Raw genomic sequence first — 41,848 nt, forward strand, 5'->3', positions numbered from 1 at the left:
AGACATTTAAAACTCCTCCCCTGTGTTTTGTAACGCAAAATATAGGGGAGGTGGCACGTAGTGACGGAGGGGTTGAAAACAGCCTCTCATCAGCCGATTTATATTGGACATTTACCCCCTTCTCTTACCCGTTAAAAGAACATTTCCGGCTAAAATATTCCGGCCTATGGGAGAAAACGAAAAAGGAAAGCATCGGAGAGAAAACAAAAAGCACCTGCGACCAAACGGCCACAGATGCTTATACATAATAAGATACAAATGATTACTTACTCAAAGCCTGAGCTACATCAACAGCACAAGCCACGGTGCAACCCACCATAGGGTTATTACCGATACCGAGGAATCCCATCATCTCTACGTGAGCAGGAACTGACGAAGACCCGGCAAACTGAGCATCGCTGTGCATACGACCCATTGTATCGGTCATACCGTAAGAAGCAGGACCAGCAGCCATGTTGTCGGGGTGGAGCGTACGACCCGTACCGCCACCGGAAGCTACCGAGAAATATTTCTTACCCTTCTCTACGCACTCTTTCTTGTAAGTACCTGCAACGGGGTGTTGGAAACGGGTAGGGTTCGTAGAATTACCCGTGATAGATACGTCTACACCTTCGTGCCACATGATAGCCACGCCTTCGCGCACGTCATCGGCTCCATAACATTTTACTTTGGCACGTTCACCTTTGGAATAAGCTATTTCACGAACTACCTTCAACTCGCCCGTATAATAGTCGAATTGTGTTTGAACGTAGGTAAATCCGTTGATACGCGAAATGATTTGAGCGGCATCTTTACCCAGACCGTTCAAAATACAACGCAAAGGTTCCTTGCGCACTTTATCGGCCTTAGCGGCAATTTTGATAGCGCCCTCGGCTGCGGCGAACGACTCGTGGCCGGCAAGGAATGCAAAACATTTCGTCTCTTCGCGAAGCAGACGAGCGGCCAAATTTCCATGTCCGAGACCCACTTTGCGGTCATCGGCTACCGAACCGGGAATACAGAACGACTGCAAACCGATACCGATAGCTTCGGCTGCATCGGCAGCATTCTTACAGCCTTTCTTCAAAGCGATGGCAGCACCTACCACGTAAGCCCATTTTGCATTCTCGAAACAAATAGGTTGTGTCTCTTCACAAGTTTTATAAGGATCGAGTCCATAAGATTCGCAGATAGCGTTAGCCTCTTCAATATCTTTAATACCGTTAGCGTTCAAAGCGGCAAGAATTTGCTTGATACGACGGTCTTGACTTTCAAATTTCACTTCTCTAATCATAGTAACTTCCTCCTTATTTTATTCGTGACGGGGATCTATATATTTCACTGCACCGGCCTCTTTGGTGAAACGTCCGTAAGTTCCGGTTACCTTCTTCAATGCCTCGTTGGCATCGGTTCCTTTCTTGATTTCGTCCATGAATTTACCCATGTGAACAAATTCATATCCGCAGATTTCATCATTTTCATCAAGAGCAAGAGTTTTTATATAACCCTCTGCCATTTCAAGATAACGAGGACCTTTGGCCAATGTACCGTACAACGTACCTACTTGGCTGCGCAATCCTTTACCGAGGTCTTCGAGACCTGCACCGATCATCAAACCGCCTTCCGAGAAAGCCGATTGAGTACGCCCGTAAACGATTTGCAGGAATAACTCGCGCATAGCCGTATTGATGGCATCACAAACGAGGTCGGTATTCAGAGCTTCCAAAATCGTTTTACCCGGAAGGATTTCCGATGCCATAGCGGCCGAGTGGGTCATACCCGAACAACCGATGGTCTCTACCAATGCCTCTTGAATAACACCGTTCTTTACATTCAACGTCAGTTTACATGCACCCTGTTGAGGAGCACACCAACCGATACCATGAGTCAAGCCCGAAATATCAATCACTTCTTTTGCCTTCACCCATTTTCCCTCTTCGGGGATAGGAGCCGGTCCGTGATTAGGACCTTTCTTTACAACACACATGTGTTCTACTTCGTGTGAATAAACCATAATTCGCTCTTTTTATTTGATGAGTATTTTTACGCTCTTTTCAGCGTTGCAAAGATAATTTTTTTTCTTTATGTAAGCAATAGCAAATTTATTTGTAACGGCTCAAAATAATTATATCGCGGTTCAATTGTTTTCAGAATAGTCAGAGGGAATAATGCCCATTTTTTTCATGAGAAAACAGGCGTTCATATTTTCGGCTATACCCGGCTGTAATCGATAAGAAAAAGTAAGTTCGTCTCCTTGTATAGCTGCCTCGAAACGATAATTGCTGACTTTTCCGGGCAGACTATCGGCAAGTTTGCCCAAAGCCAAATCATGAGTAGCGATAATTCCCGTTGCTCCGGCCCCGACCAACTGACGGATAAGAGCAAGCGAACCGGTCTGCTTATCGACCGAGTTGGTTCCCCGCAGTATCTCGTCGAGAATAATAAATAATTTCTCCCCACGACGTAAACGCAAAACGATTTGCTGCAAACGTTTCAATTCGGCAAAAAAGTAAGACTCGTTATCGGCAAGAGAATCAGAGGCCCGCAATCCGGTAAACAAAGGCAACGGAGTAAAAGTCATGCTATCGGCACAAACGGGAGCGCCCATGCAGCCGAGTAAATAATTGATTCCGATAGTCCTCAAAAACGTACTCTTCCCGGCCATATTGGCTCCGGTGATAATCTGGAAAGAAGCCTCGTTCATGGGCGCAACATCGTTACAGACGCGCTTCTCTCTCGGGATAAGCGGGTGTCCCAGAGCTTCGGCCTGCATAACCGGGGTGCGATCTTCCCGTATATCGGGAAATACATAGTCGGGGTAATTGTATCGAAAAGTTCCTAACGAGACATATACGTCGAACCGCGACAATACATCTATCCATTGCGTTATTTTTTCACAATTGTCACACAGCCATCGGTCGAGCGCGTTGATTTGCCGCAAATCCCAAAGCAGAAATCCGTTCAACAAGGCGAATCCCACGAAATTGTAGCGTTGGTCGAGATTGCTGAGCAAATGCCGTAAACGGGACACCCTCTGCGAGACAGAGCCGTCGCTGTCGACACACCGGCTTTGTAACTCACTCAATGGCTTGCACCGGAATCGCATCCGCTCCATCATCTCGAACAGACGTGAATAACGAGAAAGCGATTGAAGCGTCCGGTTGAGCTGTTCTTGTATGCGGGTTACCCGCTTGGCAAATAGACCGGACAAAACCAGCAACAAAATGAAAACCGCCACGATCACATTCCCTGCGACCATTCCCGTTAACCATAAAGCGAATAAGGCAAGATAAACCGCAGGAACCGCATAAACCAGCCAACACACAATCCGCCCCGTTCCGAACCGAGGCATTCCGGCAAGCCGTTCGATAGCCTCGGTATCTACCCGGCTCTCTCCCGAACAGCCCCCGTATGATTGAAAATCTATCCTGAAATCCGTATGGCAGGACATTTCCTCGACAGCCTCCTGCCTCTCCCGAATAGACGCAGTTTTCAAATCGGGGTGAAGCAACTCCCGGGACAACGCAACACGCCCTACTGCCGTCGCCGTGCGATTGATATAGGAGAAGAACGACCTCTCGCCGAAAAGGTCGAGGTCGAAGCTATAATCGTGGGAAGGGTCGATAAATTCACTGCCCCCGTCGATTCCGTCGAAACGATATTCCAACAAGGACAATTCCCTATGAATAATCCGGTCCCGACAATCGACAAATTCTTTTTTCCGAAACCAACGATCGTGCACCCGTGCCAACGATAGGAACAGAACGATTCCTATCAGTACAGTTGTACCCCACACCTCTACGCCCTCATTTCTAAATAAATACACAATCAATGCCGCAACAACGACTACCGAAAGACGAAGAAAAGCAATGATACGAATATACATTTTTATCCGCTCCGTTTCCCGGCTATTAGCTTGAAGTCGGGAACGGTAATCTCGCAGGACTTTTTCCATAATCACCAATGACAAAAAATGATTATACCCTCCACAAATATTTCATAATCAATCGATCGTAATCCTTAACCGATTCGCTCAATGCTTCATACGGTTTGATATAAGTATGGGCAAACGATTCACGCTCTATTTTTCTTTTCCGTTCCTTGCCCAATCGTTGTATCTCCTCGTCTTCTCCGGGAGTTGTAGGGCGATACCCCATAATCAGTTTCTCCATATTCCAACGATTGTGTTCCACTTCTGCCATCATCTCGATCAAAGCAGTATCTTCATCGAGATTTTCAGGCTCCGATTTTCCGAAACTTCTTCGCTTGGAAGGGACAGAATGAGCATTGTAAACATTCGACCAACGATGCACGGTAGACAATTCTTCCCACAATGCCCTTGCCTCGATATCGTCCAATGTTTGCGGGAAAGGCTGTTCGGGAGTTATTTTATGGTAAATAAAGTTTATCCGCCGTACCCGTTTCATGCAATCGTCGTCTATGTCATAGCACTCGTCCAACATGCCGAACGCCCTCAATTTACCGTATTGATGAGCTTTTCGTATCAATTCGATGGTCGAACAGGAAACATTCTGACGCACGAGTATCGAATGAGCCTTTTCATACACGAGCCGAGGCATATAAAGTGCCGTAGCGATACTCTTTTGAGGAATTTCGAAACAGATGGCGATAGTCAACAACCGTCCGTCTTCCTCCTCTGCCCAATGTTGTAGCAACTCTTGTATCGGACGACTCTCGACAGAACCTTTGATAAATTCAAACTCTATGTCGGTAAATTTATCATCGGTATTCGGGTTGGCATAACTCTTAGCCGGCTCTACCGTATCGATAACTCGATAGTCGCACATGTCGAACAAAGAGTCGTATCTGCCCCGCAACCGATCGAACTCGGTGTCGGCATTCATGTCGATAAAAGAGATTCGAGTCCGTTTACTCCGGTCTCGAAGGAAATTGGGATAATGGGCGATATGAGCGGCTTTCACCCCCATGGCGATTCCCATGCTGGTCATTCCCACAATGACGAGATGGACGTATCGGTTGCTGTCATAACCGATTCCGTCACCGTCGATAGGTACATAGCGTATGACTTCCGAGCCCTTGTCATGCGGAGTATACAGGCCTCGCACCAACACCTTCTCCGCCCAAGTTTCATAAAAATTAAACGGCAGAAAATCGATAAGCCTTTCGCTCAATCGATCGAAAGTCTGCGTTAATTTCAATAATTTCTCATTCTCCGCACCGTCTTTATATTTTTTTTGGAAATGCACCAGCCATTGCTTCTCAGTCTTCTTCGGAAGTTGAAATATAGATTCTATATCATACCGTTGAAATACGGCAAAGGTCGATTGAGCTTCGAAAAGCACATTACATTTTTTACAACGGCTCTGTATTTGCGCTACCAACATGCGCAACTCCTCTATATCCCGAGGCTCTTTTCCTATTGCGTTCTTTTCCCGCAAAATCCTATTAATGAGAGCTGCACATTCGATATTGATCGAGTCATGATCGGTTTCATTCTCCTCGCCCAACAAAAATATCTCTTTACAATCCGGCAAATGCAGTTTCTCCAAATCCTCCCGCGAATCGCGGCCCCCGTGCAAAATTATCGTACGACGGTCGATAGAAGCATCAAGTTTGGACAACAACTCGTGACGGGCAGAATCGACACTACCCGAAGTCTGAATGACAAACAAATAAGGCGTATGATCCGACTGTTCGGCCACACTCTTTTGATACAACTGTTTGATAAGCCCGATAGCCATCTTATCGAACCCTATAATCACATAATGATTCCTAAATTTATAGCCTATCTGGCCCTCCCTCGCACGCTCTACCCGGCGGTCGATAATATTCGAGAAAATAGAGATGAGCAAACCGCCCATCAGTGCAGACCCGGTGATCGAAATAAGGAATGCAAGGAAACGATTCCACGTCCCTTCGACGACATACTGATTGCCGGGATCGGCAAAATGATAATAGACATCGACAAAAATATTACGTGGGTCGTTCTCCTTAATAGTAAGAATACTGCCAGTAAGCCATTCGATTACGATGAACAAAAGAATAGCAGCAACGATAACACCCAGTAAAAAAAGCAATTGCCATTTGATACCCGATGACAAAATTCGGTCTATACCGATAACCGGGTGTCTGAAAAAATCCTTCATCGCCCCGAAAAATTCTTTTAGTCTTTTCATCTCTTCTTTACAATATCGAATCCCAACGCTTGTATCAGTTTAAGCGTCCCTATCGCTGTGTTGCGATCGTAATCTTTTTCTATTTCAGGTAATTCCTCATAAGGCACGAGACAGGGATGAGTCTTCTTCTCGTCGTCCCGTCGCGCTCCGTAAGTCCACCCTTCGGACAAACGAGATTGCGACCACACCTCATGAACATTTTTCGCCATTACCTCGACCAACTCCATAAGTTCCTCCGGTAGTTTTTCCCGGCTGGTATCCGTCGGAGCCGGAATATACTTTTCGCGTTTCATCGTTATACGGTATTATCCAAGTTATTTTCCCCAAAGATAGCATAAGGCGAGTACAGGACAAAATGAACATGCAAAATACTTTCGATCCCCTCCTGCAAAACCTCATGATAACATCACAAAACTCCTCCCCTGCCGTGCCCCGTAGCATTACGGGGTGTTTTGTAACGCAAAAGATAGGGGAGGTGGCACGCAGTGACGGAGGGATTAGTTCTAAAAAATCCTATATGCCTCTTTCTAACCCCTCTCTTCGTCTCCACCGCTCCTCTGTCTCTCCTCTATACCGCTTCGCAACACAAGGGTGAAGGGGAAAGCTTTCTCGTCTTACCGGCAAAATTACACGATAAAAGAGTGTCGCAAAACTCCTCCCCTGTGTTTTGCAACGCAAAATATAGGGGAGGTGGCACGTAGTGACGGAGGGGTTAGTTCTACAAAAATTCTGGTAAAGATTATCTATCTTATGAAAAAAATCGGGAGCTTCCTTTTACCCACCTTTTCTTTTGTAGAAAAGAAGCAACGACAATCTACCTCACATCTAATGTGCGCCGCATCACAAAATGCTCGTCGAGTTCTTCGGTTTTGAGGTACAGTTCTACTTCGTAACGCCCGGCTGGGAATGGGCTTGTTATACCGTTCGGGCCTTCCAGCCTCATGGAACTGGACACTTCGAAATCTTGTTGAAAAACATCTTTCGAGTCCGATTCATTAGTGACTGCATCTTGAACACTGGTATAAACTAAGTTACCCTCCATATAGAACTTGAATATCAATTTCAATGAATGTCCTTTTTCAAGCGAGCGCCACTGGAATCCGGCTAATAGCCTTTTGTATGTATTGGCTTTGAAAGATTTCTGTTCAATGATTTTTCCCTCGTAGATGTGCAATGCGCAATCATAAGTAACCCATTGTTGCACTTCTTCATCGGTATTGTAAAAATGAAGCACCAATGCCAAAGGTTCTATCCAACCTCGCTGCTTAGGCGATTTCACGACCTCGAATCGCCCACGACCCATTTCTCGATTCTTATAGTAAAGAGTGTAAGTATGAGTGCCGGGGGCATAAGAAGTACCGGAATCGGAGCCCCAGCCACATATTTGCAACCATTGGGATCCATCTCGGGGATTGAGTGTGACTGTGTGGTCGAACGCTTTGATTTTGCCTGTCCTTTCATTCTTGATCTCCACATGGTAAGTAACCTTGCGTACAACGTCCGAATAGCAGGTACATCGGCAACGCATTTGCATATACTTGGGCTCCACGAAGTTGCCTGTATTCCAATCATCGATCACCTCACCTTTGCCGTTGATATTACGAAATTCAAGGTTCGAGACAATATGAATCCAACCCATGCTTTCCCAAATGTCTTCCAACGGAACTATTTCGAGCGGAGCGCTGATAACCACATGATCTTCTTCATCAAGAATATCGAACCGCCATGTACCGACCGCAGTGAAATGGTCTCGCTTTTCCGACCCCCACCACGGAAATTGCGCCGACATGTTCTCAACGGGTTTTAACGGGGCATCGAAGTCGTAGGTATGAGTTTTGCCGCTTGGTTCGGTAATGCGGACTTTTATCTTGACGGTGCGGTCGATGCGCGATGTCATCTTCACCACAGGCATAATATAGCGCGAGTCGGTATAGTGTTTGCTACTTGGCCGGGTATCGCGTTTGCCGTCTTTACCCACTTCGCAAAATTCGAGCGAATGGATTTCGTACCCGCGATCTTTCTTGAACAAATCGAATAATCCCATAGATATCGAGACAAGGTTAATGTGACAATATGCGAATTTATAAAATGTTATAAAATTTGCCAAACTATCTGAGGAAAATTTATAGCGACCCATTTTTCGCATGATACCCAAATACGCAAAAATCAAAGACTGGAAGGGATTCAAAAATTATTTCTCGAAGATACATTTCTAATATTATATAGCACAAACCGAATTCTATGCAATAGGAATAATCTATTATCTTTGCATTCGTCGAACGAAAACCTTAAACAATAACGCACATGAGAATCAAATGGCTCATAACAATAGTTATCTCATTATGTATTTTCCAAACGAATGCACAACGTTCGTATTTGTCTCTAAACGACAACTGGCAGTTTCGCTTTTCTCACCAAGTCGGTAAAAATTCGACTCAACGAATCTCATTGCCGCACACATGGAATGCCCCGGATGCCCTATCTGGGAAATTAGACTACAAACGTGGTATCGGCAATTATGAAAAAGACCTGTACATTTCCCCCGAATGGAAAGGCAAAAGATTATTTTTATATTTCGAAGGCGTCAACAGCGTAGCCGACCTTTTTATCAACGGTAAATACCGGGGCGAACACCGGGGAGGATACAGCGCTTTTACATTTGAAATAACCGACGATGTCGAATACGGGACAGACAACAAAATTCTCGTGCGAGTAAACAACGCCGAGCAATTCGATATAATGCCTCTGGTCGGAGACTTCAACTTCTACGGAGGAATCTACCGCGATGTCAGTTTGATTATAACAGAACCGACATGTATATCGCTGTTGGATTACGCTTCTCCCGGAGTATATCTTACTCAAAAGTCCGTGACCGAAAAACAAGCCCACATCGCTGTGACTGTAAAATTATCCAATGCAGCCACAACAAAACAAGTAAATGTAAAAGTCTCCGTCAAAGACCACGATAAAACTATACAAGAAATAAAACGACACGTCACATTGAACGCCCATTCCGAAGGAGAAACCATCATTCCTTTCACCATACAAAATCCCCGTTTATGGAATGGCCGTGAAGACCCGTTCATGTATCGGGCCGAAATATCCTTATGGGAAAATGATAAATTATTGGATAAGGTGATACAACCTTTGGGAATACGATACTATCGTGTAGATCCCGACAATGGCTTTTTCTTGAACGGTAAACATTTGCCTTTATACGGAGTTTGCCGGCATCAGGACCGGGCGGAAATCGGCAACGCCTTACGCTCGATGCATCACGAAGAAGACACCGAGCTGATGCTCGAAATGGGAGTCAACGCCGTTCGGTTAGCCCATTACCAACAAGCAGAATACATGTACGACCTAATGGATCAATCGGGTATAATCACATGGGCCGAAATCCCATTCATCGGCCCCGGAGGATATGCCGACAAAGGATTTATCGACTCCGAGGCTTTCAAGAAAAACGGAGAAGAACAATTGAAAGAACTAATCCGCCAAAATTACAATCACCCCTCGATTTGTTTTTGGGGATTATTCAACGAATTGACCGAACGAGGAGATAATCCCGTTACTTACATTACCGAACTGAACGAACTGGCACACTCGGAAGATCCCACTCGCCTGACAACCTCTGCCAGTAACCAGAACGGAGGACTCAATTTCATTACCGACTGTATCGCTTGGAACCGCTACGACGGTTGGTACGGAGGTATGCCCGACGCTTTGGCGAAATTTTTAGACCAGACTCACAACCAATACCCCCAGTTGCGCATTGCAATCAGCGAATATGGAGCAGGAGCCAGTATCTATCATCAATCGGATTCTTTAAAACGTCCGAACCCGGCCGGTTGGTGGCATCCCGAAAACTGGCAGACATTCTATCATATCGAGAACTGGAAAATTATTCATGAACGGCCCTTTGTCTGGGGTAGTTTCATATGGAATATGTTCGACTTCGGAGCCGCGCACCGAAGAGAAGGAGATCGTCCGGGAATTAACGATAAAGGACTCGTAACATTCGACCGTAAATATAAAAAAGACGCATTCTACTTTTATAAGGCAAACTGGAACAAAACCGACCCGATGGTACATCTGGCCGAAAAACGTTGCGACATGCGCCCGACCGCTCAACAAAATTTCATGGCATTTACCAACCTGCCAGAAGTAGAACTGTTCGTGAACGGGAAAAGCATGGGAAAACAAAAGCCCGACCGATATGCCATCGTCAAATGGGAACAAATAGAGCTTCCTCCCGGAAAGAACACCATTCTTGTGCAGTCGACCACGAAAGATAAAGTCTCAGATACAATGGCTCTATGGATAACCGACTCCGCCAAAAATAGAAAAGAATAACACAAAATTTCTACCAATCTAAAATAACTTAACAGCCATTTACAATCGCCATATAATATTATAGTTGCGAAAAATTATGTAATATTGCATTCGTTTACATATGCTCCATTCAAAATAAAGAAAGAGACAACTAAACAAAATCGGCCAATATGAGTAATAATATTGAAAATCTATTTACACAATATTATCAGATATTGCGCGCCTATGCATTACGTTACGTTCAAAACCAAGATGCGGCAGAAGATATTGTACAAGACGTATTCTTCGAATTATGGCTACGGCGTAACGAGATAGATTTCGACCTCCCGATGAAAGCCTATCTATTCAAATCGGTTTTGAATAAATCGAGAAACTATATTTACGACAAACGCGTAAAAGACAAAATAAGTTTCGATTCGGATAACGATATCCAGTTCATAGACGACTACTTACAATCGTTCGTCGTTTATCAGGAAGATTCCCTACTATTGAAAGATTTGGATCGGGAAATAAAAACCTATGTCGAATCTCTGCCCGAGCAATGCCACCGTATATTCATCATGAGTCGTTCCCTCAATTTGAAAAACAAAGACATTGCCTTGCGACTGGGGATAAGCATTAAAACCGTCGAAAAACAAATAACAAAAGCCTTGTCGGGACTAAGAAGTCATTTGAAAAAAAATGGATTGCTATCCTTTTTCTTCTTACTGTTTTCAGGATTCGAATAAAAAAATAAATTGCTTCGTATGGACGGACAGAACGAAATAAAAGAAATAGATAGACTCATCTTGAAATATCTCGAAGGAGAGGCTTCGAAAGATGAAAAGATCGCGTTATACCGTTGGATCGAACTTTCGGAGGAAAATAAGACACATTTCAAAGAAGCACAAGAACTGTGGCTATCGACCCAAGCCATACTCGCACCGAAAGAAGATACGGAAAAAGCATTACAGCGTTTCCGTTCTAAAATCAAGAACTACAATCGCCGCGGCAAAACATTCCGCAAACCACTCTACTACATTACCCAGTGTGCAGCCATAATAGTGATACTATTAGGCTTGTATTACTTTTTCACAAGAGAATCTAATTCCGAACAATACGCTTGCGTAGAGATGGCAATCGGTAACAAAGGTTGTATTACCCTCCCCGACAGCACGGTAGTTTGGCTCAATTCAGGCAGTAAATTGACATACCCCAGCCGGTTTTCCGATAAAAAAAGAAAAGTCCGGCTCAACGGGCAGGCCTATTTCAAAGTCTTCCACAAAGAAGATCAACCATTCGTTGTCGAAACCAACGATATGGACATAAAAGTTCTCGGGACCAGCTTTGTCGTCAAGAATTACATACGAGACGAAATCATCGAAACGGCATTGGTCGACGGGCATGTAGAAGTCTATTTTCCCAATAGCTCGGTTCCTCCCATAACTTTGCAACCTGCCGAGCAAGTCACATACTCCCGCAAGACGAAAGAAACGAAAATATATACGCGAAAAGATAGTAGTCTCTACCACATTTGGGCACAAGAAAAACTACTATTGAGCAATTGTGAATTGACAGAAGTCATAGAAAAATTAGGCGCATGGTATAACGTAACAATGACCTGTACGAACACTTCCCCTGCCCCTGTTTATATGACGCTGACGGTCAGGACAGAACCGCTGAAAGAAATATTGCAAACGCTCAAATCGATAGCCCCCATAGATTATCGTTTCAATAACGACACGGTCTACATTGAGCACAAGCCAAATAGTTAAAATATATTAATACGCACTCGTTAAGGTAGGGTATGCCCACTCTTGTTTGTGATAATTATAGAGTGGAGCACATGGAAAAACACAACCGACATATAGACGAACTCATAACGAAGTATCTGGATAAATCCCTTACTCGGGAAGAATGCGCCGAACTGCGCCGTTATTTGGCAGAAGACAAAAAGCATCTCGCATATTTTGCCGAAATAAGAGACCTATGGTTATACAATACGGCTCTGTGGCAACCGGTTATATCCACACGGTCGGCTCTCGAAAAACTGAAAAAGAGAATAAGGAAATATACTTCTCTCGTAAAAATCAGAAGAACCGTCTATTACGCTTCCCAGATTGCAGCCGTTATTGCGATAGCCTTTATCTTTCATACTGTAAAGGAATCCAACGCCTATTCCGCCACAACCCATACGGTTCTCACCTCGACCCATAAATCGGAAGTCACTCTACCCGACGGCACGATAGTATGGCTCAACAATAATACGAAACTCATTTATCCCGAAGCATTTTCATCGACAGAGCGATCCGTTTATTTAGAAGGTGAAGCCTATTTCAAGGTCACGAAAAACAAAGCACGTCCGTTTGTCGTGAAATCACAAGGACAAGAGATTAAAGTGTTAGGAACATCTTTCAATGTGCGAAACAGACCGAACGAAGACCTTGCGGAAACGACGCTGATTTCGGGAGCCGTATCCCTCTGTTTCAATAATGACTCCGTGCCCGTCAGATTAAATCCGAACGAACAGATAACCTACTCCAAATCAAATCAATCTATCCGTAAAGACACGGTCGTCGCTCATGAATATATAGCATGGACTACGGAAAAGATGACATTCGACAACGACAGATTCACAGATGTGATCTCATATTTGGAAGACAAATATCAACTTCAAATAATCTGCCCGGAAGAAATCGCCGATACTTTATACCTGACCCTCGTCGTAAGGAACGAAACCAAAGAAGAGATATTCAAGGAAATAGCGCGTATCTCCCATTTGCAATACTCCATACACAACGATACGGTCTATTTCGATTTCCCAGAAAACACCGATTGTCAAACTTTACAACACAGCCTATGAAACACCATGAAGCGACCCTAACAAAAAACAAGCGATTCAATCATAAAAAATACGACCATTTCTCGTAAACACATCGAAAGAAGAAACCAAGTTAAATACATAAAACCATGAAGACCCTTAAACACAAAAAAACGATCACAAAACGATCTTCATTCCCCTACAAAGTCATAGGACTGGTTTTGTATCTTCTATGGGTTCAACCATTTGGAGCAAATCACCTGTACGCATCGGAACGGAAGATAAACATCGAGGTAAACGACGTGACATTAATCGATGTGCTGAAACAAATAGAAGCTCAAAGCGACTATGTGTTCTTCTATAACAACGCAGACATCGATACTGAGAAGAAAATCAGTATTAATATGAAAGATGCGAATATAAAAGACGTTCTGGATAAAATCCTGAACGAATACTCTTACCGCATCAACAATAAAAAGATCATCATCACCGCCAAACGTCAGGCCCCCGTTCGCACGAATAAAATCAGCGGTGTCGTCTCCGACGATTCAGGACAACCTATTATCGGGGGCAACGTCTTGGTAAAAGGTTTAAACAAGGGAACCATGACCAACATCGACGGGAAATACACAATCGATGTACCCGACAGTGCAACGACTCTCGTTATCTCCTACATCGGATATAAAAAACAAGAAGTTGAAATCGGTGACAGAAATTATATTCCGGTAACTCTTCAAAAAAACGACGTTCTGATGGACGAAGTAGTGGTTATTGGTTACGGGACGGTTAAAAAAAGTGATTTGACGGGAGCTGTATCGAGTGTCAAAACAGAGAATCTGCCCATCGCAGCCAACACTTCTGTCACACACATGTTGGCAGGACAGGCCGCCGGAGTAATGGTAAAACAAAATTCCGCTCAACCGGGCGGAGGAATCGAAATATACGTCAGAGGTGCTGCATCGACTGGTGCAGGGAATGACCCTCTGTATGTAATCGACGGATTTCCCGTCACCAACAAAAGCGTGGAACCCGAAAGCGGGAACCGCTACGAATATGGTTCCCGAAACCCGATGAACTCGTTGAATCCCAACGATATCGAATCCATAGAAATTCTTAAAGATGCCTCCGCCACTGCCATCTACGGAGCAAGAGCTGCCAACGGCGTGATCTTGGTCACGACCAAAAGAGGGAAAAGCGGGAAACCCATAGTAAAATACAACGCCAACTATTCGATTCAAACAATAGCCAAACGACTGGAAATGCTATCGGCTAAGGAATTCATGAATGTTTCAAACGAAATATCCTATCAAAAATGGCGCATGGATAATGAATTATATCCGTATGGCGGAGAGCTGGAAGAAGACGCATTACCCTACAAGGGCAATCCATATAGTCCGGAAGAAATCGCTGCCGCCGGAGAAGGGACCGACTGGTTCGGGCTGCTTACACGCGACGGCTCCATCAACCAACACAACGTATCTGTTTCAGCCGGTACGGAATCCACACGATTTTTGGCATCTTTGAATTATTACAAACAAAAAGGAGTAATCAAGAATTCCGATTTCCAACGTATATCGGGAAGAATAAACCTCGATCAAGATTTAGGGAAATACATCAAAGCTGGTATCAATGCAACATACAGCACCATTTTCAACAATAATGTCCCATTAGGAGAAGGTAACGCCGAAAATTCCAGCCTGCTGAATTCGGCATTGCATTACGACCCCCTCGTCCCGGTAAAAGACGAATCGGGAAACTATGCGCTGAGTCCCACACTGGGCATGATTCCTAACCCGGTTTCAATGCTCGAAATTACAGACCAGACGCAAACCGATAGATTACTGGCAAACGGCTATATCGAAGCTACATTCTGGAAAGATTTGAAAGTAAAGCTCAATATGGGTATCGACAAAAATCAAGGTCGCCGCAGTACCTATCTTCCCAAATCGACGCTATACGGAAAACAAGAAGGAGGAAAAGCCAATATCAATGAAAATAGAACGGTCGATTTATTGTTCGAACTAACAGCCAACTATACGAAGCAACTTTTCAAGGAAAGAGACAGATTGGAAGTATTGCTCGGGTATTCATACCAACAAGAGAACTGGGACGGATTAGGAGCCGGCAGCTCTCAATTTTTCACCGATTTATTCCTATGGAACAAATTGGAAGCCGGGAATGTGGCCCGTCCGCCGGTAAGTTCTTCCAAAGGCAAAAACGAATTAGGATCTTATTTCGGCAGAATCAACTATTCCCTGCTCGACAAATACCTATTTACATTCTCTTTAAGATATGACGGCTCTTCGAAATTCGGTAAAAACAACAAATGGGGCCTTTTCCCGTCGGGGGCATTCGCTTGGAAAATGCAGAATGAAAACTTTTTGAAAGACGTTGACTGGTTGTCCGAATTAAAATTAAGAGTCAGTTTTGGACAAACCGGAAACAGCAATATCGGAGGCAATGCCTACGAATACTATGAAGCCGGTAATCAATATGTATTCGGAGATGCTGTACAAACAGGCAGTATCAAAAGCCAACTCGAAAATCCCGACCTCAAATGGGAAACGACGACAGAGTTGAACGTAGGTCTCGACTTCGGATTTCTAAACAACCGAATCACAGGATCGTTTGAATATTTCCACAAAGTAGTCAGCGATTTGCTCGCCTTCCGCAAACTGAATTCCTTGATGGAAGTCTCTACTATTGCAGACAACATCGGAGCGACCCAAAGCACCGGATATGAGTTTTCTTTAAATACGGTAAATCTTACCGGCCCGTTCAAATGGAACACTACCTTGAATATATCCTCCTATAACGACCGATGGAAAGAACGCAACCCCGATGTAGTCTTGGCGCCTTATGAAAAAGAAGATGCACCTATCCGGGCTATCTATGGATGCGTATCCGACGGTATTCTGCAAATAGGAGAAACTCCTCCTGCCTCCATGCCCGATTTATTGCCGGGACAAATGAAAGTAAAAGACCTGAACGGGTTTGACCCGAACGACGGTTCCAAATTGCTCGGACACCCCGACGGCAAAATAGACGCTGCCGACAGAATCTATTTGGGAAGTACCGACCCGAAAGTTATCATCGGATTCGGCAACATGTTCGAATACAAGAACTTCGATTTGAATATTTTCTTCTATGGCATGTTCGGTCAATACGTGGCCAATTCGAACCGGGCAAAATACGGGCCCTCCGGTTGCGAATACATCTTGCAACGGCAGAACTATTCGAAAGAAGTATTGGAACGGTGGACTCCCGACAATCCCACGAACAAATTTCCATCGGGATTTTACAGTGCCTACTACGGAGGAGATGACTGGCTGCTCGAAAAAGTATCGTTCGTACGTTGTAAAAACATAACACTGGGATACTCTTTCCCGCACAAGTGGATACACAAAGTCTTTTCACAAGCCAGAATATACGTCGATGTTGAAAACCCTTTCATCATTACGAACTATCAGGGATTAGACCCGGAGATGGACTCAAAAGGCGGATATCCGTCTCAAAGGACATATTCGATAGGTATAGATATCACATTCTAAAAACACGTACACTATGAAGACAAAATTCAAACATATACTGGTTATTCTATGTCTCTCGATGATTTCATGCGAGGGAAACTTGGAACCGGAACTATTCGATCAAATTACACCCGAAAACTTTTTAACCAACGAAGACGACGTAAAGACTGCTGTCACCGGTGTTTACGCCGAGTTCCGAGGGATATCCGAATGGGGACGATACAAAACCTCTTGGGGTTCGGTAATGACGCTTCAAGAAGTCCCCACCGACCTATGGGCCGCGAATTGGTTCTATAAAGCCCATACAGATTTCATGTGGAAAGCAACCGACTATTTCGTCTGTGAAATATTCGAATTTTTCGTGCCGGCCATAACAAAAGCCACTGCTTTAATTGCACGTATACAAGACGCACCTGTGAGCGACGACATAAAAAATCGATATATTGCCGAATTGAGAGTAGTACGGGCGCTCTGGATGTACGATCTGTTCGACCTATATGGGCCGGTTCCGGCAATCACCGACCCCGAAAAAATACTCAATCCCACTCAGGACTTTACGGTAACTCGCCCCTCTCGGGAAGAATACATCACATTTGTAGAAACCGAATTGAAAGAAGTAATCAATGCCAAAATTTTGCCTGTCGCATGGACAGGTAGCGACTACGGTCATGTAAGTCAAGCAACGGCTATGATGGTACTGCTCCAACTATACATGCACGAAGGTGGCTACTGTCGGAACAAACACGTCGGCGACTATCTGGATTATTTCAAAAAGGCCGAACAGGTAGCCAAAGACATCATGGATTTACAATATTATGAATTGCAGGCTGAATTCAAAGACATTTGGAGTCCTCAAAACCAGCACAACAACGAAATCATCTTCGCTCTTCCGAGTTTTCCCATTCCGGTAATGGGGAACAACTTTCTTGCCCATGTACTACCCACCGATTACAAGTCCCAGCAAGGTATCCCGCTGACCGGTTGGAATGGATTCAGAACCCCGTGGGAAGTATACGACTCTTTCGATCCGGCCGATAAGCGCAGACAAGTACACAAAACCGAATACTGGAATGGGAAAGAGATGGTTACAGGACGTACCGGAACTCTCGAATATGGAGCTTTGCCTATGAAATATCAGGAAAATGCAAATACCGATGGGACGAATGATGCATCGGAATATGTCATTTACCGGTACGCCGATGTCATCATGTTACGTGCCGAAGCTAAAAACGAAATTTTCGGCCCGGACGGGGGAGGCACACCCACGGCCAAAGAACTCCTGCACCAAGTCTGCCGCAGAAGTTTCGACAATTACGACCAAACCGACCACAAAAAGAAAATAGACCAAATAACCGACATAGACGCTTTTCGCGCTCATCTGCTTCAAGAAAGAGCTTGGGAGTTTATTTGGGAAGGTAAAAGAAGAAGCGACATGATACGACACGGCGTATTCATTTCCAACGCAATCAGCCGGGGTAAAAATCTGGCGAAAGACTACCACGAACTATATCCTATTCCTCAACAAACGATTTATGAACTTAAAATAAAACAAAATGATGGCTACTAATCAAAGAAATCTTTTGAAAAAAGCGACTTTCTGGTCTTTATGCTGCCTCCTTTTCTCTGGACCGATATCTGCCCAAAAGGTATATCCGGCATACGGGTTAAACGACTTCGTAGAAACCGCCGATCCCGAAACCTACGACAGCAAACAATGGGACGATCTTTCTTCGGGACTTCACGCCGCATGGGGGTCGATCGATACTTTATACAAAAAAGGAAATGTCCCCGCAAATAAAATAAAACAAACGAAAGCCGTCGTATGGAAAGGCGAAAAAGTAAACTTCATTGCATTGGCTTATACCAAAAACGAGATAAAAGACGTAAAATGCGTTACCTCCGATTTAAAAGGTATATCTTCCATAATTCCGGCGGGAAATGTCAAATCGAACTTTGTCCGATACACACTCTCCGACAAGTTCAAAATTTCAGACGAAATATTGGCTTGTGCCGCTCGAACGCCGCATAAAACAGAAAACAGCCACCTCGTGCCCGATGTTCTCGATTATATCCCCCAAATGACGATACCGGGAAGAACCACTCGCCCGATATGGATTACAGTAGAGATTCCGCGAGACATACCGTCGGGAGAATATACGGGAGAGATATTTATTCGTTCGGCTGCGGGTGAAGACCAAATACTGTCTTTGACCGTAGAAGTACTCGACCACATAGTCCCCGCACCGAAAAATTGGCAATTCCATCTCGACCTTTGGCAAAACTGTGTTTCGGTAAAAAGGTATCATAAGCCTACCCTATGGAGTGACGAACATTTCGAGATACTGGCAGAGTATTTTAAAATATTGGCCGATGCCGGACAAAAAGTTTGCACTGCCGTAATCAACCACGGAGGACAAAGTTTCGACGACTGGTACGAAAGTATGATTCTATGGACCAAAAAAGCCGATGGCACTTGGTTTTATGATTATACGGTATTCGATAAATTCGTGAATATGATGGCTTCGATAGGAATCGACCAGCAAATCAATTGTTACTCGATGTATCCGTGGGGAGCTACACGTTACTTCGACGAAAAATCAGGCGATTGGATTTCTATACAGCCGGAACCCGGCACTCAGGAATTTGCAGATTTTTGGAGGCCCTTCCTCCTCGATTTCCGGGAACACCTCAAAGAAAATGGCTGGTTCGAAAAAACAGCTATCGCTATGGACGAAAAACTCGAACCCATTATGACCGGAGTAATCTCTTTTATCAAAGAGACAACCCCCGACTTCAAGATAGCATTGGCCGGGGGTTATATCCCCTCCTTGCAAGAAGACATATACGATCTGTCCATCTTTGTGGGTCACCCCACTACATCGGAGAATATGCAGGCTCGAATCGCACAAGGTAAACCCACGACATTCTATACGAGCTGTTCATGGCCCGAACACCCCAACCAGTTCACATTCTCGCCTCCTGCCGAAAGTGCTCTTGTCGGGTGGTTCGCATACGCTCAGGGATATACGGGATTCTTGCGTTGGGCCTATAACATTTGGGTACAGAACGTTCTCAAAGATACCCGCTGTGCATCGGCTCCGGCAGGCGACCAACACATGGTATATCCCGGACCTCGCAACTCTGTAAGAATGGCCCGCCTACGTGAAGGCATCCAAGACTATGAAAAGTTACGAGTCATTATGGAACGCCTGAAAGGGCTGGGCACGCCGGAAGCCAACGAAAACATTCAAAAACTGCAAAGAGTATTGCAAACATTCTCATTGGGAGAAATCAGCAAAGAGACCGACAACCGCATCACGAGCTTGGTGAACGACGCAAAAGCCGTACTGACCGAAGTCGCAAAAGCAACGCCCGTAAACATGTCCAATCTGGTGATTCCGTCGAAAGACCGCAATACAATCGAAATTTATCCCAATCCCACGGACGACAAACTGTTCATCTCCTACGATGGAGATACAGAAAAGATAAGCTATCAAATATGCTCCACTTCGGGACAAGTATTGCAAACATCGAACACGAAACCCGTCTATAAATACATAAACATCAAAAATATACCATCGGGTAACTACATTATAAAATTCAATGTCGGATCGCAAGTTATCAGTAAAAAATTCATTAAAAACTAACCTTAAAAAACAAAATCGTATGAAACCGAAAAAAATTACTTCATGCATGTTATTTGCCATGATTTTCAGTTGTGGAATGTCATTACAGGCTGCAAACATCAAAGCCGTCAACTTTATCCACGACAACAGCATCAGAGGCTGTGATATTCACCTGTCACAAGAAGGGAACAAGTACTTCGCCGATGTCTACAACCAACAACAGACCATCGAAATGTGGGTGCGTATAAGCGAAACCCTCGACGCGCAAGGCGGCGTATTGATAAGCACTAAAAGTGCATTCGTCGATGATCCTGCCAATGACAACAAATCAGGGGGCTACGAACTGATGCTGCAACCCAACGGCTGGGCGAGAGCTACATTCTGTGTCGGTAACGGAGGTAACGAACCTAAATGGGTCAATACCCAGTTACAAGCCGGAGAATGGGCAAAACTGTCTATGGTGATAGACGGGAACAAACTGATCTGCTATAAAAACGGAGAAAAAACAGTGGAGGAAACTTTCAGCGCACCGATAGCTGTTGGCACAGGAGACCTCACATTGGGCGCCAATCCCAACTGGGTAGACGGCGAAAAATTTCAAGGAATGATAACCGATGTCAGAATTTGGACGGTAGCCCGTACAGAAGAAGAAATAAAATCCGATTTGAATTACTATTTCGCCTCAAAAAAAGAGAACCTCTTTCTCAACTGGAACATGCAGGAAGGAGAAGGCACGACATTGAAAAACTTGATGCATTCGAGTAGAAACCAAGCCTCGATAGTTTTAATCAACGACATGGACGAAACAGGAATCGAATGGGTGGACAATAGCGGCTGCCCGATATACGAGGAAGGATCGTCGAGCATAGAAACTGCTCGACAAAAACAAGCGGCCTATATCAGCGGAGACAATATTCTTATCGACGGTGAAAATATAAATGGAGCAGCACTATACACGATAGACGGGAGATTGGTCATGAGCATTTCATCACATCATAACACCATAGACATAAGCGATTTAACTCCGGGGTACTATATATTCAAAGCAATAATAGACAACAATCCGGTATCTTTGAAATTAAGAAAATAAAATCGATCGCTTACACGTTATGGCGGGCTTCTGATTTACAGAAGCCCGCCATTTTTTTATGCTTCAATAAAATAGCGCAACAAAATACCGTCCCTATACAAAACACAAGAGAGGAAAATGAATCATAATATAAAAATTAAAACCACTTCTTAAATAAGTAAAGTATGAAGAATTTGACTAAATTTGCCGATAGTAGATAAAACATAGAGATATGAAAAAATATTTGAGTTTGCTCATTGCTATCTTGTTTACATTATCTTTAAATGCCGGCGGAGGGAAAGCCAAAATAGTTTTCGACTCCACCCGTTATGATTTCGGTTATATTCAGGAAGATAAAGGAAAGGTAACGCACTCTTTCAAATTTACCAACGACGGAGATGCCCCGTTAATTATCATATATACGCGTAGTACCTGCGGTTGCACGGCATCGCATTTCACCAAAGAGCCTGTCGCCCCTGCCGGTACGGGTTCGATAGACGTAACTTTCGACCCCGAAGGGCGTCCCGGGACCTTTCGAAAAGAGGTCAAAGTCTATACCAATGCCAGAAAAGCATCCATAAAATTGATTATCGAAGGGATTGTTGTACCTAAAAAATAATAGTTATGAAACAATTGATTTTAGAATTGATTCTCATTTTTTCCATAACCGTATCGGTAGCCCAACCGCAAATTGTATTCGATAATAAAAATCACGATTTCGGTACATTCGAAGAAGAAACAGGTCCGGTCACTCACGATTTTCGATTCGTCAATAGCGGGAACGAACCCTTAGTTTTGCAAAACGTGCGTTCCACATGTGGCTGCACCGTTCCCAAATACACCCGGGAACCCATTGCCCCCGGAGACTCCGGGAGCATTAAAGTGACCTACAACCCCAAAGGACGCCCCGGTAAGTTTTCAAAACCCATCTATATAACGACCAACGCTTCGGGCGATAGAGAGACGCTCCATATCAAAGGAGTCGTCATCGGATCAAAATCCCGTAGAGCGACCAATCCCTATAAAATAGGAACCCTATCGTTACGCAGTCTGCACATACCGCTGTTCGACACCCCGAAAGGACACGTAAAAGAGGGACATCTATTCGTCCGCAACGAAGGAAAAACAGAACTGGTTCCTACTTTTAAAAATGTCCCTTCTCACATCTCGGTCGAGATGATACCCGCAGTTTTGCACCCCGATGAGGAAGGTCTTATAAAAATTTATTACGATCCCGATGTTGTCGACGACTGGGGGTTCCGACGCGACGAGTTTGATTTGGGACTCGACAACGGCTCCTCGAACGACTTCAATACGGTCACGGTATCGGCGAACTTGCTGGACGATTTTAGCACCCTCTCGCCAGAACAGCGTCAAAACGCCGGACACATCGAGCTATCGAGCAATGTCATAGACTTTGGTATCATCAAAGGGAACACTGCTAAAAAACAGACTTTGAAAATAACGAATACCGGAAAAAGTCGGTTGACGATACACAAAGTGGCGAATGAAAACCGCTCTCTGAACATAAAACTGAAACGAAATACGCTCAACCCCGGCAAAACGACCGAGTTGGTTATCGAAGCAGACCCGTCTATGGCTCGTAACAATTTATTGAACAGCCGATTGATGGTTATTACCGATGACCCCGAAAGACCATCGGTTCCCATACGGGTATTAGGTTCTTTTGAATAACTCTTAATTTCTTGAATTATGGATCACCCCGAAAATGACGCTCAATATGCAGGACTTGCAGTAAACAAAGGAATAGAACAACCGCCTATCGTGAATCCGTATTTGAAAAAGATGCGGACAGCGAAACGTCGATCCTTTACAGCCTCTGAATATGTCGAAGGTATCGTCAAAGGCGACACGAGCATACTCAGTCAGGCCGTAACTTTGGTGGAAAGCAATCTGTACGAGCACCAGACTCTCGCACAGGAAGTCATAGAAAAATGTCTGCCCCATGCCTGCGACTCGGTGCGGGTGGGTATTACCGGCGTACCGGGAGCCGGCAAGAGCACATCGATAGATACTTTCGGGTTGCATGTACTAAAACGGGGTGGGAAATTGGCTGTATTGGCGATCGACCCCAGTAGCGAACGCTCGAAAGGTAGCATATTGGGCGACAAAACCCGTATGGAAAAACTATCGATACACCCCAACGCCTTTATCCGCCCTTCACCGTCGGCAGGCTCGTTAGGCGGTGTAGCCCGGAAAACTCGTGAAACGATCGTTCTCTGTGAGGCCGCCGGATACAACAACATCTTTGTAGAAACAGTCGGGGTCGGGCAATCGGAAACAGCCGTACACTCGATGGTCGATTTCTTCCTGCTTATCCAATTAGCCGGTACAGGTGACGAACTGCAAGGAATCAAAAGAGGCATCATGGAAATGGCAGATGGTATCGTCATCAACAAAGCCGACGGAAGCAACATCGAAAAAGCCAAATTAGCCCAAGCACAATTCCGTAACGCATTACATCTGTTCCCCCCTACGCCTTCGGGCTGGACTCCGCAAGTGCTCACCTACTCTGGATACTACGAGTTGGGAATTGCCGAGGTTTGGGACATGATAGACAAATACATCGCTTTTGTCAAGAAAAACGGATATTTCGATTACAAACGGCAAGAACAAGCCAAATACTGGATGTTCGAAACGATAAACGAACAACTCCGCGACCACTTCTATCGCAATCCTCAAATCGAAAGAATGCTGGAAGAGAAACAACAGAAAGTGTTGAACAACGAGCAAAGTTCGTTTATGGCGGCCAAAGATGTGTTAGACTATTATTTCGACAAAGAAAAATAATTTGCCACTTACTTCTCGATATTTATGAAACAGGTAATCTGTCCAAAATGCGGAAAAACGTTTTCTTTCGACGAGTCTCGTTACGACGTTTCCTGCAACATATCTTTCATTTGCCCGGCCTGTCGCAAACGATTCCTAATGACACTGCCCGAGATAGACGCATGCCACAAGAACGACATAGACACCTCTCTCGGTTTCATCACGGTATTGGAAAATGCGTTCGGATACCGACAAGAATTTCCTTTACACGCAGGCGATAATATAATAGGCCGTGCATCGAAAGGTACGGAAGTGGATATATCCATCGAAACGAGCGACATGAGCATGGATCGTCGCCACTGCATCATTAACGTGAAAGAAAAAGGCAATCGACCGATACTCACGGTCAGAGACAATCCCAGTCTCACCGGCACATTCCTCCGCCATGAATTGTTGAGCGATCGGGAACGCGCGGTATTACACGACGGCGATGTGGTGACGATAGGAGCGACGACTTTTATCGTTCACATTCCCGACGAAGAAGACGAAGAATACTTCGAGTGAGTCTCGCCCCGAGAATTGGGAAAAATTCTCGCTAAACCTCTTATCCACCAATAAAAACGTAATAGATATTATCCGAAATTTTTTTACCATATCCATCTAAAATTACAAATATGATAAAAAGAATCGCACTATTAACACTTTTAGTTGCCCCTTTATGGTTATCGGCACAGGTTCGTACAGAAAAACTGTTAGAAAAGGGGTGGAAATTTACAAGGGAAGACAATCCCGAATTCAAGACATCGCAATTCGACGATACCAAATGGCAATCGGTCTGTATCCCACACGATTGGGCTATCTATGGTCCTTTCAGTATCAACAACGACAAACAGAACACGGCGATTGTTCAAGACGGACAGAAAGAAGCGATGGAACACGCCGGACGTACCGGAGGTTTACCCTTCGTAGGAACCGGCTGGTACAGGCTTCGATTCGATGTCCCCGAATATACAGACGGAAAAAAATGTACATTGGTATTCGATGGAGCCATGAGCCATGCCCGTGTCTACATCAACGGAAAAGAAGCAGGCTACTGGCCTAACGGATATAACGCATTCTCTGTCAACGCATCGCCTTTCTTAAAACAAGGAGAGAGCAACACACTTGCCGTACGGCTCGAAAACTTTACCGAGAGCTCCCGCTGGTATCCCGGCGCCGGTCTTTACCGAAATGTACACCTGATCGTAACCGACGATGCCCACGTACCGGTGTGGGGAACACAAATCATCACCACCGCACTCACCGACAAATATGCAAAAGTAAAACAAACGACTTCTTGGAATTACCCGTCTGGAAAATCCCTGAGCGACTATGTCATCGTGACTGACTTGGTCGACCATAACGGAAAGATAGTCGCAACGAATCGCAAACAAGGAAGCGATTTCGACAACGACCTATTCGAGCAAGAATTTGTAATAGAAAATCCTGCGGCATGGACTCCTGAGACCCCCGACCTCTACACCTCGATTTCAAAAATATATGAAGGCGATGTGCTGAAAGACCAATACTCGACGACTTTCGGTATTCGCACCGTCGAAGTTCGACAAGGCGAAGGGTTCTTCCTGAACGGCAAACGGGTGCAATTCAAAGGAGTTTGCAATCACCACGATTTAGGCCCGTTAGGAGGTATCGCCAACGAAGCGGGAATACGTCGGCAAATCCGTATGTTGAAAGATATGGGTTGTAACGCCATTCGCACCTCGCACAATATGCCCGCACCCGAATTGATTAAAGCCTGTGACGAAATGGGTATGATGGTCATGGCCGAATCGTTCGACGAATGGGCGACAGCCAAAGTCCAAAACGGATATCACACCGTATTCGGCGAATGGGCGGAAAAAGATATCGTGAACTTAGTACGCCATTTCAGGAATAATCCCAGCGTAGTCATGTGGTGTATAGGGAATGAAGTCCCCGACCAATGGGCGGGCGACAAAGGCCCCAAACTGTCGTTATGGTTACAGAACATCTGCCACCGCGAAGACCCCACTCGTCCCGTCACGCAAGGCATGGATGCCCCGGACGCCGTAGTCAACAACAACATGGCGGCAGTCATGGACGTACCGGGATTCAATTACCGCCCGTTCAAATATATCGAAAATTACAAAAAACTCCCCCAAGAAATCATTTTGGGAAGCGAAACGGCATCGACCATCAGTTCGCGGGGAGTCTACAAATTCCCGGTAGTGCGACGGTCCATGCCCAAATACCCCGACCACCAGTCCTCCTCTTACGATGTGGAACACTGCGGGTGGTCCAATCTTCCCGAAGATGATTTCATACAGCACGAAGATTTGCCCTACTGCATAGGAGAATTTGTCTGGACCGGATTCGATTACTTGGGTGAGCCCACCCCCTATTACTCCGATTGGCCCAGCCACTCCTCCCTATTCGGTATTATCGATCTCGCCGGAATCCCCAAAGACCGCTACTACCTCTATCGCAGCCACTGGAATAAAGATGTGGAAACCCTCCATATCCTACCCCACTGGAACTGGGAAGGCCGCGAAGGAGAAGTAACTCCCGTATTCGTCTATACCAATTACCCCACCGCCGAGCTCTTCATAAATGGCAAAAGTCAGGGGAAACGCACCAAAGACCTGTCGGTAACCGTCCATAACAGTGGAGACTCTCTATCGACGGCGAACTTCAAACGGCAAAAACGCTACCGTCTGATGTGGATGGACACCAAATACGAACCGGGGACTGTCAAAGTCATCGCCTATGATAAGGACGGAAACGCAGTTGCCGAAAAAGAGATGAAAACAGCCGGTAAACCCTATCGTATCGAACTGACAGCCGATCGCGACAAAATCATGGCCGACGGAAAAGACCTCTCGTTCGTAACGGTGAAAGTCGTGGACAAAGACGGAAACCTCTGCCCCACGGCAGCCAATGAAATAACCTTTAAGGTAAAAGGAAAAGGATACTACCGGGCAGGAGCCAACGGCGATCCCACATCGTTGGAATCGTTCCAAGCCCCCCACATGAAAGTATTCTCAGGCATGATGACCGCCATCGTATCATCGACCGAAGAACCGGGGAAAATCACCCTCGAAGCTACATCTAAGGGGTTGAAAAAAGCTACCCTCGTTATCGAGAGCGGCAAATAATCGATACATATAGTTCTGTAACAACGATTCGCCCCTGCGTTTTGTTTCATACAACGCAGGGGCGAATCGTTTAAGAATGGTTCGTAGTTGATGATAGGGAAACCGACCTTCATAAATTGTTTATTCCCGATACCCCCGATTCTGCAAACCACCAATTTTTCAACATTTCCCCGCTTACAGATACACTTCCTATCATACATTCGCATATAGAAGCTATGGTTTATTTATTTCCAAACCCCTCCGTCACTCCATGACACCTCACCCTATATTTTGCGTTGCAAAACACAGGGGAGGAGTTTTAAATAGTTCAATAGAGAAAAACACCCGCGTGAGGCTACGGAACATAGCAAAGGAGGAGGTTTAACACCCTTCTGCAACATTATTTTATCTAATGAGATGATTGTATTTATCCTTCTCCCTTGCCGTGCCCCGTAGCATTGCGGGGTGTTGCGTTAGTGATATAGGGGAGACACCGAAGAAACGACAGTTTCTGAGGAGAGGGGTTAAGAAGAATAACTTAGAATATAATATTAGAAAGAAATGAAGCATTCAACCTCTCCCCCTGTGTCGCACAGCGATATAGGGGGAGTGCCCATAGGGCGAGGGGGTTGAAATATACAAGAACAATCTACACTAATTATCGATGAACCTTAATCTCTACTTACCAAGAACGAAAAAAAATACCCCCGGCACAGAACGCTCTGTATCGGGGGATTTTGCAAGCCGCAAGTGCGGATTTTTTGTTGAATAATTATATGCCTTTCGGCAGCAGGCAACCTGCTTGTTTTCTAATAATCGGTCTTATCTTCGTGAGACTTCAAAACGGTTTCTCAAATAGTTCCGTTTTGTTCCAACATCAACGTTTTGGTAGGCTGGTCGCAAACCTCGGTAGGACCGAAATATTGTATAGGACCGGGATAGACATAGCACGTGTTCATAGCCCACTCGTCACGATGTGAGGCGAAATATTTGAAAGGAGCCCCATCGAGGCGAACCAATGCTTTTTGTATAACAGGTTTCATTTCTCCGTGACGGCGTTCCATATTCATCATCATAGTCACAGGCACGCCCCCGGCAATCCACTCGCTGGCCGGTTTGGTCGTGTTGCGAACCGACGACATATAACCCGTTTTACCCTCGCCTACCAACAGTGCTGCGGTATAACCGAGAGAATAACAATAGTCGGCATCGAAATTGGAAGGATCGGCACAACGGCCTTCGTAACCGAAGAAGTGGAATTGCGTAGCGAATTTACCCACGAATTTCCCTTCGGCTTTCATTTCGGCCAAACGACGTCCGACCATCTCGCCTAACAGTTTTTCGGTTTCGATAAGCGATACCTGAACATTTCCGTGGGGGTCGCGGTCGAGCGTGAGCTGACGGGCGACACCTTCGGGCAGGCTGGCATAGATAGCCGAATTTTCGGGAGAAAGGTGTTTGATGATATAATTGATTTGTTCCGATTTCTTAATCATTGCGAATTCCGAACCGTTCGCAGCCAGATAGTCGTTCAACTCGGCGATAAGGCGCTTCATGGCTGGGATAAATTCGATAAGTCCTTCGGGAATCAACACCGTTCCGAAGTTGTTACCTTTGGCGGCACGGGCAGCCACGATTTCGGCGATATAGTTTACTACATCGTCGAGAGTCATCTGCTTGGCCTCGATTTCCTCTGAAATCAAACAAATATTAGGCTGAGTCTGCAAAGCGCATTCCAAAGCGATATGCGAAGCCGAACGTCCCATCAGCTTGATAAAGTGCCAATATTTCTTAGCCGAGTTACAGTCGCGTTGTATGTTACCGATTACTTCGGAATATACTTTACAAGCCGTATCGAAACCGAAAGAAGACTCTATCATCTCGTTCTTCAAGTCTCCGTCGATAGTTTTCGGGCAACCGATTACCTGAACTCCGGCTCCGATTTGTTTATAATATTCGGCGAGCACGCAAGCGTTGGTATTGGAATCGTCACCACCGATAATAACGACAGCTTTGATACCCAACTCTTTAATAATTTCGAGACCACTGTCGAATTGATCCTTCGTTTCCAGTTTGGTACGTCCCGAACCGATAATGTCGAATCCGCCCGTATTGCGGTAGTCATCGATAATATCGGCCGTAAGTTCCATATATTTATGTTCGATCAATCCGCCGGGGCCTAAAAGGAAACCGAACAAACGACTCTCTTTATTCAGAGCTTTAAGACCGTCGAAAAGACCAGAAATTACATTATGTCCACCGGGAGCTTGACCGCCAGAAAGGATAACACCCACATTGATAGCCGGATATTCTTTCTTTGCAGCTGCTTCGAAACGGAGAACAGGCATGCCGTATGTGTTAGGAAATAACTTAGCGATAGCCTCCTGATCGGCAACCGATTGCGTGGCCTTGCCTTCGACGATGGTAACGCCGTTTTTAATAGCTTCGGGCAACTTAGGCTGATACGAAGCACGAGCGGTTTGAAGTGCACTTTTCTTCATTGTAATCTCTTTTGTTTATGTAAGTTTTATATTTCTTTCGGATTTGCAAATTTCGTATTTTTTTTTCAAAGAGCCAAATACAGAAATATTAAAATCATATCGGACAAAACGGTCGATAAACATTACCCCACGCTTCACTCCTCGTCATACCCGAAAGATTTCCCGGAAAAGAAATCTCCGGTAATCATCAGACGTGAAATATCCCACGCCTGCGTCTGCCTCGAATACAAAGGAGACCGACGGTTTCCCAAAGAACTTCCGTCCCAATAAACGGCACTCTCGACCGGAGTACGGAACAAACTATATCCCAAACCTTTCCAACCGTATTCGTTACACCCCATGACATCGAGCAATGTCGGATATACATCGATTTGCCCCGCCGTCTCTTCATAAGAAATCGTATACGGAGTATTCAATAAAACTAACGCTACCTCACGGTCGGCAAGTGTCCTATGCTCGCGCCCGTCCAACACATTTTTACCCAACTCGTCATGGTCCGAAACAATAGCGATTACCGAGCGTTCGTACAGCCCGCACGCTTTCAGCGAATCGAGAAAACTGCCCAATTGTCTGTCGAGGCTATGAAAAGCCTCCATCGTGTTGACCAACTCGCTCGACTCGGTCGGGTATCGGGAAAGAGCCGTGGGATTGGACGGAGCCTTGTTCGGAGCATGTGTCGAAATAGTCACTATCTGAGAGAAAAACGGCTCTTGTGTCCGTTTCAAAATAGAAAGACTTTCGGCAAACAGAACCGAATCGCTCAAAGTCTCGCTCGCACCGAACGATGTTTTATCATATAAAGTTTCAAAACCGTATGCCGGAGAAGTTTCCGCCTGATTCCAATCCTGTGCCCGATCGCATACGATATTCAAGGTCCGATAACCTTTATCTCTCAACGCATGCCCCAAAGCCGGATAGGTGTTTTCGCCGTACAGCACGGCGGTCGCCCCTACCTTCGCAGGTAAAAGCCCAGTATTGAATATCAAGTGGCCGTCGCTAGACCGACCGTCTTTTACTTGCGGGAGTAAATGGAGAGCCGAAAATGTGCCTTCCTCGACCAGTAGACGATTGAGCCGGGGCATAATCTCCACCCCGTTCACTGTCCGGTTCAATAACCACGAATTCATCGATTCCACGACGATAAGAATAAGATTCCTTCCCGGTTCTACGGCATATCTATTATCACCATAACGCGGCATATCGTCAAGATAAGATTCAACGGTTTTCCGTTCCTCGGCATTCAGCTCTCCACCCTGCAAAAGCGAAGAGACAAACGCATAGCACGTATAAGGTACGACACCGTTAAACACCACGTACTCACGATAATTATAAGGCGTAATGAAAGCCGTCCACGGAGACTCTTGATCGGAAGGCGCACGATGATAAATATGATGAGCTCTGACCGCATAAGAAGACAAAGCTATCGACAACGATACGAAGGCGGCAACCGCTCTGGTACGTGAAGACGGATAATGACGCTGTTTCCTGAAATAGAAAATATACCCCGCCAAAAGTAACAGAGTGGGAAAGAACACAAATATATCGCGTAACCGTATCAATCCCCTCACGCTGTTAAGCAGCACATCGTTGACGTTATTCACGAGAAGGAACGACGAATATGGCATAATATCCTCATAGACACGAGCATATAAAGTCTGGATAAGACAAAAAACGTCGAACAGAAAAAGCGGAATAAACACGACCCACCTCTTGTTCGTAAAAAAGAAAAGAGGCAACGACAATAAAAAAGCATCGCCCACAGTCGGCGCAAAAGCCGAAAGCGTATCGCCCACAGGCTTTCCCTGTGGAAGAAGGATACGCAAATCGAAAATAGTCGAATATTTCAACCCGATATGTAAATATTCGATAGGAAACATAAAGCAACAGACAGTAAGCAGATAAAACAACAGATACTGTCCCTCGCGGTTCCAAGAAAAAACTCGTGCCGAAAATTTATCCAACCACATTTGCATTCGATAACATTCGATGCAAATGTAATGAAATAAAAATTTATAGTATTATTTTATACTGAAATATCCTTTGGTAATTATTTTTTCCGAAATATCCCATGCCTCTATCTGCCGGGAGGCCAAAGAATCGCCTTCGTTACCGTAAACTGTCCCATTCCAACCGGCCGCACTTCCGACCGGAGTGCGCAAAATACTGTAACCTAAACCCTTCCATGCATAATCATTACAATTCATTACATCGAGTAAGGTAGGATAAATATCGATTTGTCCCATAACCGAAGTGTGTGTATATTTCACATCAGCGTTCGCCACGATGAACGCAGCCTCTGTATCGTTATAACCGGGTACTCCGCAAGGAGAGAGTAATTGGTTATGATCCGAGGCTATCGCAATAACTGTATTATCGTACAATCCGTTACTACGAAGCGAATCGACGAACGCTCCGATACAACGGTCGGTATAATGAATAACCTCCATATAATTTCTCACCTCCTCCGGAAACTCAGTAGCACCCGACAACTTCGTCTTCCGATACGGCTCATTATAAGGCTTGTGAGACGTCCCTGTTATCAATTGATAGAAAAACGGCGTTTTCTGCACTTTTATTTTTTCAATAGCCCGTTCCATCAGCACACTATCCGTAACACTTGTTCCACCACCCAATCTATCGATATTCTGGTCATACCCGTAAGCGACGCTTATCTCGGCCTGATTCCAATAATTATTCCCATCGACCGTCATGTTTACCGCCGTGTAATTCCGTCGCTTCAACGCTTTGGCGATAGAATAGTAATCCACATCGTCATATCGGGTAGCGACGGCTCCGCTTTTTAAGGGAAGCAATCCGGTATTGAACATGAATTGCCCGTCGCTCGACCTACCGTCCTTCACTTGTGGCAAAACATGAACTGCTGTAATCGAGTTGCTGTCGTTTACGATCCGGTTCAAACATGGTGTTATTTCTTCTCCGCAAAAGCTCTTGCCGATCACCCACGAGTTAAGCGACTCTACGATAATAAGTATCAAATTTTTGTTTTCATTAACCGAATAGATGTTATCTGCATAACGGGGATAAGCGTCGAGATAATTTTGGATTCGAATTGTTTCTTCTTCCGTCAATTCAGGTTGGGGCAAAAGCGAAGTAGCGGCATGATACAGAATATATCCGCACATTCCATTCAGATCGAAATACAATATATTATTGGGGAAAGTGACAAATCTATCGGTAAGAGAATCATACTGTTTCGATTTTATATCCCGCACCGAAAGAAAAATATGAAAACAGACAAAAACCGACAAGATAACGATCACCGGCCACCATAACCGCCTCCGCTCTTTTTGCACTTTTTTCTGTAAAACAAATTTGTAAAGAACCCCGGTCATCAAAGTAGGAACGATTGCCAGACAGTCGATCCATCGCGCCGAAGCAAAAGCACTTTCCAACAACAAAGGAGTAAGGTTTTCATACAAAAGGAAAGAAGAAAACGGTATTATATCCAAATAGTTCCGGTAATACCATACGGCCGACAAACAAAATACATCGAGCAAAATCAACGGTATAAAAACGAATCCCCGTCTTTTGACGACAAAAAAAGGAGACATCAAAACCATTGCATCGAACAGCGTCTTAACAATATGAGCCGGTATCGACGAAAGCGGATTCGTGTCTTTCACTATTTCAAAATAGAAAAGCCATATACTGGAAAATGCAGATATAAGAACCAACGCAAAAAGAATGAGTGTATAAAAGTTTTTCGAAAAAAATCGAATGACAGAACTCCCTATATCCAAACTTTTACCAATCATTGAAACTACTCTTTCATTTTAGAACAAAATATTTATCCGCTTCCCTAAACGGGTTTGCAAAAATAATTCTTTTAATGAGGCGAAACAACCTCATTTGCTCGATTTCTTTCAATCCGCTCTCGATAAAACATTTATTAAAAGACAAAACAAAATAAAATTAAATTCATAGCTTTGTTTAATATTATATGATTATCGGATAAAAAAGAGAACTACAATCATTTTTTCTCCTTCGTATCGAACAGAAAATAAACATCTCGAACATGAAAAAAAGGTATATATTGCTCGTTCCGGTAGGCGGCCTTGCCAATCGCATGAAAGCGATCGACTCGGCAATTAAACTAAGCCGAAAAACAAATAGCGAGTTACATATTATTTGGTTCAAAGACCGAGGATTAAATTGCCGTTTCGACCAATTATTCGAACCGATCGATTTACCGAATGTAAAAGTAACGGAGGCTACATGGAGCGATTACCTGCTTTACGACAGGCCCCGGCAGAAAAATATTTTCATTCCCCGTCTTTTTCAAAAGGCAACCTTCGATAACTGTATCTATGAAAAACAGGCCTTACACCTTTTTTACGAGAACTTCGATTTTTACGACTGGGCAAAGAATAGGAAAGTATATATAGCCTCTTTCGTATATTTTTATTCTCCCGAAGATGAAAATGACCGCTTCTCCGTTTTTCGTCCTCTTGCTTCCATCTTGCAAGAAATAGATACCCGTTGTTCCCTCTTCGGAACAAATACAGTGGGTGTCCACATTCGCCGGACCGACAATGCTCTATCTATCGCACAAAGTCCTACCCGTTTATTTATCGAGCGTATGAAAAAAGAAATAGAACAGAACGGCGACACGACATTTTACCTTGCCTCCGACTCCGAGGAGGACAAACGCTCGATTGTAAATCGGTTCGGAAATAGAGTGTTCACCTCTGTCCACAAAGCCGACCGTAACAGCTTGGAGGGTATGCAAGAAGCGCTGATAGAGCTATACCTCCTATCGCGTACCCGCCATGTATTGGGATCGGTACACAGCTCTTTTTCCGAAACGGCAGCTCAAATCGGCAAGATATCCTACGAATTGTTGCGCGACGTTCGCCCCGATAAATAATTCCGGCCATGCACGGGAACAAAATAGATTCGGGAAGATTTGAAACTGTCCCGAATCTATAACCTCTATCGCACGATACAGCGCATCATGGCCGCAGCTTGTTCCGGGCGGCACAATATCTCATATACAAGAGCCGCACAAGTATAACAAACGACCGGTATCAACGAAGGAAGTAACTCATAACTCTCGGCATCGCGGGCAGGATAAGCGGCATAACGAGCCGACCTCACCCGATGAGAAACGACATGCACAGGAAGCGAGTAATAATCGATACGTTTCTGGCCTTCTTCGTTCGATAAAACACATACGGGTGTCGAACAGCCTCCCCGAGTATAAAAATTGAACTGCAACTCATATTCGGGAGACGTTTTATCGATAAATTCCGTAACAGGTTGCCTCCACCCGTCCATACAAAACTCAGCCATACGCCACACATCATCGGGCAAAAGTACATATCCGCTACCGTCGGACGAACGCTGTGGCCGCAACAACGAAGCGCAATCTGTCAAAGGCAACGACGATACCGGTTCCGTTGCCCATACGGCAAGCAAGGCATCCGGCATTTTCTCCCGTATATATCGCTCTACCCCTATCCCTGCGGTCATCACGATGTCGGAATCGAAAGAATCGGTTAGCTCCTCCATGTTCGCTTTAACCCGGTCTACCAACTCATCTACACTTACTTTCATCACGCGCCTTTCTTCTGTCTCACAAAATTATTCTCGTCCACATAAATATCACCCTCCGAAAGAATATCGGTCCATTTTTTTAATGCACAATTCAACCCGTCGGCAGTAAACAAACTGCGGTAAACCGGTAATCCGGTCCCATCGAGACGAGAGATTTCGATTTGCCGAGGAGAAATCGACACCTCGCACGAACCGTTTTCAATGGGCCGAGTCATTTTTAACAAAGCCTCTCCGGCTGCATCCAACCCTATTTGAAAAACTTTATCGCCATCACCCGAATAAACGACAATCCCCTTTTGTAAAGGACTTATCACGACTTCTCCATCTCCAATGGGCACACGCAACTCCCCGGCCTGCGACAAAAAAGTTCCTGTTTCTTTATGACTGATTTCACCATTGCACAACTCCCACGAAGAAAGCTCGCTCGACACCCGAATAGTTTGCTGCCCATCGAGCAAAACCAATCCGTTGGGCTTCAATTTTATCTCGTCGGCTATGGCACAAAAACGAGAAAGTTCTTCCCAATCATTCGAAGATGCCGGCGAAGCTGTCGTGCTACCTACCGAAAACTTCACCTGATAGTACTTACCCATAAAATAAACCACATCGGCGACTCCACCGGTACATCGATAAGTGAAAGATGGATTCCACGTCCCTCGGTAGAGATAAACAGGACGCACGGCATCGTCGAACGTCAATGGAGTCACATAATTCCGCCATGCAGTTCCGTCCCACACAAGGGTGATAATTGCCGACGAATCTGTCGTCACGGTCATTGCCGCCGATCCTTTCAAGGCAGGGAAAACATAAGCCCCTTTACCTCCGGCCACATAGATGAAACAAGCCTGCACACCGCTTTCGACTGCCGGGCTGAAAGTCGCCGGTTCGGTGATAATACCCATGAACGGAGAAGGAGCCGCATGATTCGTATCGTACCACGAACGACCGGTAGAATCCCATATCCAAATGGATTGAGTTTCTCCATTGATAAAAAACTCTCCCGGCAAACCGCCCTCGGGATATGCCGAGAGAAGAGATGCCAACCCATAATAAAATCCCAAGCACCCGTTTTGTCCTCGCAAATGATTGTGTATAGTCGTTCTCATCGCTTGTTCCTCTTTTTTAATTGTGAAAAAATCAAATTCAACCGTTCGGCCGCTTGCTCGATAAGAGCAGGAGAGGAGACTTCCTCGTCAGAAAGCCCGTACGGCTCTCTTCTCAAATAATCCCTTGCGTCCTGCCAAGAGCGAACCTCCGGTACTAACGTATAAATTTTCTCTTCCGATGCCGGCTGTGCGACGTCCGACAATTTGAATCGTCTCCCATACCCCCGACTATTTTCCATAGCCCGCTGCAACTGTTCGTCGGCCGTAGAAAAAATTCCGTTTACACCGTCACTGGCAAGAAATTGTACCCGACGAGGTACACCGTTCACATCGACCGAGGTAGATAGGTTTCCCAACCGGGTCTGATAAATCTTCATCATATCATTATATTTAATTTAAAAACTATATAGCCCCTCGCCGAAACAACCATATCTCTCTCGCAAGAACGGCTGTATAAAAATTTCTCCCGTGCCATGTAACACAACAGTTTCAAACAACCATATAAGAGAGTGACACGAAAAAACACAGTTTCGAGGAGAGGCCGAATTTTAGAAAAAGGGGAGCCGGGTAAGATGTCCCGGTCGCCCCTCAGTCCCCTTGAATCATATCACTTATTCTTCATCGGGTATGACCGGCTCGATACGCATGTGAGCAGCCGGATAGCGCAATGTCAAACAACTGGCCTCGGTCAGTACCAACGCATCGGTATTGCGTACCCCCGATTTTTTCAAATCGAGTTCCTGCGAGTCGAACGGGACATGAGACCATTTCTGGATAAATTCCGGGTCGAAAATAAATCCGTAGTCGCTCATGCCGCAATCGTCGAATACCTCCGAATAAAGCACATACAGCTTCCCGAACTTCGATTTGATTTCCGAGAAGTCGATGCCCCACTGAACCTTATCTTCGCGGGCCATCACCACTTTGGTCATCTCTATCTTATTGATACGGCCGATAAACGAAGAACCGCCAATCAACACCTTCCGTTTATTCCCTCCGTTCCCGGTAAAAGCCTGTCGCATCATATCGATCAAATCGTTCTGTGTCATCTCCACAGTAGGATTGTAGGTATAATGATTTCCGGCCTGCCACCAGATACCGCCCGTCAGCATCACATTCTCCTTTTTACGAGGGTCGAAAATCATGTTCTTCACACCGAACATAAAACTCTTTTCCATACCCAATCGCATATCGTAAATAGCAGCTTCCTCAGCATCCGAGAAATCCCATTCGACCTCTTTATTCGCTATTTTTTGGAAAGTCGATTGCTCGATCTGCATTTTGAATATCTGGCAAAAATTCTGACTCTTGATAGGTAAAGCGGCGAATTGTGCCGTCTGCACATCGAGTTCCGTTGCCGCACGCCCCATACGGATAAGCGGCGTATTCACGGGAATAGACGGCACGCAGTTGGTCACCGAACCTATTTTGGAACCATTGATGGGATAGACGGTCAATGCCCCCGTATCCTCGTCTTTTGCGGCGATATAAAGTACCAAGTCGGCATTCGACATCTCCCCGTCGGGATCATACCCTTTTACACCTTGAACCAACAAAGTTTCCGACACCTCGAATATGCTGTTGTCCACGGCATTGATAGTCGCCTTTTTATGCGAGTCGTTAACGGTCGATGCTCCGGGAGCCACATACGAGGCCTTCATATATGACTTGGTAGGTTTCACATCGACCGAATAATAATCGACAATCATCGACGAAGCCTTCCGTGAACCGTTCCACCGTGATAACTGATCGATAGGCGTGGACATCGGTCGTATTTTCACGATACGTTTATCCACTTCGCTACGCAACAGAGAGGGACTCCCTTCACGAACAATATCGGTCGTCAACGGTTCGTTGGATACGATTTTTCCGCCCGACATACCCGGCACGATCGCCGCCAATGCCAACCCGGCATCGAACAGTCCGTCCCAAACTTGCCAACACAGTACCAACAATACGAAACCGGTCAACCAAAGAAGCGGCTTTTTCCATTTCAATAAAAAATTTTTCATCTCTCTTTTCATTTTAGAATACAATAAAAACATAAGAATTAGAATAATTTAGAAGCTGTTTCAATCCCCTTTTCAAAAATCTACAAGTCCCACACGCTACGGCGGCGACGGTTTCCGAATACAGGCGAAAGATCGGAATCGGGCTCGAAACTGCCGCCGTTTCGTAAAGGAGGTAATGAATCGCCGTTACGTTCCCGTTTCTCGAAAACGATACGCTCGTTACGTCCACGCACCTCGGCTTCCCGCTCGGCACAAGACAAGTCACGATCGTAATACAACCCCTTGAAAAGTAACCCGAGAACTTCGTCGTTCAATTCTCCCATAAACACATGGTTGCACAAATGATACACCCGATCGAGAAAACCCTCGAACTCCTCGTCGCTCATTCCTTTCTCCGACTTGAAACGCTCCATACAACGAGTGCTGTTTTTCAAGTTCTCCCGCATTTGGTTTTCCAATTCGCTGAATCGTGCCATGCGTGATAGGTACTCGTCGTTCGCCTTACGAACCTCTTCCATGCGACCCTCGTCCTCGGCACAATCGAGCATATCTTTCCCGAAGTAACGCACACAAGCGATAAGAGCATCCTCCCCGCCGATAACGTCCGAGATAAACGCTCCCATTTTCGGGTTCGACATAAACAATTTGCACAACTTGCTCTGGTCGTCGGCAAGACGCTCATACCGTTCGTTCCGATACGAGTCGTATTCCTCCAAAGCATCGAACAAATCGTCGTCGCTATCGACCCTCCGGGCAGGATATCGATGTAAGATTCGTTCCACGAGCAAATCGCGTGATTTTCGCAGATTGCGATTTTCTTTTTGATAATTCTTTTCCATAAATTCAATGATTAGTTTAGCCATATATGGTACGGCAAAGTAAACCCCGGTCGAGGCCGTTTTTATGGCAGCTTCATACATTATACCTCTTTCTCGAAAGATTTCACGACAAAAGATGAATTACCGAAAAAATTCTTTATTTTTGTCCTGCGAGCGAAAAGAAGAGCCGGCTAGGCATAAAAAACAAACGAATTTGTTTTATTCTGCACCCGCCTTTCATTATTTTTGCAACACGATCGTCGGAGCCTGCCTACACCTCGTTCGGTCTCCCCATCGTCAGACAAAACATACTAAATAACATATAACTATGGCTATCACACCGTTTAAGTATCAACCCATGTTCCCGCTCGGCGAAGACACGACCGAGTATTATTTGCTCACGAAAGATTATGTATCTGTAAGCGAGTTCGAAGGGAAACCCATCTTGAAAATCGAAAAGGAAGGTCTTACCGCTATGGCGAACGCCGCCTTCCGCGATGTATCGTTTATGCTTCGCCGTTCGCACAACGAACAGGTAGCTAAGATTTTGAGCGATCCCGAAGCCAGCGAAAACGATAAATACGTAGCGCTCACCTTCCTCCGCAATGCCGAAGTGGCCGCCAAAGGAGTACTTCCTTTCTGTCAAGACACCGGTACGGCAATCATTCACGGAGAGAAAGGCCAGCAAGTCTGGACGGGATATTGCGATGAAGAAGCTCTCTCCCTCGGCGTTTACAAAACCTATACCGAGGAAAACTTGCGCTACTCCCAAAACGCGCCCCTTACCATGTACGACGAAGTAAATACCAAATGTAATCTTCCCGCACAAATCGACTTGGAAGCTACCGAAGGTATGGAGTATAAATTCCTCTGCGTCACCAAAGGCGGTGGATCGGCGAATAAGACATACCTCTACCAAGAAACGAAAGCCATTCTCAACCCCGGGACACTCGTTCCTTTCTTGGTGGAAAAAATGAAAACATTGGGTACGGCAGCCTGTCCGCCCTATCACATTGCATTCGTCATCGGCGGGACTTCGGCCGAGAAAAACTTGCTCACCGTGAAACTGGCATCCACCCACTACTACGATAGTCTGCCCACGACCGGAAACGAATTCGGACGAGCATTCCGTGACATCGAGTTGGAAAAACAAGTCTTGGAAGAAGCGTACCGTATCGGACTCGGCGCACAATTCGGCGGTAAATATCTGGCACACGACGTACGCATTATCCGTCTGCCCCGCCACGGAGCCTCCTGCCCGGTAGGATTGGGAGTGAGCTGCTCGGCCGACCGAAACATCAAATGTAAAATCAACAAGGACGGTATTTGGATCGAGAAACTCGACAGTCACCCCGGCGAGCTCATTCCCGAAGAACTCCGCCAAGCCGGTGAAGGCAACGCCGTTAAAATAAACCTCAACCAACCTATGAGCGAAATTCTCAAAGAGTTGGATAAATACCCCGTTGCCACACGTCTGTCGCTCAACGGAACGATTATCGTCGGTCGGGACATTGCGCACGCCAAACTCAAAGAACGGCTCGACCGAGGCGAAGACTTGCCGCAATATATCAAAGATCACCCCATCTACTATGCAGGTCCGGCAAAAACGCCGAAAGGCATGGCCTGCGGGTCGATGGGTCCCACGACAGCCGGTCGAATGGATCCCTACGTAGACCTCTTCCAAAGTCACGGAGGTTCTATGATTATGTTGGCAAAAGGGAACCGCAGCCAAGCTGTCACCGACGCCTGCAAGAAACACGGAGGATTCTACCTCGGCAGTATCGGAGGTCCGGCCGCTATCCTCGCTCAAAACAATATCAAGAGTATCGAATGCCTCGAATATCCCGAACTCGGCATGGAAGCCATCTGGAAAATCGAAGTGGAAGATTTTCCCGCATTCATTCTCGTCGACAACAAAGGCAACGATTTCTTCAAACAAATCAAGCCTACATGCCCGGCCAAGAAATAATTGGACAAACTATCTATCCGTAAAGAAAGAGCTGCCGATTGGCAGCTCTTTCTTTATAAACACCCCTCAATGAGACACAGAAGGAAAGGTCGAGAAGTATTCCAACTTCTCCTCTGTTCCGATTTATGCACGACACCCCGTAATACTACGGGGAAACGGCTGATGAAGAGGGGAATACCCTATTTTATTACTAAAACTATCCTTATGCAATGATGAGAAAGTCTACATTTAGAACGCGAGAGATGTGCATATCGCCATTGAAGCGAAACTTTAAACCTCCTTTCCCTCCATGTCCCCGTAGCTTTATAGAGTATTTCTGTTTCACAATCGGAAACATTTAAAACTCCTCCCCTGTGTTTTGTAACGCAAAATATAGGGGAGGTGGCACGTAGTGACGGAGGGGTTGAAAACGACATCTCATCAGTC

The 41,848-nt window shown here is 45.3% G+C and carries 30 protein-coding genes; 16 read left to right on the forward strand and 14 right to left on the reverse strand.

Features of this window, described 5'->3' with window-relative positions; genetic code table 11:
• On the forward strand, positions 1-248 hold a 248-nt coding region (locus QVD32_RS06735), incomplete at its 5' end, for a hypothetical protein (protein WP_287710169.1).
• 14 nt (positions 249-262) lie between these two features.
• Here QVD32_RS06735 and QVD32_RS06740 read toward each other — a convergent pair.
• From QVD32_RS06740 to QVD32_RS06765, 6 genes are all read right to left on the reverse strand, one after another.
• Positions 263-1,273 carry a GGGtGRT protein gene (locus tag QVD32_RS06740; RefSeq protein ID WP_008861172.1) on the reverse strand — a complete coding sequence of 337 codons (1,011 nt, stop codon included), beginning with the start codon at positions 1,271-1,273 and terminating at the stop codon, positions 263-265.
• An 18-nt stretch (positions 1,274-1,291) separates the two neighbouring features.
• Positions 1,292-1,993, reverse strand: coding sequence for an iron-sulfur cluster assembly scaffold protein (locus tag QVD32_RS06745; RefSeq protein ID WP_008861173.1), 702 nt, complete (start codon positions 1,991-1,993; stop codon positions 1,292-1,294).
• Between the two features lie 123 nt (positions 1,994-2,116).
• Positions 2,117-3,934, reverse strand: coding sequence for a MutS family DNA mismatch repair protein (locus tag QVD32_RS06750; protein ID WP_118687504.1), 1,818 nt, complete (start codon positions 3,932-3,934; stop codon positions 2,117-2,119).
• A 22-nt stretch (positions 3,935-3,956) separates the two neighbouring features.
• On the reverse strand, positions 3,957-6,137 hold the full coding sequence (locus tag QVD32_RS06755; protein ID WP_118687503.1) for a hypothetical protein: 2,181 nt from the start codon (positions 6,135-6,137) through the stop codon (positions 3,957-3,959).
• Positions 6,134-6,430: a RyR domain-containing protein gene (locus tag QVD32_RS06760; protein WP_008861176.1), complete on the reverse strand. Its 297-nt coding sequence runs from the start codon at positions 6,428-6,430 to the stop codon at positions 6,134-6,136. The genes QVD32_RS06755 and QVD32_RS06760 overlap by 4 nt, the downstream gene beginning before the upstream one ends.
• A 521-nt stretch (positions 6,431-6,951) precedes the next feature.
• Complete coding sequence (locus QVD32_RS06765; protein ID WP_147401618.1) at positions 6,952-8,181, reverse strand: hypothetical protein; 1,230 nt, start codon at positions 8,179-8,181, stop codon at positions 6,952-6,954.
• Between the two features lie 260 nt (positions 8,182-8,441).
• Between QVD32_RS06765 and lacZ4 the strand changes: the two genes are divergently transcribed.
• The 13 genes from lacZ4 to QVD32_RS06830 all read left to right on the forward strand — a co-directional run bounded on the left by lacZ4 (position 8,442) and on the right by QVD32_RS06830 (position 27,460).
• Complete coding sequence (gene lacZ4, locus QVD32_RS06770; RefSeq protein WP_118687501.1) at positions 8,442-10,493, forward strand: beta-glucuronidase LacZ4; 2,052 nt, start codon at positions 8,442-8,444, stop codon at positions 10,491-10,493.
• Positions 10,494-10,642: 149 nt separating this feature from the next.
• Positions 10,643-11,200 (forward strand): RNA polymerase sigma-70 factor, encoded by a 558-nt coding sequence (locus tag QVD32_RS06775; RefSeq protein ID WP_021891947.1) that lies wholly within the window; start codon positions 10,643-10,645, stop codon positions 11,198-11,200.
• A gap of 18 nt (positions 11,201-11,218) precedes the next feature.
• Positions 11,219-12,226, forward strand: a complete 1,008-nt coding sequence (locus tag QVD32_RS06780) for a FecR family protein (protein WP_118687500.1) — start codon at positions 11,219-11,221, stop codon at positions 12,224-12,226.
• Positions 12,227-12,297: 71 nt separating this feature from the next.
• The gene (locus QVD32_RS06785) at positions 12,298-13,314 is read left to right on the forward strand and encodes a FecR family protein (RefSeq protein WP_195242192.1); all 1,017 of its coding nucleotides are present in this window, start codon (positions 12,298-12,300) and stop codon (positions 13,312-13,314) included.
• Between the two features lie 107 nt (positions 13,315-13,421).
• A complete protein-coding gene (locus QVD32_RS06790; RefSeq protein ID WP_118687498.1) occupies positions 13,422-16,823 on the forward strand; it encodes a TonB-dependent receptor in 3,402 nt (1,133 codons plus the stop codon).
• A gap of 13 nt (positions 16,824-16,836) precedes the next feature.
• Positions 16,837-18,369: a RagB/SusD family nutrient uptake outer membrane protein gene (locus tag QVD32_RS06795; protein ID WP_021891951.1), complete on the forward strand. Its 1,533-nt coding sequence runs from the start codon at positions 16,837-16,839 to the stop codon at positions 18,367-18,369.
• Positions 18,356-20,449 carry a glycoside hydrolase domain-containing protein gene (locus QVD32_RS06800; RefSeq protein ID WP_021891952.1) on the forward strand — a complete coding sequence of 698 codons (2,094 nt, stop codon included), beginning with the start codon at positions 18,356-18,358 and terminating at the stop codon, positions 20,447-20,449. Before QVD32_RS06795 ends, QVD32_RS06800 begins: the two co-directional genes overlap by 14 nt.
• A 19-nt stretch (positions 20,450-20,468) precedes the next feature.
• On the forward strand, positions 20,469-21,518 hold the full coding sequence (locus QVD32_RS06805; RefSeq protein WP_008861186.1) for a LamG-like jellyroll fold domain-containing protein: 1,050 nt from the start codon (positions 20,469-20,471) through the stop codon (positions 21,516-21,518).
• 211 nt (positions 21,519-21,729) lie between these two features.
• Positions 21,730-22,116, forward strand: coding sequence for a DUF1573 domain-containing protein (locus QVD32_RS06810; RefSeq protein ID WP_008861187.1), 387 nt, complete (start codon positions 21,730-21,732; stop codon positions 22,114-22,116).
• A 5-nt stretch (positions 22,117-22,121) separates the two neighbouring features.
• Positions 22,122-23,192 carry a DUF1573 domain-containing protein gene (locus QVD32_RS06815; protein WP_021891953.1) on the forward strand — a complete coding sequence of 357 codons (1,071 nt, stop codon included), beginning with the start codon at positions 22,122-22,124 and terminating at the stop codon, positions 23,190-23,192.
• An 18-nt stretch (positions 23,193-23,210) separates the two neighbouring features.
• A complete protein-coding gene (gene meaB / locus QVD32_RS06820; RefSeq protein WP_021891954.1) occupies positions 23,211-24,308 on the forward strand; it encodes a methylmalonyl Co-A mutase-associated GTPase MeaB in 1,098 nt (365 codons plus the stop codon).
• A 24-nt stretch (positions 24,309-24,332) separates the two neighbouring features.
• Positions 24,333-24,851 carry an FHA domain-containing protein gene (locus QVD32_RS06825; RefSeq protein WP_021891955.1) on the forward strand — a complete coding sequence of 173 codons (519 nt, stop codon included), beginning with the start codon at positions 24,333-24,335 and terminating at the stop codon, positions 24,849-24,851.
• 110 nt (positions 24,852-24,961) lie between these two features.
• Positions 24,962-27,460 (forward strand): glycoside hydrolase family 2 TIM barrel-domain containing protein, encoded by a 2,499-nt coding sequence (locus tag QVD32_RS06830; RefSeq protein WP_118687496.1) that lies wholly within the window; start codon positions 24,962-24,964, stop codon positions 27,458-27,460.
• Between the two features lie 830 nt (positions 27,461-28,290).
• On the opposite strand, the gene QVD32_RS06835 is transcribed toward QVD32_RS06830, so the two are convergent.
• From QVD32_RS06835 to QVD32_RS06845, 3 genes are all read right to left on the reverse strand, one after another.
• On the reverse strand, positions 28,291-29,940 hold the full coding sequence (locus tag QVD32_RS06835; protein WP_021892263.1) for a diphosphate--fructose-6-phosphate 1-phosphotransferase: 1,650 nt from the start codon (positions 29,938-29,940) through the stop codon (positions 28,291-28,293).
• A 134-nt stretch (positions 29,941-30,074) separates the two neighbouring features.
• Entirely contained in the window at positions 30,075-31,913 is a 1,839-nt protein-coding gene (locus tag QVD32_RS06840) for an LTA synthase family protein (protein ID WP_021892264.1), read from the reverse strand.
• A gap of 45 nt (positions 31,914-31,958) precedes the next feature.
• Positions 31,959-33,716 (reverse strand): LTA synthase family protein, encoded by a 1,758-nt coding sequence (locus tag QVD32_RS06845; protein ID WP_118687495.1) that lies wholly within the window; start codon positions 33,714-33,716, stop codon positions 31,959-31,961.
• Between the two features lie 260 nt (positions 33,717-33,976).
• Here QVD32_RS06845 and QVD32_RS06850 point away from each other — a divergent pair, with 260 nt between their 5' ends.
• Positions 33,977-34,828: an O-fucosyltransferase family protein gene (locus QVD32_RS06850; protein WP_021892267.1), complete on the forward strand. Its 852-nt coding sequence runs from the start codon at positions 33,977-33,979 to the stop codon at positions 34,826-34,828.
• A gap of 65 nt (positions 34,829-34,893) precedes the next feature.
• Here QVD32_RS06850 and QVD32_RS06855 read toward each other — a convergent pair whose 3' ends face one another.
• From QVD32_RS06855 to QVD32_RS06875, 5 genes are all read right to left on the reverse strand, one after another.
• A complete protein-coding gene (locus QVD32_RS06855; protein ID WP_021892268.1) occupies positions 34,894-35,517 on the reverse strand; it encodes a hypothetical protein in 624 nt (207 codons plus the stop codon).
• Positions 35,517-36,623, reverse strand: a complete 1,107-nt coding sequence (locus QVD32_RS06860; protein WP_021892269.1) for a hypothetical protein — start codon at positions 36,621-36,623, stop codon at positions 35,517-35,519. The genes QVD32_RS06855 and QVD32_RS06860 overlap by 1 nt, the downstream gene beginning before the upstream one ends.
• Positions 36,620-37,003: a hypothetical protein gene (locus QVD32_RS06865; RefSeq protein WP_147401617.1), complete on the reverse strand. Its 384-nt coding sequence runs from the start codon at positions 37,001-37,003 to the stop codon at positions 36,620-36,622. The genes QVD32_RS06860 and QVD32_RS06865 overlap by 4 nt, the downstream gene beginning before the upstream one ends.
• A 231-nt stretch (positions 37,004-37,234) precedes the next feature.
• Positions 37,235-38,635 carry an SU10 major capsid protein gene (locus tag QVD32_RS06870; RefSeq protein WP_229033639.1) on the reverse strand — a complete coding sequence of 467 codons (1,401 nt, stop codon included), beginning with the start codon at positions 38,633-38,635 and terminating at the stop codon, positions 37,235-37,237.
• An 80-nt stretch (positions 38,636-38,715) separates the two neighbouring features.
• Positions 38,716-39,474 carry a hypothetical protein gene (locus QVD32_RS06875; protein ID WP_229033640.1) on the reverse strand — a complete coding sequence of 253 codons (759 nt, stop codon included), beginning with the start codon at positions 39,472-39,474 and terminating at the stop codon, positions 38,716-38,718.
• Positions 39,475-39,781: 307 nt separating this feature from the next.
• On the opposite strand from QVD32_RS06875, the gene QVD32_RS06880 reads away from it, so the two are divergent.
• Complete coding sequence (locus tag QVD32_RS06880; protein WP_021892273.1) at positions 39,782-41,422, forward strand: fumarate hydratase; 1,641 nt, start codon at positions 39,782-39,784, stop codon at positions 41,420-41,422.
• The last annotated feature ends 426 nt before the right edge of the window (positions 41,423-41,848 follow it).

Source organism: Barnesiella sp., from assembly GCF_022723415.1.
Classification (GTDB): domain Bacteria; phylum Bacteroidota; class Bacteroidia; order Bacteroidales; family Barnesiellaceae; genus Barnesiella; species Barnesiella intestinihominis.

Excerpts from the sequence above, each read along its gene's own strand:
- QVD32_RS06865 (WP_147401617.1), bottom strand. The coding sequence starts at position 37,003 with ATGATGAAGATTTATCAGACCCGGTTGGGAAACCTATCTACCTCGGTC.
- QVD32_RS06870 (WP_229033639.1), bottom strand. The coding sequence starts at position 38,635 with ATGAAAAATTTTTTATTGAAATGGAAAAAGCCGCTTCTTTGGTTGACC.
- QVD32_RS06740 (WP_008861172.1), bottom strand. The coding sequence starts at position 1,273 with ATGATTAGAGAAGTGAAATTTGAAAGTCAAGACCGTCGTATCAAGCAA.
- lacZ4 (WP_118687501.1), top strand. The coding sequence starts at position 8,442 with ATGAGAATCAAATGGCTCATAACAATAGTTATCTCATTATGTATTTTC.
- QVD32_RS06775 (WP_021891947.1), top strand. The coding sequence starts at position 10,643 with ATGAGTAATAATATTGAAAATCTATTTACACAATATTATCAGATATTG.
- QVD32_RS06790 (WP_118687498.1), top strand. The coding sequence starts at position 13,422 with ATGAAGACCCTTAAACACAAAAAAACGATCACAAAACGATCTTCATTC.
- QVD32_RS06880 (WP_021892273.1), top strand. The coding sequence starts at position 39,782 with ATGGCTATCACACCGTTTAAGTATCAACCCATGTTCCCGCTCGGCGAA.
- QVD32_RS06840 (WP_021892264.1), bottom strand. The coding sequence starts at position 31,913 with ATGCAAATGTGGTTGGATAAATTTTCGGCACGAGTTTTTTCTTGGAAC.
- QVD32_RS06795 (WP_021891951.1), top strand. The coding sequence starts at position 16,837 with ATGAAGACAAAATTCAAACATATACTGGTTATTCTATGTCTCTCGATG.
- QVD32_RS06745 (WP_008861173.1), bottom strand. The coding sequence starts at position 1,993 with ATGGTTTATTCACACGAAGTAGAACACATGTGTGTTGTAAAGAAAGGT.
- QVD32_RS06805 (WP_008861186.1), top strand. The coding sequence starts at position 20,469 with ATGAAACCGAAAAAAATTACTTCATGCATGTTATTTGCCATGATTTTC.
- QVD32_RS06765 (WP_147401618.1), bottom strand. The coding sequence starts at position 8,181 with ATGGGATTATTCGATTTGTTCAAGAAAGATCGCGGGTACGAAATCCAT.
- QVD32_RS06755 (WP_118687503.1), bottom strand. The coding sequence starts at position 6,137 with ATGAAAAGACTAAAAGAATTTTTCGGGGCGATGAAGGATTTTTTCAGA.
- QVD32_RS06760 (WP_008861176.1), bottom strand. The coding sequence starts at position 6,430 with ATGAAACGCGAAAAGTATATTCCGGCTCCGACGGATACCAGCCGGGAA.
- QVD32_RS06855 (WP_021892268.1), bottom strand. The coding sequence starts at position 35,517 with ATGAAAGTAAGTGTAGATGAGTTGGTAGACCGGGTTAAAGCGAACATG.
- QVD32_RS06875 (WP_229033640.1), bottom strand. The coding sequence starts at position 39,474 with ATGGAAAAGAATTATCAAAAAGAAAATCGCAATCTGCGAAAATCACGC.
- QVD32_RS06860 (WP_021892269.1), bottom strand. The coding sequence starts at position 36,623 with ATGAGAACGACTATACACAATCATTTGCGAGGACAAAACGGGTGCTTG.
- QVD32_RS06750 (WP_118687504.1), bottom strand. The coding sequence starts at position 3,934 with ATGGAAAAAGTCCTGCGAGATTACCGTTCCCGACTTCAAGCTAATAGC.
- meaB (WP_021891954.1), top strand. The coding sequence starts at position 23,211 with ATGGATCACCCCGAAAATGACGCTCAATATGCAGGACTTGCAGTAAAC.
- QVD32_RS06825 (WP_021891955.1), top strand. The coding sequence starts at position 24,333 with ATGAAACAGGTAATCTGTCCAAAATGCGGAAAAACGTTTTCTTTCGAC.
- QVD32_RS06815 (WP_021891953.1), top strand. The coding sequence starts at position 22,122 with ATGAAACAATTGATTTTAGAATTGATTCTCATTTTTTCCATAACCGTA.
- QVD32_RS06850 (WP_021892267.1), top strand. The coding sequence starts at position 33,977 with ATGAAAAAAAGGTATATATTGCTCGTTCCGGTAGGCGGCCTTGCCAAT.
- QVD32_RS06835 (WP_021892263.1), bottom strand. The coding sequence starts at position 29,940 with ATGAAGAAAAGTGCACTTCAAACCGCTCGTGCTTCGTATCAGCCTAAG.
- QVD32_RS06810 (WP_008861187.1), top strand. The coding sequence starts at position 21,730 with ATGAAAAAATATTTGAGTTTGCTCATTGCTATCTTGTTTACATTATCT.
- QVD32_RS06780 (WP_118687500.1), top strand. The coding sequence starts at position 11,219 with ATGGACGGACAGAACGAAATAAAAGAAATAGATAGACTCATCTTGAAA.
- QVD32_RS06830 (WP_118687496.1), top strand. The coding sequence starts at position 24,962 with ATGATAAAAAGAATCGCACTATTAACACTTTTAGTTGCCCCTTTATGG.
- QVD32_RS06785 (WP_195242192.1), top strand. The coding sequence starts at position 12,298 with ATGGAAAAACACAACCGACATATAGACGAACTCATAACGAAGTATCTG.
- QVD32_RS06845 (WP_118687495.1), bottom strand. The coding sequence starts at position 33,716 with ATGATTGGTAAAAGTTTGGATATAGGGAGTTCTGTCATTCGATTTTTT.
- QVD32_RS06800 (WP_021891952.1), top strand. The coding sequence starts at position 18,356 with ATGATGGCTACTAATCAAAGAAATCTTTTGAAAAAAGCGACTTTCTGG.